General features: G+C 43.7%; 59 protein-coding genes and 2 tRNA genes (2 of these 61 cut by a window edge). 36 read left to right on the top strand and 25 right to left on the bottom strand.

Going from position 1 to position 57,070, the window contains the following annotated elements:
• Window positions 1-36: the end of an aspartate--tRNA ligase gene (gene aspS / locus O3Q51_03820; GenBank protein ID MCZ4407920.1), read on the top strand. Its footprint begins 1,716 nt before the window's first position; the window shows 36 of its 1,752 coding nt (coding positions 1,717-1,752); its start codon lies beyond the left edge, outside the window; it ends in the stop codon at window positions 34-36.
• Here the strand turns inward: aspS and O3Q51_03815 are convergent.
• Genes O3Q51_03815 through O3Q51_03805 form a run of 3 tightly spaced genes read right to left on the bottom strand, consistent with a single transcriptional unit; the run spans window position 20 to window position 2,829 of the window.
• On the bottom strand, window positions 20-514 hold the full coding sequence (locus tag O3Q51_03815; protein MCZ4407919.1) for a hypothetical protein: 495 nt from the start codon (window positions 512-514) through the stop codon (window positions 20-22). The two genes, aspS and O3Q51_03815, sit on opposite strands and share 17 nt — an antisense overlap.
• A complete protein-coding gene (gene hppD / locus O3Q51_03810) occupies window positions 486-1,628 on the bottom strand; it encodes a 4-hydroxyphenylpyruvate dioxygenase (GenBank protein MCZ4407918.1) in 1,143 nt (380 codons plus the stop codon). The genes O3Q51_03815 and hppD overlap by 29 nt, the downstream gene beginning before the upstream one ends.
• Before the next feature lie 37 nt (window positions 1,629-1,665).
• Window positions 1,666-2,829, bottom strand: coding sequence for a homogentisate 1,2-dioxygenase (locus O3Q51_03805; protein ID MCZ4407917.1), 1,164 nt, complete (start codon window positions 2,827-2,829; stop codon window positions 1,666-1,668).
• 132 nt (window positions 2,830-2,961) lie between these two features.
• On the opposite strand from O3Q51_03805, the gene O3Q51_03800 reads away from it, so the two are divergent.
• From O3Q51_03800 to O3Q51_03775, 6 genes are all read left to right on the top strand, one after another.
• Window positions 2,962-3,909, top strand: coding sequence for an NAD-dependent epimerase/dehydratase family protein (locus O3Q51_03800; protein ID MCZ4407916.1), 948 nt, complete (start codon window positions 2,962-2,964; stop codon window positions 3,907-3,909).
• 54 nt (window positions 3,910-3,963) lie between these two features.
• Window positions 3,964-4,854, top strand: coding sequence for a toxin-antitoxin system YwqK family antitoxin (locus O3Q51_03795; protein MCZ4407915.1), 891 nt, complete (start codon window positions 3,964-3,966; stop codon window positions 4,852-4,854).
• Between the two features lie 39 nt (window positions 4,855-4,893).
• The gene (cysS, locus tag O3Q51_03790; GenBank protein MCZ4407914.1) at window positions 4,894-6,366 is read left to right on the top strand and encodes a cysteine--tRNA ligase; all 1,473 of its coding nucleotides are present in this window, start codon (window positions 4,894-4,896) and stop codon (window positions 6,364-6,366) included.
• Window positions 6,367-6,419: 53 nt separating this feature from the next.
• Window positions 6,420-9,227, top strand: a complete 2,808-nt coding sequence (gene polA, locus O3Q51_03785; protein ID MCZ4407913.1) for a DNA polymerase I — start codon at window positions 6,420-6,422, stop codon at window positions 9,225-9,227.
• A 129-nt stretch (window positions 9,228-9,356) separates the two neighbouring features.
• Window positions 9,357-10,265 carry a hypothetical protein gene (locus O3Q51_03780; protein ID MCZ4407912.1) on the top strand — a complete coding sequence of 303 codons (909 nt, stop codon included), beginning with the start codon at window positions 9,357-9,359 and terminating at the stop codon, window positions 10,263-10,265.
• 29 nt (window positions 10,266-10,294) lie between these two features.
• The gene (locus tag O3Q51_03775) at window positions 10,295-10,723 is read left to right on the top strand and encodes a hypothetical protein (GenBank protein MCZ4407911.1); all 429 of its coding nucleotides are present in this window, start codon (window positions 10,295-10,297) and stop codon (window positions 10,721-10,723) included.
• Window positions 10,724-10,726: 3 nt separating this feature from the next.
• Here O3Q51_03775 and O3Q51_03770 read toward each other — a convergent pair whose 3' ends face one another.
• The 4 genes from O3Q51_03770 to O3Q51_03755 form a co-directional block, all read right to left on the bottom strand.
• A complete protein-coding gene (locus O3Q51_03770) occupies window positions 10,727-12,826 on the bottom strand; it encodes a M43 family zinc metalloprotease (GenBank protein MCZ4407910.1) in 2,100 nt (699 codons plus the stop codon).
• Window positions 12,827-12,860: 34 nt separating this feature from the next.
• The gene (locus tag O3Q51_03765) at window positions 12,861-14,984 is read right to left on the bottom strand and encodes a M43 family zinc metalloprotease (GenBank protein MCZ4407909.1); all 2,124 of its coding nucleotides are present in this window, start codon (window positions 14,982-14,984) and stop codon (window positions 12,861-12,863) included.
• Window positions 14,985-15,143: 159 nt separating this feature from the next.
• Window positions 15,144-16,283, bottom strand: coding sequence for a cystathionine gamma-synthase (locus O3Q51_03760; GenBank protein ID MCZ4407908.1), 1,140 nt, complete (start codon window positions 16,281-16,283; stop codon window positions 15,144-15,146).
• A 46-nt stretch (window positions 16,284-16,329) separates the two neighbouring features.
• Window positions 16,330-17,532, bottom strand: coding sequence for a lysylphosphatidylglycerol synthase transmembrane domain-containing protein (locus tag O3Q51_03755; GenBank protein ID MCZ4407907.1), 1,203 nt, complete (start codon window positions 17,530-17,532; stop codon window positions 16,330-16,332).
• Between the two features lie 107 nt (window positions 17,533-17,639).
• Between O3Q51_03755 and O3Q51_03750 the strand changes: the two genes are divergently transcribed.
• Genes O3Q51_03750 through O3Q51_03720 form a run of 7 tightly spaced genes read left to right on the top strand, consistent with a single transcriptional unit; the run spans window position 17,640 to window position 21,156 of the window.
• Window positions 17,640-17,987: a hypothetical protein gene (locus O3Q51_03750; protein ID MCZ4407906.1), complete on the top strand. Its 348-nt coding sequence runs from the start codon at window positions 17,640-17,642 to the stop codon at window positions 17,985-17,987.
• Between the two features lie 36 nt (window positions 17,988-18,023).
• Complete coding sequence (locus tag O3Q51_03745; GenBank protein ID MCZ4407905.1) at window positions 18,024-18,899, top strand: YicC family protein; 876 nt, start codon at window positions 18,024-18,026, stop codon at window positions 18,897-18,899.
• Window positions 18,899-19,471 carry a guanylate kinase gene (gmk, locus tag O3Q51_03740; protein ID MCZ4407904.1) on the top strand — a complete coding sequence of 191 codons (573 nt, stop codon included), beginning with the start codon at window positions 18,899-18,901 and terminating at the stop codon, window positions 19,469-19,471. The genes O3Q51_03745 and gmk overlap by 1 nt, the downstream gene beginning before the upstream one ends.
• Complete coding sequence (nadD, locus tag O3Q51_03735) at window positions 19,468-20,076, top strand: nicotinate (nicotinamide) nucleotide adenylyltransferase (protein ID MCZ4407903.1); 609 nt, start codon at window positions 19,468-19,470, stop codon at window positions 20,074-20,076. Before gmk ends, nadD begins: the two co-directional genes overlap by 4 nt.
• 54 nt (window positions 20,077-20,130) lie before the next feature.
• Entirely contained in the window at window positions 20,131-20,262 is a 132-nt protein-coding gene (locus tag O3Q51_03730) for a hypothetical protein (GenBank protein MCZ4407902.1), read from the top strand.
• 28 nt (window positions 20,263-20,290) lie between these two features.
• Window positions 20,291-20,662, top strand: a complete 372-nt coding sequence (locus tag O3Q51_03725) for a S4 domain-containing protein (protein ID MCZ4407901.1) — start codon at window positions 20,291-20,293, stop codon at window positions 20,660-20,662.
• The gene (locus tag O3Q51_03720) at window positions 20,656-21,156 is read left to right on the top strand and encodes a GNAT family N-acetyltransferase (protein ID MCZ4407900.1); all 501 of its coding nucleotides are present in this window, start codon (window positions 20,656-20,658) and stop codon (window positions 21,154-21,156) included. The genes O3Q51_03725 and O3Q51_03720 overlap by 7 nt, the downstream gene beginning before the upstream one ends.
• A 79-nt stretch (window positions 21,157-21,235) precedes the next feature.
• On the opposite strand, the gene gdhA is transcribed toward O3Q51_03720, so the two are convergent.
• Both gdhA and dprA read right to left on the bottom strand, forming a co-directional pair.
• Window positions 21,236-22,591 carry an NADP-specific glutamate dehydrogenase gene (gene gdhA / locus O3Q51_03715; protein ID MCZ4407899.1) on the bottom strand — a complete coding sequence of 452 codons (1,356 nt, stop codon included), beginning with the start codon at window positions 22,589-22,591 and terminating at the stop codon, window positions 21,236-21,238.
• Window positions 22,592-22,738: 147 nt separating this feature from the next.
• Window positions 22,739-23,857, bottom strand: a complete 1,119-nt coding sequence (gene dprA / locus O3Q51_03710) for a DNA-processing protein DprA (protein MCZ4407898.1) — start codon at window positions 23,855-23,857, stop codon at window positions 22,739-22,741.
• Between the two features lie 41 nt (window positions 23,858-23,898).
• Between dprA and kdsB the strand changes: the two genes are divergently transcribed.
• Genes kdsB through O3Q51_03695 form a run of 3 tightly spaced genes read left to right on the top strand, consistent with a single transcriptional unit; the run spans window position 23,899 to window position 26,117 of the window.
• On the top strand, window positions 23,899-24,630 hold the full coding sequence (kdsB, locus tag O3Q51_03705; GenBank protein ID MCZ4407897.1) for a 3-deoxy-manno-octulosonate cytidylyltransferase: 732 nt from the start codon (window positions 23,899-23,901) through the stop codon (window positions 24,628-24,630).
• 34 nt (window positions 24,631-24,664) lie between these two features.
• The gene (locus O3Q51_03700) at window positions 24,665-25,729 is read left to right on the top strand and encodes an SPOR domain-containing protein (GenBank protein ID MCZ4407896.1); all 1,065 of its coding nucleotides are present in this window, start codon (window positions 24,665-24,667) and stop codon (window positions 25,727-25,729) included.
• Between the two features lies 1 nt (window position 25,730).
• Window positions 25,731-26,117 (top strand): hypothetical protein, encoded by a 387-nt coding sequence (locus tag O3Q51_03695; GenBank protein ID MCZ4407895.1) that lies wholly within the window; start codon window positions 25,731-25,733, stop codon window positions 26,115-26,117.
• Here O3Q51_03695 and O3Q51_03690 read toward each other — a convergent pair.
• On the bottom strand, window positions 26,114-26,653 hold the full coding sequence (locus O3Q51_03690) for a CopD family protein (GenBank protein ID MCZ4407894.1): 540 nt from the start codon (window positions 26,651-26,653) through the stop codon (window positions 26,114-26,116). The two genes, O3Q51_03695 and O3Q51_03690, sit on opposite strands and share 4 nt — an antisense overlap.
• Window positions 26,654-26,709: 56 nt before the next feature.
• Between O3Q51_03690 and O3Q51_03685 the strand changes: the two genes are divergently transcribed.
• Window positions 26,710-27,225: an acyl-CoA thioesterase gene (locus tag O3Q51_03685; protein ID MCZ4407893.1), complete on the top strand. Its 516-nt coding sequence runs from the start codon at window positions 26,710-26,712 to the stop codon at window positions 27,223-27,225.
• Here the strand turns inward: O3Q51_03685 and O3Q51_03680 are convergent.
• Window positions 27,194-28,189 (bottom strand): glycosyltransferase family 9 protein, encoded by a 996-nt coding sequence (locus tag O3Q51_03680; GenBank protein ID MCZ4407892.1) that lies wholly within the window; start codon window positions 28,187-28,189, stop codon window positions 27,194-27,196. The genes O3Q51_03685 and O3Q51_03680 overlap by 32 nt on opposite strands.
• Before the next feature lie 67 nt (window positions 28,190-28,256).
• Here O3Q51_03680 and O3Q51_03675 point away from each other — a divergent pair, with 67 nt between their 5' ends.
• The 7 genes from O3Q51_03675 (at window position 28,257) to O3Q51_03645 (ending at window position 32,822) form a co-directional block, all read left to right on the top strand.
• On the top strand, window positions 28,257-29,030 hold the full coding sequence (locus tag O3Q51_03675) for a TatD family hydrolase (GenBank protein MCZ4407891.1): 774 nt from the start codon (window positions 28,257-28,259) through the stop codon (window positions 29,028-29,030).
• Window positions 28,996-30,069, top strand: a complete 1,074-nt coding sequence (locus tag O3Q51_03670; protein MCZ4407890.1) for an asparaginase — start codon at window positions 28,996-28,998, stop codon at window positions 30,067-30,069. Before O3Q51_03675 ends, O3Q51_03670 begins: the two co-directional genes overlap by 35 nt.
• Window positions 30,070-30,163: 94 nt before the next feature.
• Window positions 30,164-30,250: transfer RNA gene (locus O3Q51_03665), tRNA-Ser, on the top strand.
• 265 nt (window positions 30,251-30,515) lie between these two features.
• Window positions 30,516-31,199: a MotA/TolQ/ExbB proton channel family protein gene (locus O3Q51_03660; protein MCZ4407889.1), complete on the top strand. Its 684-nt coding sequence runs from the start codon at window positions 30,516-30,518 to the stop codon at window positions 31,197-31,199.
• Window positions 31,200-31,210: 11 nt separating this feature from the next.
• A complete protein-coding gene (locus O3Q51_03655) occupies window positions 31,211-31,618 on the top strand; it encodes a hypothetical protein (protein ID MCZ4407888.1) in 408 nt (135 codons plus the stop codon).
• An 11-nt stretch (window positions 31,619-31,629) separates the two neighbouring features.
• Window positions 31,630-32,343, top strand: a complete 714-nt coding sequence (locus tag O3Q51_03650) for a biopolymer transporter ExbD (protein ID MCZ4407887.1) — start codon at window positions 31,630-31,632, stop codon at window positions 32,341-32,343.
• A gap of 11 nt (window positions 32,344-32,354) precedes the next feature.
• On the top strand, window positions 32,355-32,822 hold the full coding sequence (locus tag O3Q51_03645; protein ID MCZ4407886.1) for a biopolymer transporter ExbD: 468 nt from the start codon (window positions 32,355-32,357) through the stop codon (window positions 32,820-32,822).
• A gap of 159 nt (window positions 32,823-32,981) precedes the next feature.
• Here the strand turns inward: O3Q51_03645 and O3Q51_03640 are convergent, their stop codons facing one another.
• Window positions 32,982-33,962 carry a CPBP family intramembrane metalloprotease gene (locus O3Q51_03640; protein ID MCZ4407885.1) on the bottom strand — a complete coding sequence of 327 codons (981 nt, stop codon included), beginning with the start codon at window positions 33,960-33,962 and terminating at the stop codon, window positions 32,982-32,984.
• Between the two features lie 35 nt (window positions 33,963-33,997).
• On the opposite strand from O3Q51_03640, the gene dusB reads away from it, so the two are divergent.
• The gene (gene dusB / locus O3Q51_03635) at window positions 33,998-34,990 is read left to right on the top strand and encodes a tRNA dihydrouridine synthase DusB (protein ID MCZ4407884.1); all 993 of its coding nucleotides are present in this window, start codon (window positions 33,998-34,000) and stop codon (window positions 34,988-34,990) included.
• Window positions 34,991-35,172: 182 nt separating this feature from the next.
• On the opposite strand, the gene O3Q51_03630 is transcribed toward dusB, so the two are convergent.
• Genes O3Q51_03630 through O3Q51_03600 form a run of 7 tightly spaced genes read right to left on the bottom strand, consistent with a single transcriptional unit; the run spans window position 35,173 to window position 40,933 of the window.
• On the bottom strand, window positions 35,173-36,387 hold the full coding sequence (locus tag O3Q51_03630) for an ABC transporter permease (protein ID MCZ4407883.1): 1,215 nt from the start codon (window positions 36,385-36,387) through the stop codon (window positions 35,173-35,175).
• 3 nt (window positions 36,388-36,390) lie between these two features.
• Window positions 36,391-36,735 carry a 30S ribosome-binding factor RbfA gene (gene rbfA / locus O3Q51_03625; GenBank protein ID MCZ4407882.1) on the bottom strand — a complete coding sequence of 115 codons (345 nt, stop codon included), beginning with the start codon at window positions 36,733-36,735 and terminating at the stop codon, window positions 36,391-36,393.
• Window positions 36,736-36,746: 11 nt separating this feature from the next.
• Window positions 36,747-37,943, bottom strand: a complete 1,197-nt coding sequence (gene hflX, locus O3Q51_03620) for a GTPase HflX (protein MCZ4407881.1) — start codon at window positions 37,941-37,943, stop codon at window positions 36,747-36,749.
• Window positions 37,944-37,946: 3 nt separating this feature from the next.
• Window positions 37,947-38,255: a cytochrome c gene (locus O3Q51_03615; protein ID MCZ4407880.1), complete on the bottom strand. Its 309-nt coding sequence runs from the start codon at window positions 38,253-38,255 to the stop codon at window positions 37,947-37,949.
• Window positions 38,256-38,708, bottom strand: a complete 453-nt coding sequence (locus O3Q51_03610; protein MCZ4407879.1) for a hypothetical protein — start codon at window positions 38,706-38,708, stop codon at window positions 38,256-38,258.
• A 53-nt stretch (window positions 38,709-38,761) separates the two neighbouring features.
• On the bottom strand, window positions 38,762-39,454 hold the full coding sequence (locus O3Q51_03605; GenBank protein ID MCZ4407878.1) for an ABC transporter ATP-binding protein: 693 nt from the start codon (window positions 39,452-39,454) through the stop codon (window positions 38,762-38,764).
• Window positions 39,455-39,457: 3 nt separating this feature from the next.
• Window positions 39,458-40,933 carry a DUF5687 family protein gene (locus tag O3Q51_03600; GenBank protein ID MCZ4407877.1) on the bottom strand — a complete coding sequence of 492 codons (1,476 nt, stop codon included), beginning with the start codon at window positions 40,931-40,933 and terminating at the stop codon, window positions 39,458-39,460.
• Between the two features lie 375 nt (window positions 40,934-41,308).
• Between O3Q51_03600 and rlmN the strand changes: the two genes are divergently transcribed.
• A complete protein-coding gene (gene rlmN, locus O3Q51_03595; protein ID MCZ4407876.1) occupies window positions 41,309-42,370 on the top strand; it encodes a 23S rRNA (adenine(2503)-C(2))-methyltransferase RlmN in 1,062 nt (353 codons plus the stop codon).
• Between the two features lie 198 nt (window positions 42,371-42,568).
• On the opposite strand, the gene O3Q51_03590 is transcribed toward rlmN, so the two are convergent.
• Window positions 42,569-43,249, bottom strand: a complete 681-nt coding sequence (locus tag O3Q51_03590) for a hypothetical protein (GenBank protein MCZ4407875.1) — start codon at window positions 43,247-43,249, stop codon at window positions 42,569-42,571.
• Window positions 43,250-43,293: 44 nt separating this feature from the next.
• Between O3Q51_03590 and O3Q51_03585 the strand changes: the two genes are divergently transcribed.
• The 5 genes from O3Q51_03585 to O3Q51_03565 are packed head-to-tail and all read left to right on the top strand — an operon-like array spanning window position 43,294 to window position 49,338.
• Window positions 43,294-44,826, top strand: coding sequence for a hypothetical protein (locus tag O3Q51_03585; protein ID MCZ4407874.1), 1,533 nt, complete (start codon window positions 43,294-43,296; stop codon window positions 44,824-44,826).
• A 41-nt stretch (window positions 44,827-44,867) separates the two neighbouring features.
• Window positions 44,868-45,842, top strand: a complete 975-nt coding sequence (locus O3Q51_03580) for a polyprenyl synthetase family protein (GenBank protein ID MCZ4407873.1) — start codon at window positions 44,868-44,870, stop codon at window positions 45,840-45,842.
• Between the two features lie 13 nt (window positions 45,843-45,855).
• Window positions 45,856-46,293 (top strand): hypothetical protein, encoded by a 438-nt coding sequence (locus tag O3Q51_03575; GenBank protein MCZ4407872.1) that lies wholly within the window; start codon window positions 45,856-45,858, stop codon window positions 46,291-46,293.
• Window positions 46,290-48,227 carry a DNA primase gene (gene dnaG / locus O3Q51_03570; GenBank protein MCZ4407871.1) on the top strand — a complete coding sequence of 646 codons (1,938 nt, stop codon included), beginning with the start codon at window positions 46,290-46,292 and terminating at the stop codon, window positions 48,225-48,227. The genes O3Q51_03575 and dnaG overlap by 4 nt, the downstream gene beginning before the upstream one ends.
• 4 nt (window positions 48,228-48,231) lie before the next feature.
• Entirely contained in the window at window positions 48,232-49,338 is a 1,107-nt protein-coding gene (locus tag O3Q51_03565) for a mechanosensitive ion channel (protein ID MCZ4407870.1), read from the top strand.
• Here O3Q51_03565 and recJ read toward each other — a convergent pair.
• Entirely contained in the window at window positions 49,328-51,085 is a 1,758-nt protein-coding gene (gene recJ, locus O3Q51_03560) for a single-stranded-DNA-specific exonuclease RecJ (protein ID MCZ4407869.1), read from the bottom strand. The two genes, O3Q51_03565 and recJ, sit on opposite strands and share 11 nt — an antisense overlap.
• Before the next feature lie 123 nt (window positions 51,086-51,208).
• Here recJ and O3Q51_03555 point away from each other — a divergent pair, with 123 nt between their 5' ends.
• On the top strand, window positions 51,209-52,864 hold the full coding sequence (locus O3Q51_03555; protein MCZ4407868.1) for a hypothetical protein: 1,656 nt from the start codon (window positions 51,209-51,211) through the stop codon (window positions 52,862-52,864).
• Window positions 52,865-52,967: 103 nt separating this feature from the next.
• Here the strand turns inward: O3Q51_03555 and O3Q51_03550 are convergent.
• Window positions 52,968-53,083 (bottom strand) — tRNA-Asp (locus O3Q51_03550).
• A gap of 132 nt (window positions 53,084-53,215) precedes the next feature.
• Between O3Q51_03550 and O3Q51_03545 the strand changes: the two genes are divergently transcribed.
• Genes O3Q51_03545 through O3Q51_03535 form a run of 3 tightly spaced genes read left to right on the top strand, consistent with a single transcriptional unit; the run spans window position 53,216 to window position 55,267 of the window.
• On the top strand, window positions 53,216-53,683 hold the full coding sequence (locus tag O3Q51_03545; GenBank protein ID MCZ4407867.1) for an Lrp/AsnC ligand binding domain-containing protein: 468 nt from the start codon (window positions 53,216-53,218) through the stop codon (window positions 53,681-53,683).
• A gap of 14 nt (window positions 53,684-53,697) precedes the next feature.
• Complete coding sequence (locus O3Q51_03540) at window positions 53,698-54,351, top strand: phosphoadenylyl-sulfate reductase (GenBank protein ID MCZ4407866.1); 654 nt, start codon at window positions 53,698-53,700, stop codon at window positions 54,349-54,351.
• 4 nt (window positions 54,352-54,355) lie between these two features.
• Window positions 54,356-55,267, top strand: coding sequence for an SDR family oxidoreductase (locus O3Q51_03535; GenBank protein ID MCZ4407865.1), 912 nt, complete (start codon window positions 54,356-54,358; stop codon window positions 55,265-55,267).
• A 4-nt stretch (window positions 55,268-55,271) separates the two neighbouring features.
• Here O3Q51_03535 and O3Q51_03530 read toward each other — a convergent pair whose 3' ends face one another.
• The 3 genes in view from O3Q51_03530 to O3Q51_03520 are tightly spaced (at most 2 nt apart) and all read right to left on the bottom strand, a layout consistent with a single transcriptional unit that may run on beyond the window.
• Entirely contained in the window at window positions 55,272-56,294 is a 1,023-nt protein-coding gene (locus tag O3Q51_03530) for a zinc-binding dehydrogenase (protein ID MCZ4407864.1), read from the bottom strand.
• Between the two features lie 2 nt (window positions 56,295-56,296).
• Window positions 56,297-56,968 carry a 16S rRNA (cytidine(1402)-2'-O)-methyltransferase gene (rsmI, locus tag O3Q51_03525; protein ID MCZ4407863.1) on the bottom strand — a complete coding sequence of 224 codons (672 nt, stop codon included), beginning with the start codon at window positions 56,966-56,968 and terminating at the stop codon, window positions 56,297-56,299.
• 2 nt (window positions 56,969-56,970) lie between these two features.
• Window positions 56,971-57,070, bottom strand: the end of a protein-coding gene (locus O3Q51_03520) for a M28 family peptidase (protein ID MCZ4407862.1). 1,121 nt of this gene lie beyond the right edge of the window; the window shows 100 of its 1,221 coding nt (coding positions 1,122-1,221); the start codon falls outside the window, past its right edge — the gene reads right to left on this strand; its stop codon occupies window positions 56,971-56,973.

Genomic DNA, 57,070 nt, shown 5'->3' with positions numbered 1-57,070 from the left:
ACGGAATTGGGTTTGAAGCTCAATCTTGAAAAATAAGGTAGCGGAAAGAAATTGCAAATTCTTCCAGCAAGAGATTTCTATTGGCCAGGAGCTCAATAGAAGGTTTATAATCTACTGAGAACTCTATGGGAAGGGAGTCGAATCGATATTTGATTCCTACGATCAAATCGAAGCCTAAGTTTATGTAAGGCGGGTCTCCATTGAACCCCTCTCCTATGAAATTGTTTCGGTGGTGATACCCTCCGTGAAGGCCACCGCCATAATACCAATTCCAAGAACCAGAAGATAGAGGAACTCTCCTCTCATAAAGTCCCGTTAAAATAATGCCACCCCATCTAGGAGTGAGGATCAATTCGAAATCCTGACTCTCGGTAATAGACTGAACATAAGAAAGGCCTCCACCCCATCCGAGGCGGAGGCCTAACGACCTTTCTTGAGCAATTCCCGAAAGGGCTATCGCTAAAAAGAAGATTATGGCGAGTAGCTTAGAGTGTACCTCGCGACTCTTGTTCACGCTCAATTGCTTCGAAAAGTGCTTTGAAGTTTCCTTTACCAAAACTCTTTGCCCCTTTACGCTGAATGATTTCAAAGAACATGGTTGGTCTGTCAACAACAGGCTTGGTAAAAATCTGAAGCAAGTATCCCTCATCATCGCGGTCTATCAAAATCCCAAGTTTCTTGAGCGGTGCAAGATCTTCGTCGATCTCTCCTACCCTGTCCAATACGGTTTCATAATAGGTCTCGGGGACGTACAAGAACTCCACTCCCCGACTCTGCAAAGACGTAACCGTTTCGATAATATTGTCAGTGGCCAGCGCAATATGTTGCACCCCTGCACCTTCATAAAAGTCAATATACTCCTCGATCTGAGATTTTTTCTTGCCTTTAGCGGGCTCGTTGATCGGGAATTTGATTCGACCATTTCCATTGCTCATTACCTTACTCATTAAGGCAGTGTACTCAGTACTAATGTCCTTGTCGTCGAATGAAATCAATTGCGCAAAGCCCATCACCTTGGCGTAAAAATCAACCCATTTATTCATCTCACCCCATCCAACATTTCCAACCATGTGGTCGATGTACTTCAAGCCGGTAGATTCTGGGTTGTAGTCACTTTCCCATTTTCTATAGCCAGGCAAGAAAACACCGTTGTAATTTTTGCGCTCAATGAAAATGTGAATGGTCTCACCATAAGTGTGAATTCCCGAACGAACAATATGGCCATCCTGATCTTCGACAGTCTCAGGTTCTAAAAATGATTTTGCTCCTCTTTTAGTCGTTTCTTCCCAAGATTTGGTGGCATCATCCACCCAAAGGGCCACTACCTTTACTCCGTCTCCATGCTTACGAATGTGTTCGTTAATCGGGCTAGCGGGAGTGAGTGGTGTAGTGAGCACCAATCTGATTTTGTCTTGGCGCAATACGTAAGAAACCTGATCCTTCCGGCCCGTCTCAAGACCAGAGTAGGCTTCTGCTTGAAAGCCGAATGCCGTCTTGTAATAGTGGGCGGATTGCTTTGCGTTTCCAACGTAAAGCTCTACGTAATCAGTTCCGTTAAGGGGAAGAAAATCCTCCGCCTCGGGATTTATTTTTTTAAGATTGAGTGTAGATTCTGAAGTTGATTCCATGGTAATGATATTTTAAAATTCGTAGGTAGTTAATGATTTAGTCGTGATCGAGCCAAGACTTCCAGTAAGTGTCATCAGCAATTTCGATCGCATGAGTCGTAAGCTTTAGTGGTCTGAAGGTATCGACCATCACGGCCAGTTCTTCAGTATCTTTTTTTCCAATGCTTCGCTCAGCAGCGCCAGGGTGTGGTCCATGAGGAATTCCCGCGGGGTGCAGGCTGATGTGTCCCGCATCAATGTCATTTCGACTCATAAAGTCGCCATCTACATAGTAGAGCACTTCGTCCGAATCGATATTGGAATGATTGTAAGGTGCGGGAATAGCTTCTGGATGATAATCGTATATCCTTGGGCAAAACGAGCAAATCACAAACGCGGAAGTTTCGAAAGTCTGATGCACGGGAGGTGGCTGATGAACCCTTCCCGTAATGGGCTCAAAATCGTGGATCGAAAAGGCGTAAGGATAATTATACCCATCCCAACCGACCACATCAAATGGATGTGTGGCATATGAAAAGTGGTAAAGCATATCTTCCTTCTTAATCTTCATCAAGAAGCTGCCTTTTTCGTCAATCGGATTTAAGTTTTCAGGCCTTCGAATGTCTCTTTCACAAAAAGGTGAATGCTCTAAAAGTTGACCAAAGTAATTGCGATAACGCTTTGGGGTATAAACAGGACTGAAAGACTGAACGATGAATAATTTATTGTCTTCTGTATCAAAGTGTATTTGATAAATCATTCCACGCGGAATAACCAAGTAATCGCCGTAAGAGAAGGTAAGGTCCCCCAAAAAGGTCTTGAGTGTTCCTTTTCCTCGATGAACGAAAATCACTTCATCGGCATCTGCATTTTTGTAGAAGTAATCCGTCATTGACTTTCTGGGGGAAGCCAATTCGATATAGCAATCGCTGTTCACCAAAACGGGTTTTCTACTTTCCAAAAAGTCATCCTCACTCGGAACTTGAAATCCTTTCAATCGATATGATTTGAGGTTCTTCTCAACGGCGATTTTTGGGGAGACATCCAATGTATTTCCCAGATCACTGACCTGAGTAGGGCGATGCAGATGATAGAGAAGTGAAGACATTCCGTCGAAACCTACGGTGCCAAAAAGCTGCTCGTAGTAGAGCTCTCCATCGGGCTTTTTAAATACCGTGTGACGTTTGTGTGGAATCTTTCCGAGTTGATGATAAAAAGGCATAGTGCTGTTTAGTAGTTGGTTCACAAATATACCAAATGAAAAGCGGAAGAGGCTAAGCCGGGGCCATAATGAATGACAATTTTGCAACCAACTATTATGTAAATTTGCAACGCTCAACCTAACAAGTTTTTAATGCCTTCAAACATCTTAGTGATCGGTGCTGCCGGTCAAATCGGTACCGAGCTGACGCTCAAATTGCGCGAGATCCACGGAACCGATAGAGTCATTGCAACGGATATTAAAGATTCGCCTCCGGAAGCTCTTTTGGCAGGGCCTTTCGAAACTTTGAATATTCTTGACAAAGAGCGACTTTTTGAAGTAGTCAGCAAAAACAATGTCGACGAGATTTACCTCCTTGCAGCTTTGCTATCGGCTACAGCCGAACAAAATCCTGCACTGGGTTGGGATTTGAACATGAACGGACTGAGCAATGTGCTGGATATCGCAAGAGACGGGCATATCAAGCGAATCTTTTGGCCGAGCTCGATCGCAGTTTTCGGACCGCATACACCAAAAGACCGAACCCCGCAGCGCACCATAATGGAACCAACTACGGTTTACGGCATCACTAAAGTCGCTGGTGAGAGTTGGTGCGAATATTACCACAAACGCTACGGGATTGATATCAGGAGTGTGCGTTTCCCTGGAATTGTCGGCTACAAAAGCGCACCCGGTGGAGGCACTACCGATTACGCCGTTCACATTTTTCACGAAGCCATCAAGAATGGGAACTACGAGTGTTTTCTCAGCGAAAATGCAGAGTTACCAATGATGTACATGCCCGACGCCATCAAGTCTATACTTGAAATCATGAATACTCCTGAAGAGAATATCTCGCTTCGCACATCGTATAATATCTCAGGTGTTTCTTTTACTCCCAAAACACTTAGCGAAGCCATTCAAAAACAAATGCCTGGTTTCAGTATTTCGTACCAGCCTGATTATAGAGACCTTATAGCTAAAAGTTGGCCTTCATCGCTTGACGACAGTCTAGCGCGAAAAGATTGGGGTTGGAAGCCTGATTTCGGCCTTGAAGATTTAGTGAGTGACATGCTGGTAAACCTTCGAGCGGTAGTCTAATAGCAGAAACATTTTTTCAAATTTAGCGTATGTGGGGGTACAAAAGGTCCCGCTATGCGCACCCTACAAAATTCATTCTTACGTGTTTTCAGCACCTTTATTGTGGTGTTTTGTCTCACCTCCATCTGTCGTGGAGGTGAGGAGATCAATGCTGTTGATGACAATGGAAACAGGCAAGGCTATTGGAAAATAACAGGTTCTATGACATTGGAGGATGGTTTTCGCGAGAATCAAATAGTTGAAGAAGGGAATTACGAAAACAACAAGAAAATCGGTGTTTGGAAAAAGTACTACCCTTCAGGGACATTGAGGAATGAAATTACATTTAAAAACAATCTCCCTCGAGGTCTGTACAAGGTTTACTATCCGAATGGAAAACTAGAGGAAGAGGGAAATTGGCAAGGGAACAAGAATGTGGGAGCATTTAAGCGCTACCACAAAAATGGATCGATCGCTCAAGAATTCAACTTTACATCAGCAGGAAAAAGAGATGGCGTGCAGAATTACTATTACGAAAATGGCAATCTTCAACTATCTGTAGAAGTAGCAGATGGTGTTGCGAACGGTCTGTACAAGACTTTCTACCCTGATGGAAATCCCAAGTTGACTCAAGTCATTGCTAATGGAATTTTAAACGAAAATTCGGTAAAAACATTTGAGCCGGCCAGGACTGAATACGCTAAAATTGAAATGCCTGAAGTCCCGGAAAACATTAAAGCGTCTGCTGGGAATGAAAAAACCCGCGTTCCGGAATTTGAACAGAGTGGGCAAAACGCGCTGTATAACCAGAGAAAGCAAGTAACGCAAATCGGTGAGTTTAAAAACGGAAGACTTTGGAATGGTAAATGGCATCGATATGATGCAAACGGTACACTCAAAAAAGTAGAGGTTTATCAAGAAGGAAAGTTTGTAGGATATGGCCTCCTTGAAGATGCCAACAATTAAGTATTTTTGGCCGCCAACGATTAACCTATTTATCCCCACATGGAATCCAAACTCAAAATCTTCAATACCCTAACTAGGGAAAAAGTAGAATTCGAGCCTCTCAATCCCCCACACGTAGGCCTTTATGTTTGTGGCCCCACTGTGTACAGCGATGTGCATTTAGGAAATGTTAGATCATTTCTCGCTTTCGACATTGTATTCAGGTATCTGAGCCATTTGGGATATAAAGTACGTTACGTCAGAAATATCACTGATGTCGGTCACCTTTCGGATGATGCCGACCAGGGTGAAGATAAGATTGCAAAGAAGGCACGTCTCGAGCAGATAGAGCCTATGGAAGTAGTACAGAAATACACTTATGGATTTCACGATGTCATGGGAATCTTCAATATTCTACCTCCTTCTATTGAGCCTACGGCTACAGGACATATCATTGAGCAAATCGAAATGATCAAACAGATCATCGATCGAGATTTTGGTTATGTGGTTGATGGATCAGTGTATTTCGATGTTCGGAAATTCAATAATGAATTCGGATATGGTAAGCTCTCGGGACGCAACATTGACGACCTGCAGAATAATACCCGAACCCTCGATGGACAGGAACAGAAAAGAGATCCGCTCGACTTTGCTATTTGGAAGAAAGCCGAGAAAGGACATATCATGTATTGGCCATCACCTTGGGGTCAAGGCTTTCCGGGCTGGCACCTCGAGTGCTCGGCCATGAGCCGAAAGTATCTGGGCGAAGAATTTGATATCCACGGAGGTGGAATGGATTTGAAATTCCCCCACCACGATTGTGAAATCGCTCAAAATATCGGAGCTACAGGAAAGGCCGGGCCACGCATCTGGATGCATGGAAACATGCTCACCGTTCAGGGAAGAAAAATGGCCAAGAGCGAAGGAAATGGATTTACTCCTGAGGAGTTGATCACGGGAAACCACAAGCTTTTGGAGCAAGGATATTCGCCCATGACCGTCCGCTTCTTTATGTTGCAGAGTCATTACTCAAGCACGCTCGACTTTTCTAATGATGCCCTTAGAGGAGCCGAGAAAGGATTTAAGCGTCTCATGGATAGCCATAATCGCCTTCAAGAATTGACTACCTCTGACACCTCTTCTGTGCAAATAGACGACTTGGTAGTAAAGTGTAAAGCTGCAATGAACGACGATTTCAATACGCCCATTCTACTGTCGCACTTATTCGAAGGAGTGAAAATGATCAACCTGATCGATAGCGGAAAAGAAAAGATCTCTGAAGAGGATTTGAACAAGTTGAAAACGCTCTTTGACGAGTATATTTTCGACATACTTGGTTTCCGAAACGAATCGGATGAAGCTGCTTCAGGAGGCGAAGTCACGGATGGTTTGATGGATTTGGTCATAAAGCTGCGACAATCAGCCAAGTTAAACAAGGACTTCACCACTGCTGATCAGATCAGGAATGAGCTTACCAAACTTGGTGTTGTTCTAAAAGATTCGCCGGAAGGAACCACTTACGAGATCGGATAATTCATGGGTTAGGCTGTGGCTTTGATTATATTCGAAGTCTGCAAATTTTTCTTATGAGCCAAAAAAGACCCACCCTATACCTTCTTGATGCTTATGCTCTGATATACAGAGCCTATTACGCATTCATTCGCAATCCGCGTGTAAATTCCAAAGGAATGAACACCTCAGCAATGTTTGGTTTTACCAATACCTTGAATGACCTCATCAAGAATTATGGAGCAACTCATATTGCCGTGGCATTTGATGTTCCGGGCGATGTATTCAGGAATGAAACTTTCCCCGAATACAAAGCCAATCGAGAAGAAACTCCCGACGATATCAAAATGTCGATCCCGTATATCCGAAAGATCATCGAAGGATTTCGGATTCCTATTATAGAAATGGCAGGTTTTGAGGCAGATGACGTGGTAGGAACTATCGCAAGACAAGCCGAAAAAGAAGGTTTTGATGTATTTATGGTAACGCCCGATAAAGACTACGGTCAACTGGTAACGGAGCATTCAAAAATGCTAAAGCCAGGCCGACAGGGCAATGCGAGTGAAGTCTGGGGAATAAAAGAGATTTGTGAGAAATTTGGAATTGAGCGAACAGAGCAGGTCATTGATATACTAGGCTTACAGGGTGATGCCGTAGACAATATACCCGGTGTGCCCGGAGTTGGGCCAAAAACGGCCATGAAACTCATTGCCGATTACGGAACTGTAGAAGGAGTCCTGGAGCATTCTGACGAATTAAAAGGAAAACTGAAAGAACGGATTCAAGAAAATAAAGAGCAAGCCCTTCTTTCGAAAGAATTGGCTACGATCAATTGCGAAGTGCCCGTCAAATTCGTCGCGGAGGAGGTTATTTTGGAGGAACCCGATCGAGAAGCGCTCAGAGAGATTTTTGCTGATCTCGAGTTCAGAACTATGTCGGAGAGAATTCTCGGCGAAAAAATGGCTTCTTCAGGTGAACAAGTCGTTTCATCGGGAGCACAGATGGATCTCTTCAGCGGCGGAGGAGATACAGTTCATGATGCCGAGGAGGAGATTGTAACCACCATGGAAGTTTTCGACCCCGAAAAAGTTAGCTATAGCCTTATTGAAACTAAGGACAAGCGAACGACTTTCCTCACTAATTTGATGAGGCAAAGGGTGGTTTGTTTTGACACGGAAACCACCTCAGTAGATGCCAATAACTGCGAATTGGTCGGGATGTCTTTTTCATGGAAAGAAGGTGAGGCTTATTATATCCCAATTCCTGAAAATCAAGCGGGAGCTAAGTTTATTTTGAAGGAATTCAAACCTTTCTTTGGTAATAAAGACATCTTAAAGATCGGGCACAATCTGAAATATGACATTACTGTTTTGAAATGGTACGACATGGAAGTGTCAGGACCCATCTTCGATACCATGATTGCCCACTACCTCATTAACCCTGACATGAAACACAATATGGATGAGTTGTCTGAGACCTACTTAGGCTATAGACCAATTTCCATTGAAACGCTAATTGGAAAAAAGGGGAAAAACCAAAAGAGCATGCGCGATATTCCCGTTGAGGAAGTTGCACCTTATGCAAATGAAGATGCGGATATCACATACCGCCTTTACACAATTTTCAAAAAGAAAGTGGAAGAGTCAGACGAATTGAAGAATCTGCTCTATGATGTCGAAATGCCATTGGTGGCGGTTTTGGCAAAAATGGAATTTGCAGGAGTCAAAATTGACAAAGAAGGGCTGTTTGCCTTCTCGAAAGAGTTGGAACAAATCATCGTAGACTTAGAAAAAGAAATCTACAAGTTAGCCGGCAAAGAATTCAACATTGGCAGCCCAAAACAGCTTGGCGTTATTCTATTTGATGAACTTGAGATTGATTCTAAGCCAAAAAAAACCAAATCAGGACAATACAGCACCAACGAAGAAACGCTGTTAAAATACGAGCACGATCAACCAATCGTTAGCAAGCTTTTGGAGTATCGACAAGTGGTGAAACTGAAAAGCACTTATGTTGATTCCCTTCCTGAATTAATTAACCCAAAGGATCAACGAATCCACACCACTTATATGCAGGCCGTTGCAGCTACGGGCCGCTTGAGTTCCCAAAATCCAAACCTCCAGAACATTCCTATCAGAACTGAGCTGGGCAGAAGAACCCGCGAAGCTTTTATTCCCACAGATGAAAATCACATCATTTTCGCAGCCGACTATTCTCAAATAGAATTGAGACTGATCGCTCACTTGAGCGGCGATGAAGCCATGGTCAAAGCGTTTAATGATGGAGAAGATATCCACGCAGCTACTGCTGCAAAAGTTTTTGATGTTGACATTGAAGAAGTCACACGTGAAATGAGAAGCCAAGCCAAGATGGTAAACTTCGGAATCATTTATGGCATTTCAGCCTTTGGATTGTCTCAGCGTTTGCACGTAAGTCGAACTGAAGCTTCTGACCTGATTAAAAATTATTTCGCGAAGTATCCGGGTATAAAGATATACATGGATGAAAGCATCACTTTTGCTCGAGAACATGGCTACGTCGAAACCATCTTGAAACGTCGTCGTTATTTGAAAGACATTAACGGAAAAAACCCAACAGTAAGAGGCTTCGCAGAGCGTAATGCCATCAATGCACCAATTCAAGGATCAGCTGCAGACATGATAAAAGTGGCCATGGTCAGATTAAATGAGGTCTTTGAAAAAGAAGGTTTTAAGTCTAAAATGATTCTTCAGGTTCACGATGAATTGGTCTTTGATGCGCAAAAGGACGAGCTTGACAAAATCGGACCAATCGTAGAAAAAGAAATGATGAATGCATTCACTGGTCTAAGCGTGCCTATGAAGGTCGATATGGACACAGGAGAAAATTGGCTGGAAGCGCACTAAGAATTGAAACCTTTCGGGCATTAAATCGGTACACTCGCTCAACATTGTTTTGTTAATCGTTCATAGGTTTAGGAAACCACGGTGGACTGTTGTAAGCCTAAATTTGTTTACACCCCTTATTTTAAACTGATGAAAATTAGAACTTTTCCTATCGTTATTGCCCTGTTCTCATTGTCTCTCACGTCATGTGATGACGGTGCTGTAACTGATGAAAGCATTACCAATGCCGAAATCTCTACTGAAGAAGCTGAAGAACCTTCTGAAGAGAGCGTCACAAAGGTGAAAGAAATCCTTCACTCAGTGCCGTCGCCACTTGATATGGCCGCAATCTTGAAAAAGTCAGGAGCGAGGTATGACGCTGAATTTCTGAACAAGGTGAGAAATGTAAATGAATACTCTTCTGCTCGTCAACAAGCATTGAATTTGGGTATTTATGGTGCTGATCTTAGTTATGCCAGTATATTCAATCAAAATCAGGAATCTATTCTATACCTGAGTTGCACAAAGAAACTAGCCGATAAACTAGGTCTCAGCAAAGCTTTTAATGACGAGGTCATAGAAAGAATGGAGATGAACGTAGACAACCGCGATTCGCTTCTAACTATCATCTCCGATACGTATTACAATCTCGATTCTTACTTAAAGGAAAATGATCGCGATCATATCTCAGCTATGATTATTGCTGCAGGCTGGATTGAAGGACTTTACTTGGGAACTCAAATCGCCAACTCAAGCGAAACTCCTTCTCCAAAATTGATGGAGCGCATTGCAGAACAAAAAATATCACTGAATAATCTGGTTGCCTTGGTTGTTAGCTACAACGAGTCAGGAAGTTTGGACTTCATCCTTGACGACCTTAAAAAGATTGAAGATGGATATGGATCTGTTTCGATTAGCGAGTCAAAAAATACCATAACCGAAGGTGAAGATGGTGTAACGCAAATCGGTGGTAGAACAGAAATTCTAATCTCCGATGAGGACCTTAACAACCTTACCAAAATCGTTTCAGAAATCCGACAAGGATACGTACAAGTCTAACAAAGGAATTCATTCTATTCTCCCCGAAGATGAAAAAGCTACTTATAATATTATTTGCAGCAGTGCAAACGTCTCTAGCAATGGGACAGTGTCGATCATTTGTGAAAAACAACTGTGGCGATGCCATGGAAGGTTTTATCCCCGGCGAAAGCTTCAATGCGGTTAAACTCTTTCCAGGCGATGCAGCCGAAGTTGAAATGACCTTTTATAGCGATGTAGATTACAGACTATTGGTCTGCAGTCACGAAGTATTGAGTGATGTCCATTTTCAACTTGTGGATAAAGATGGTGAAGTTGTATACGACAATGCTGATCGAGAATACAGCGAGTTTTTTGATTTTCGCTTAGAAGGTACAAGGACCTTCGGTCTCAAAATCAAGGTTCCCGATCAGGAAGACAGCGCTATCAAAGCTCAAGGCTGTGTAGCAATCCTACTCGGTAGAAAACTTAAAGAATAGACTTTAGTCTATCACCAACTTCTTTGCTGAGGATCCATTTATCCCTCGTACTTCCACTAAGTATATTCCTGAGGAAAGATCGTTGAGGTTCATTCTATGTTCTCTCAAAGTCGATTTTGAAATCACTTCTTGATAAACTATGCGTCCCGAAAGGTCGCGAATAAGAATTGCCTCAACATTCGAAACGTCATCAGGAAATTTCAGTGTGACCGTTGTAGTTGCCGGATTTGGAAACAAGGCAAATCGAGCTTCGGGAGATGATTGAAACGCTGTATTCAAGGTCGTTCCGTCGATTAAGTTGATGTCATCGATGTAAATGGTTCCTCCATCAGTCCCTCTATACTCAAATCGAAATCTAAACTCCTCATTCTGGAATACAGGAACAATATTATCTATTTGAATTGTGAGCCAATCCTCTTCTGCAGGAATGTATACTCCGGGAAATAATTCATCCGTTGTATAAGCATCCCCATCATCATAAACTTTTCGAGGACTCCATAGTTCGCCGCAATTTTTGGATATAAAAACCCACAGCTCACCCTCACTAGACGCAGAACTTCTAGCTCCTGCCCGTTTGAAAGAAAGTATCGGTAAATCGCCCACATCACTCATTTGAAAGGTCTTAGAAACAAAAGCAGACCTAGGTATTGTTGAGTTTTGAGCTTCACTCGCTCTAAACACAGCCGAATGATTATCATCGAAGCCAGCCTCTGTGCTGATTTCCCAATAATCATTATCATAAAGATTTTCTGTGTAAAGTGATTCGTCCTCCAAATCTGAGAATTCTTCAATCCCCTCGAAACTCTGCGTGTAAGGAAGACTCAAAGCAGCTGTGTCTAATACTTCGATAAAGGCTTCCTTAACTTCGGTGAGTTCATTTCCAAAACTATCTACAACGGCCAAACTAACGGTATAAATCCCGGGAGTGGAATAAACCACATTGGGATTAGCAGATGCTGTTGTGGCAGGAGATCCTCCTTCAAAAATCCAAAGTCTTTCCGCAACACCGGAATGGGACTGATCTTGATAACTGATGGTCTCTCCTACACATACTGAAAAATTGTCGGAAGTGAAATCGGCATCGCAAAGCTGAGGCTCAAGCAAGACACCGGTTTGCTCAAGATTTTCCTCTGTCCATAAGCTATTTCTTTCTGCAATAGGAGCTGTCAACGAAGCTAACATTCTCATTTTCTGGCCCTCGGTGAACATCTTACCACAATAAGAATATTCCATGAAATTCTCCACATTGTCTAAACTTCCGCAGGATTCACCCGCCAAATTACATGAAGTCCATCCAATTGTATTTGGCGTATCGTCCACCCCATCATCAGTATCACAGTTTGACCCAACATCAGGATCGTTAGTACTTCCCCATAGGTGAGGCAAATCTATCCAATGGCCAACTTCGTGCGTCAAAACATGAGATCGACCAATACTGCTTTCACCAATACTTCCTACGTAATCGTATCTAACTACTATTCCATCGTTGGTTTCTCCAAAATCTCCCGCAAGAGAACTCGGGTAGTAAGTATATCCAGCCGCGCCGCTGGCTATATTCTTACATACCCAAATATTCATGTATTTCGATCTATCCCAAATGGGGCTAACGGTCTTGAGGTTTTCCCCCCCCGAAGTGGTCAGATTACTCAATGTTCTAACCACTCCGTTGGTGCAGTTCCCTTCAGGGTCAATTTTAGCCAAGCGAAACTCAATTCCGACGTCTCCAATAATTTCCGTAAATGCGTCCTGGACACTTTCAATTCCACTACTATTGGCATTGAAATCATCGGTCATCACTCGAATGGCATCCTCGATCTGAGCGTACGAAATGTTTTCTGCACCATACTCGTGTATGATGTGAAATACAACAGGTATAATGAATGGATCACCATCCTTTTGAAATCCCGTTCTCTCGAGCTCTTTGGCTCGTTTGAGAATTTGAGCACTGAGAATTTCAGCAGATTCTTTAACTGCAGGATCGCTTTCATACAGCTCATTCTGCATTTCATAGGTGTGGCACTTTACCAGATTTTCTCCTGTGTTTTGAGCAATTAACACAATAGTGGTAAGCATGGCCAAACCAGCTAGGTAAATTTTCTTCATTAGGCTTTACTTTGAGCAGAAAGGGGTAGTAAGCTTATTTGACAATAAGCTTCCTCACTGCGATTCCTTCTTCACCAGTCAATCTAACAAAATACATCCCTGGAGTCAAAGATGAATCAAGTTGAATCTGGATACTTTGCGTTCCCGAGGTCATTGTACCTGTATACGGAGACTGCACAACCCGTCCCGATGCATCAACAACATCTATTCTGATGTTTTGGTTTTCAGAAAGGTCTAGCCGAAGTCTGACGTTGTCGGTAGCAGGGTTTGGAAAAAGAGTTATTTCCTTAACAACCTCATTATTATCAACGCTCAAGGTGTTAGGGTCGTAAATATTGATATCATCGATGAATATGTTGTTTCCACCAACACTTGTGAACTCAAATCTTATTCTGAATTCATCGGTTAAGAAAATTGAACTTATGTTATCAATTATTACTTCTTCCCAGTCTCCATCAGAGTCAGGGAAAAATTGTCCACTTACATTTCCACTAACGGTAGGCAGTTCGTCAATATCCCTTGTTTCTCGAAGATTCCAGTTTTCTCCGCAGTTCCTGGAAATTCTAACTTGAAAGAAATCATCCGAATTGGAATTTCTTCTTGCATGCGCATACTTGAAAGAAAGCACCGCATTATCCTCTAAACCAGATAGATCAAAAGTCGGGCTTTCAAGTGTTTCTGTTTGGAAATCGTCATTGGTTCTTCCTCGCACATAAACTGATTGATCGCCGGTGAGCGAAGCCTGATCAGTCAGTGTCCAACGGATTCCTGACTCATCAGGATTTACAACAACCCATTCATTGTTTTCTTCTATGTCTGACATATCTTCAAAACCCTCCTGAAAGGGAAGAGCGTACTGCGCTTCACCGAGAACGTTTATCAAGTCTTCTTTTACAACCGTTTCTTCGCCTTGGGCATTGCTGACGGATAGAGTAACCGAATAAGTTCCCGGAGTATCATAGACGACCACCGGATTATTCTCACTACTAGTTGAAGGGGTTCCACCTTCAAAGGTCCAAGTTCTATTTTCTACGCCGTTGTAAGAAATGTCGTCAAACCCAATTTCTTGACCCGCACAAATATTTGGATCTCTATCAGTTACAAATTCTGCAAAGCAAATTTCGGCAGGATCAAGAACGCCTGTTTCAGCCAAATTTAAATCAGTCCATAGTTGGTTTCTTTGAGCAGTGCTGCTGTTCATGGCTGCTGTCATTCGGTTTCCCTGACCTTCAGTAAACATCTTATAACAGTAGGAATAGTCCATAAAATTCTCGACGTTATCAAGAGACCCACATGTCGCACCATCTAGATCACAAGACGTCCACCCGATTGTATTGGGAGTATCCGAAACAAAATCACTGCTTCCACTACCACTGCAACTTGATGGATCTGCAGGGTTGTTATCTGTTCCCCAAGTGTGCTCTAGGTTGGCCCAATGCCCTACCTCGTGGGAAAGTGCATGACTTCTGGTCGAGTTAGAAGTCCCAATTCGGCCCACGTAATCGTGCAAAAGAACTATTCCATCATATAATTGGCCGAACCCACCTGATACAGTACTTGGAATAAAGGTATACCCTGCAGTACCTTCTCCGATTTGTCGGCAAGTCCAAATATTGAGATAGCTGCTCCTGTCCCAAATCCCTGTCTCATCCTTCATATCAAAAAACCCTTCGTCAGTAAGTTCGGTCAAATGACGTGTAATTCCGTTTGTGCAGTTTCCATCGGGATCAATTTTTGCCAGTCTGAACTCGAAGCCAACATCTCCTACAATATCCGCGAATTCATCCACAACTTGATCTATATCGCTATTGGCAGCATTAAAGTCTTCATTGAGCACATCTATCGCGCTTTGAATTTGTTCATCAGAGATGTTCTCATCGCCACCTGCATGAACAACATGAAAGACTACCGGAATAATAATAACGTCATCTTCGTTACCTTTTGAATTAGAGAAGGCCTCTGTTTCGGCCTGAAGCTTTTTTCTGGCTTGTTCGGCTATCGCCCTTTGCTCAGGATACTTTTGAAATAATGCTTCGGTTGCATCATTCTTGGCACAGGTTAAATGACCAGGGTCTACAAAGTCTTGCTCTTGGGCTAAAATTGTAGTTGAAATGAGCATTGTGGCAACTACTAACAGTAGTGATTGAAATCTTCTCATGGTGGTTTTTTACAGTAAATTTTTCGGCTTTGCGAAGATACGAATAAGTAAAGTCCAATGCATCGGCAACCCGACATCTAGGTTGGACAGTTAAAGTACAAGCGCAACCGATTTTACCCTAATAATCTGATCAATCCGGGGCAAAATACTCTTGGAAGGCTAAGCTAATGCTTGTTCCAAATCAGCTCTAAGATCTTCAATGTCTTCGACTCCTACGCTCAATCGAATCAAAGAATCTACAACTCCAGACTCTTTCCTAAGGTCCTCGGGAATGGAAGCGTGAGTCATTGTAGCAGGGTGTCCTATCAAACTTTCAACCCCACCGAGCGATTCTGCTAGAGTAAAAATCTTACATCGGGCTACCATGTCGTGAGCAGCTTTCACCGTGTCTGTTTTTAGCGTAAATGATACCATTCCGCTAAAACCTCGCATTTGCTTTTTGGCAATTTCATGGCCAGGGTGAGACGCTAGTCCAGGGTAGTATAGCTTTTCTATTGCAGGATGATTGCTCAAATAGTTCGCCACCGCCATTGCATTCTCACAATGGCGCTGCATGCGAAGGTGCAAAGTCTTAACACCTCGCAAAACCAAAAAGCAATCCTGGGGACCTGAAATTGCTCCGGAAGAATTTTGAATGCGGTATATTTCTGATGCAATAGCTTCGTCATTTGTAACCAAAGCTCCCATGACTACATCACTATGACCACCCAAATACTTGGTCACAGAATGCATGACTACATCAGCGCCTAAATCGAGAGGAGTCTGGAGATAGGGTGTTGAAAAAGTATTGTCAACCACGACCATAGCATCGGAGCCATTTACCGCATTCACTATCGCTCTTATGTCTATAATATTGAGCATTGGATTCGTCGGAGTTTCAATCCAAACCATCTTTGTATTGGCACCAATGGCCTCTGCCACCTTTGTCGGATCGTCCATGGCAACGTAAAGAAATTTGATCCCGTACTTTGCAAAAATGGTATTGAACAATCGATAAGTTCCACCATAAAGATCGTTGGTACTTATTACCTCATCACCCGGGCTTAGTGTTTTAAGAAGGCAATCAATTGCAGCCAATCCACTGCCAAAACAAGCCCCGTAATTGGCATTTTCCAAAGCCGCTAAACTACTTTCCAAGGCAGCACGTGTGGGGTTCTGTGTTCTTGAGTACGCGTAGCCCTTGTTGACCCCAACCGCTTCTTGAACGTAAGTAGACGTTTGGAAAATCGGAGTCATAATGGCTCCCGTTGATGGATCCGGCTCTACACCGGCATGAATGGCTTTCGTTCCGAATTTCATAATTGCTTTCCCAATTTATATGAATGCTCAATGCGAAACCAACACCCTAATTTTCGGTCTTTTCTCTCTTCTGTTTCAGAGATGTGGCTCGCAACCATCTAGGTAGAATTATGGCTCCAATGAACAAGTACGGGTAATAAGAGATCAATCTCCAAAGAAGCGCCAATGCTCCCACCAGACCCAAGGGAATAAACTCTTTTAAGAAGCCTGAGAAAGCAAATTCAGCAACTCCCGAGCTGCCGGGCGTTGGGCTAATGAGCATAATAACCCACATAACCAGCTGTCGAGCATAGATGAGAATCTGATCTAAAAATCCATTGAGTAACGAGCTATCAGCTGAGGCAAAAGCAAGTATTAGAAAATTTACCACAATGTACCGCGCAGTCCAGGACACGTAAGTTGCACCAAAAGCCTTGAGCCAGTAATTAATTGGCTTTCCTTTTAGTTCTTCACTCGTTGTGATGATGTCGTCGCCCACGTTGATCACGCCATACCTCCATCTTCTGAGAATAGGCAGTCTGAATATTTGCAGCAGCAAATATTTAAATGCGCGCGGCAAAGTGAACACAGCAATGAGAATCGAAGTCGTTAGTATGACAATGAAGCCATAACCTATCCAAAAAATTCCCTGAGTGCCGAAAGTGGTCCCGAAGAGGGTTTTTTGCATACTTACCGGAAAGAGATCATCAGATCCTATTGCGACTAAAACCACCACTACTGTCAAAATGTAAAAAAGCTCATCGAGCAACGCCGAGACCAGTACAATAGCTGTACTTTTCCCAAGCTTGATCCCTTCCCTATGGACAATAAACATGGCTATACCGCTTCCTCCGACGATACTCGGAGTAAGAGCTGAGGCAAACTCCCAGAGCATAATCACTCTGAAGCTTTGCAACCAACTGAGGAGATTATCGGTAAGCACCCTTATTCGATACATATAGGCCAGATCTCGCATGGCCATTGCCAACAATGCCATAAAAATCCAAAAGGTGCTCGCCCATGTCCACTGGATATCCCTCAGTGTATCTCTGTACGTGCGCAAAGTATATTGACCTGCACAATCCCCAACGAATTCAAACTCTTCTTCGCTGCTGTAATCGGGAATTCCATTTCCGTTGGCATCCACCCAGGCATAGTCACCGCAAGTGCCATCGATGACTTCTTCAAAACGGGTATCCGTGAGGTTGAAATAAAGCAGAAGAACAGCCACGCTCAAACCCAAAAAAACAGGAAGAATAATCTTCCTCACACTCAATTTATCTACTATGTCGTTTTCTTTTGGGAGCAAGTATCTTTGTGGCTTTTCGCTTTAAATATTCGTGAATTACAAAATTAACTTAAACAAGTCCGTAAACAATGAAGAAGTTCTTTTATCTCGAAACCTGTAATACCTGCCAGCGAATTATGAAAGAACTGGCTTTAAGTGATGAAGTTGAATTGAGAGAAATCAAGTCTCGACCTATAAACGAGGAGGAAGTGGATCGTTTGGCACAAAAAGCAGGCTCTTACGAAGCCATTTTCAGCAAGCGAGCTCGAAAATACCGCGAACTTGGATTAAACGAAAAAGTATTGAACGAGAGAGAGTATAGAAAGTATTTATTGTTGGATTATACATTTTTGAAAAGACCTGTCCTCGAAACCTCAGCAGAAGCAATTGCAGGTAATGCAAAGAAACAGGTAGAGGCAATGAAGGTATTGGCCTGATTGGAATTGGTTACATTTGGCGCTCTAAGTAGAAATATGCTTCAATCAATGACGGGCTTTGGCAAAGCCTCTGCCCAATTTGCCGACAAAAAAATTACCGTAGAGATCAAATCGCTTAACAGCAAACAGTTTGATCTTTCGATGAAAATGCCTTCTCTCTACCGCGAGAAAGAGTTAATCATCAGATCGATGATGTCAAAGGTTCTCGGCAGGGGAAAAGTGGACTTGTCCATCTACACAGAGTCTCCCGAGGGAGATCGAAACGTGACCATCAATCACAAATTGGCTCAACTCTATCTCGACCAAATCAGAGATCTTAGTGGAAAAACAGGTTTGAAGGAACCTGACGGACTCCTTACTTCGCTTCTTGGATTTCCCGAAGTTTTAAAAACGGAAAGGCCTGAACTAAGTGATGAAGAATGGACTGTCGTCAAAGAAGCGGTCGAGAAGGCTGCAGAGGCTTTGAATGAATTTCGACTGAGTGAGGGAAAAAGATTGGAAACAGACATTGTTCAGCGCGTCAGGAATATCGAAACCTTGACGACAGATCTCGAACCGCACCTTGACGAACGAATTAAAGAGGTACGACAACGCATCCAAAATAATATCGCTGAGCTGATCCAAAAAGAGCAAGCCGATCAGAACAGACTCGAGCAAGAAATCGTTTATTACCTAGAAAAGCTAGATATCACCGAAGAAGAAATTCGATTAAAAAGTCATTGCAAGTATTTCTTGGATACGCTCAATGAGTCTTCGGAAGCTGGAAAAAAACTCGGTTTCATTTCTCAAGAAATGGGAAGAGAAATTAATACAATGGGCTCGAAAGCCAATTATGTGCCTATCCAACAATTGGTGGTACAAATGAAAGACGAGTTAGAGAAAATTAAGGAGCAGCTGCTCAATATCAAGTAATGGCCCAGAGTGGAAAAAGCATAATCGTTTGCGCACCATCCGGCGCTGGAAAAACCACGATTGTTCGGCATTTGCTAAAGACTTTTGACAATCTTGCGTTCTCGGTATCTGCGACTTCACGCGAACCCAGAAAGGGTGAAACACCTGGCATACACTACCACTTCATTTCAGCAGATGATTTCAAAAAGAAAATTGCCACATCTGAATTTTTGGAATGGGAAGAAGTATACACAGATCAGTTTTATGGCACTCTGAAATCGGAGATCAATCGACTTTGGAGCGAAGGAAAGCATGTCATCTTTGATGTAGATGTGGAGGGTGGAGCCAACTTGAAAGAGACTTTTGGAGATCGGGCTCTTGCCATATTTGTGCGCCCCCCAAGTATAGATGTTCTTGAAGAACGACTCAGATCGCGCGGAACGGAAACAGAGGAAAGTCTGCAGAAACGACTTTCCAAAGCCGAAAGAGAACTGGCCTACGAATCGAAATTTGATACCACAATTATCAACGATATACTTGAAGTAGCGTGCAAAGAAGCCCAGGAGAAAGTGAAAATGTTTTTGGCAGAATGAAAAAAGTCGGACTCTACTTCGGCACCTTCAACCCCGTACATGTGGGCCATCTGATCATTGCCAACCACATGGCTGATCACACCGATCTGGATGAGGTTTGGCTAGTGGTCACACCTCAAAACCCCTTAAAGCAGAAAAACACACTTTTGGCCGATTACCATCGACTGGCCCTGACTCGAATAGCTGTGGAAGATAATCCCAAGCTACGTGTGAGCGATGTGGAGTTCAATCTTTCTAAACCATCATTCACTGCAGCCACACTGGCTTATCTGACTGATGAACACCGCGAAACGGAATTTGCGTTAATCATGGGAGAAGACAATCTTCGGACTTTTCACAAGTGGAAAAACCACGAAGTAATTCTCCAAAATCATCACATCTTCGTCTACCCGCGAGTCTTGACTATACAAGAGAAGGCCGATTTAAAACCCCATCGGACCATGTCAAAAATCGGAGATCATCCAAATATTCATCAAGTTGATGCTCCGGTCATGAAATTGTCTGCCAGTTTTGTCCGTGATGCCATAAAAAGAGGTCACGATGTCAAATACCTATTGACCGAGCCCGTCTATAACTACTTGAAGGAGATGCACTTCTATGAGTAGACATTCGTTTGGCACAGGTTTTGGTTTCCGAAAGGAAATCAAAAACAAACGAACATGTCACAAGAAACATCTTACAAGAAAATCGTAGCTCAAGCGAAAGCCCTCATGGCAAAAGGTAATGTAACTGCTTATATCCGAGAATTGGTGAAAGCCGAACAAGTCAGAAGTATCCAAGGAGCTATATGATTATATCAAATCGTATTACCTTCGGATAATGGAAGATTTGAGAATCGATAAATTTATCTGGGCTGTTCGGCTTTTTAAAACCCGCTCGATAAGCGCTTCTGAAATCAAGGCAGGCAATGTTTTGATCAATGAAGAAGGGATTAAAGCTTCTCAGTCCGTTAAAGTTGGCGACGTCATTAAAGTCAAACGCAATCCTATATGGCGGAGCTATAAAGTGAAGGAACTCTTGAAAAGAAGAGTCGGTGCCAAACTAGTAGATCAATTCATTAAAGAGGTCACCCCGGCGGAGGAGATCGAGAAGTTGGAGATGATGAAAATGATGCCGGGCTTCGACCGTCGCAAAGGAGAAGGGAGGCCGACCAAACGCGAGCGCCGGGACATAGATAAATACAAGTGGTAGACCTCAAATTCCAAAGAGCTACCGTGCAAGATTTACCTCTCCTTTATCAGTTGGCAGAGGAAATCTGGCTTCCCGCCTTTGCACCACTTTTCGATGAGGCCCAATTGCGAGCATTGTTCTCGGGAATGTACAACGATGAACTTCTAACAGCTTGGCTTTCCCGAGAAGGAAACGAGCTCTACTTCATCTACGATGGCGACAAGGCCGTTGGGTATACAGCCGTAGAAAAGCATTCCGGTTTTCTTAAACTTGACAAGATTTACATTCACCCATCCATACAAGGAAAGGGATATGGCGCAGAAGTAATGAAGAAAATCGAAGAAATCGCGTTTGATGCCGATCTTAATCATATTGAACTTCGCGTCAATCGCGAAAATGATTCGGCCATTTCATTCTATCAAAACCGGGATTTCAACATCACCGAATCAATTGACTTTCCGGGGCCTGAAGGTTTTCTCTACGAAGATTTCCTAATGAAAAAAATCATCCGATAGCTGGATGAGTTCAAAATGAAAAAAGCCAATGACGAAATAAATCGCCACTGGCTTTTGCTTTTCAATAGGTGGTGGTCTATTAAACGACGCCTTGATCCATCATGGCGTCAGCTACTTTTACGAATCCGGCAAGATTAGCGCCTTTTACGTAATCTATTTTACCATTCAAACGGCCATATTTTACGCAGGCTGCGTGAATGTCTATCATAATACTGCGAAGACGTTCGTCTACTTTCTCAGCAGGCCAAGACATACGAATGGAGTTTTGGCTCATTTCAAGTCCTGAAGTGGCCACACCTCCCGCGTTACTTGCCTTTCCAGGAGCAAAGGCTACATTTTTCTCATGAAAAACTTCAATCGCTTCAGGGGTAGTAGGCATATTGGCGCCTTCTGCCACCAAGAAAACTCCTTTTTCAATGAGTTTTTCAGCATCCTCTTTTGTCAACTCGTTTTGCGTAGCACATGGCAAAGCAATGTCAACGTTGTAAGGAACATTCCAGGCACGCTCACCTTCAACATACTCAACACCTTCGATTTCTTCTGCCAATTCGCTAATTCGACCACGGCGCTCGTTCTTAATCTCCTGAAGTTTCGCAAAAGCATCGCTGTGTAAGCCATTTTCGCAATGAACGTATCCTCCAGAATCGCTCACAGTCACTACTTTTCCTCCTAGTTGGATGACCTTTTGGAAAGCATACTGAGCAACATTACCTGAACCGCTGATCGCTACGACCTTTCCTTCCAAAGAATCATTCTTCAGCTTGAGCATCTCCTGTGCAAAATATACGCAACCGTATCCTGTTGCTTCAGGGCGAATTCGAGATCCTCCCCAGTTAAATCCTTTCCCCGTAAGTACTCCGGTAAATTCATTTCGGATGCGTTTGTACTGACCGAACATGTAACCGATTTCGCGTCCACCAACTCCAATATCTCCCGCAGGTACATCAGTATCAGGGCCAATGTGGCGAGAAAGTTCCGTCATAAAGCTCTGGCAAAAACGCATTACCTCATTGTCGGATTTTCCTTTTGGATCGAAGTCAGACCCCCCTTTACCACCGCCCATAGGTAAAGTGGTTAAGCTGTTTTTGAAAACCTGCTCGAAGCCAAGAAATTTCAAAATACTCAAGTTCACTGATGGGTGAAATCGCAAACCACCTTTATAAGGTCCGATTGCTGAGTTAAACTCAACACGGTATCCGCGATTTACTTGAACATTTCCTTCATCATCTAGCCATGGCACCCTGAACATGATTGTTCTTTCTGGCTCTACCATTCGCTCTAGAATTTTGGCTTTTTTATACTTGGGGTTTTCTTCCAAGTAAGGAATGATCACTTCCGCTACCTCCTCTACGGCCTGAAGAAACTCAGCCTCGTGTGGATTTTTGGCGCGTACTTGATCCATAAATGAATCGATAAGCGATTGATGCGCTTTCATAGGTTCTATCATTAAAATAACGGGGCAAATGTAGGGTTTTTTCAAGTCCTGTAACCTGTATTAAAAAGCTCCCTAGAAGTAACTTTTTGATTTGATTTTTAGATAGTTACACCAATAAACCAAAGTGTTTAAATTACACTTTGAGCTTCAACAGGCTTCGTAAAACTTTCCGGGTAAACTCCTCACCAATCCATTGAGCTCTAAATTGAGCAAGTGAACCATGGCCATACTAACGGGTGATTTAAGAGATAGACTCAATTCATCTATCTGAGTTCTTCCCTTATCTCTCAATAGATTTAATACCGCTTCTTCATCAGGACTTAAATCGACGAAAATCTTCTTCTGCACAGGCTTTGCCTTTTCAGGTAAACTCCAACCCATGACGTACTCCAAGTCTTTGACTGATTCAAAAAGGGCCGCTCTATGACCTTTAATCAGTTTGTTGCATCCTTCAGACCTAGGATCACCTACCCTTCCGGGAATAGCGAAAACATCGCGATGATAATCATTGGCCAATTCAGCAGTGATAATAGATCCCCCTTTGGCAGCCGATTCTATGACCAAAGTGGCATCACACATTCCCGCTACAATTCTATTTCGCTGCGGAAAATTCTCACGATCAGGTTTGGATTCAATAGAGAATTCAGAAATTAAAGCTCCTCCTTTTTCAACCATTTCATTGGCCAATCGAGTATGTGCCGAAGGGTAAATTTTATTCAACCCATGCCCAAGAACAGCAATGGTCGTTACACCAAAATCCACGCAGGCTTTGTGCGCTTCACCATCCACCCCATAAGCCAAACCACTCACTACCGTAATACCATAAGGCACCAGGCTTTCCACCAGTCTGCGCGTCATAGACTTTCCATACTCGGTAAGTTTGCGCGTACCTACAATGCTCAACATTCTACTCGCAGAAAGATTCGCATCACCTTTTACAAAGATCACGAGTGGCCCATCTTCACAGTGCTTCAGTCTGTTGGGGTATTGATCGTCAGTGTATGAAATGACCTTGATTCCATTCGACTCGGCATAATCAAACTCTCTCTCTACCTTAGCCCAATTTGAAAAACCCGCAATGGAAATAGCTCTGTGTTGAGCCATTCCTTGAACCTGCATGAGTTCTCTGCCACTAAGCCGAAAAATCTCTTGGGCCGAACCAAAATGGCCAATGAGTTTCTTTGCGGTTTTTATCCCTACATTTTCAACTTCACTCAATGCGAGTCGGTAAAAAATCTCATCTTTATTTACAGGTATCTTTGTCATCACTTTTGGTTAACCGAAGTCGAAAAATAAAAAAATAAAAGATGAATACAGTCGGCATTATTCCAGCACGATATGGTTCAACCCGATTTCCGGGAAAGCCTTTGGCTCTCATCAGCGGTAAGCCAATGATTCAAAGGGTTTACGAACAATGCCTCAAGTCAGACTTAAACTTTGTAGTGGTAGCAACCGATAACGATGAGATTTTCGATGCGGTCAATTCCTTCGGAGGAAATGCCGTGATGACATCTTCGGAACATCCCAGCGGCACGGATCGCTGCCGAGAAGCCTTAAAAAGTCTTGAGCAGTCTTTTGATTTGGCCATAAATATTCAAGGAGATGAGCCTTTCATTAATCCCGAACAAATCAATCAAGTCATTTCTATTCTTGAAAATACCGATGCAGAAATTGCCACTTTGGTGAGTCCGGCATTGAATTTTGAAGAAATTGAAAACTCCAATCGAGTGAAGGCTGTAACCGCCGGAGACGGCAAAGCGCTGTACTTTTCAAGACACGGTATTCCTTTTCCAAGGAATAAAAAAGACCTAAAACCCGAAGACTACTTAATTCATTTAGGCATTTATGGATTCACGGTAAGTGCTTTAGAAAAAACCGAACGTTTCAAAATGAGCCCTCTCGAAAAAATCGAGGGGCTTGAACAATTGCGATGGTTGCAAAACGGAGTGTCCATTTATACCGCCATAACCAATGAAAGAGCAGATTCGGTAGATACTCGTGAAGATCTTCGAGCGATAGAAAAGAAGTATTTACTTTGACCGTGGTATCGGAAAATGTAATTTCGAACTGTCAATGAACACCGAACTGGACAAATACATTTCTGAGTTGCTCTTCGATTACGATTGTGTGATCGTTCCACAGCTTGGAGGCTTTGTAACCAACTACAAGCCTGCGTACTTCGATAAAGGTATTGCTCATCCTCCTTCGAAAGAATTGAGGTTCAATAAGAATCTTACAAAAAACGACGGTCTTTTGAGTCAGTCAATTTCAAATTCAGAAGGAATTTCTATTCAAGATGCGGATGCCATACTACATGAAACGGTAGAAAAATACCTGAGCACTTTAAAAGAAAGTGGGCGGATTGAATTGAATAAAGTGGGCATTCTATTTATTGATGAAAATAAACAGCTCAGGTTCAAACCGGATACTACTATAAACTATTTGCGTCAATCTTTTGGATTCGAGTCATTCGCAATGCCGGCTGAGGTTGTTGCTCAAATTCCTGTAGTAGAAGAAAAAGAAGTCGAGAAAGAAATTGAAACCCCTGTCATTCCAATTGCCGAGCCATCTTCTTACAACAGAGGGATCTATTGGGTCGCAGCAGCTACTTTACTTCCTTTTATAGGATTGAGCATTTATTTGGGAATGACCACAGATTTTAAAAGTCCAACCCTAATTACCCCCGCCGAACTCATCCCTTTGAGTAATTCGGCAAGCCCCAAATACGCAGCTCGCGAAATCACAATGAGCAAAGAGGAGCCGGCGGATGAAACAAATTACCCTGAAAACACCTTGGTTTTCCCATTCGACTTTGAGTCAAATAAAGTAGACTCCTTAGGCGTTTGGATTAATATGAGCGATATTGCTGAGGATACTGTTCTTGAGAAACCCTTCACAACCGAAGGTCTTTATCACATCATTGGCGGTTGTTTCGGGGAAAAGCAAAACGCAGATAAATTTGTGGGTAGACTTCAAGCACGCGGATACAATGCAAACATTTTGGATCTACACCAAGGGCTTTATAGAGTTAAGATAGAAAGCTTCAGCGATTACGATCAAGCTTTGACTGAACTCAAATCCACTCGTGATAATGGGACCTTTCCCAATGCGTGGCTATTAAAGAAAAAAACATCTTAAAATGGCTGAGCTCAAAATAGAACTCAAGAATTGCTACCTCGAGCTGGATGGAGATGGTATTGTGGAATTACACATTTTGCCAAACTGTACTGTCGAAACCGACGAAATCGATGAAATATTCGAGAATATTCATTCCGAATTCCCATCAGCCCGCGGCCTTCTGGTTACAGCAGGAAAAGAAGCGACACTCAGCCAAGAAGCAAGAGAAAAAGTCTCTGCCGGAAATGTAACGGAACAGATCGTCGCCGATGCCATTGTCGTAGAGCACTACCAGCATCACATGACGGCTAACTTTTTCGTGAGGTACAACAAGCCTCAGCGACCAACCAAGATTTTTAAGACTGATAATGAAGCCAAAGAATGGCTCAAGGAAAAAATTCAGAACTAGTCCTTTCTGAATTTTTTATAGAGCATTATTCCAAAGCTGAGAAGCACACCAAGACCTACTATTCCAAGAATTCCATATAGGCCGCTCATGGTGTTTTTAAACGTTGCAGTGAATACAATTGCAAATAACAGAATCGTCGCAGCTTCATTGTAAAAGCGCAACTGCATGCTGGTCAATGGATATTCTCCTTTTTGCAATTTGCCATACAGCCAGTGCAACGAAAAGTGATATCCTATTAGCAAGGCTAGAAATCCCAACTTGACGTGCATCCAAGGCTGCTGCAGCCAATCGGGCATCATTACCAACATAGTGATTCCGAAACAGAATGTTAAGACAAAAGCAGGCCATGTAATGATATACCAAAGCCTGTTTGACATCAACTTCAGCTGATCAACCAATGCCTTTCTTTCTGCTTCGGGTTTCTGAGAAGCCTCCGTTTGATAAATAAACAAGCGAGGCATGTAGAAAAGCCCTGCAAACCAGGCCACCATAAAAATCAGGTGTAACGCTTTAGCGGTGTAGTACATCTTGGGCATCAAAGGTACGAACATCGAATCTATAGCAGTATCTTCGCGGCCAGAATTCAACGGATATGAGAGAGCAGAAATTTGCGCGCGAAACATTTGCCACCACCTCGAAGATCATTTTACCAAATGACACCAATACATTGGGGAATCTAATGGGAGGACAACTCCTCAATTGGATGGACATCAATGCAGCCATTTCGGCTCAGCGCCATTGCAGAAGAGTAGTGGTAACCGCAGCAGTAAACAACGTCTCGTTCAACAAGGCCATCAAACTCGGAGATATTCTCACCATCGAATCGAAAGTTTCTCGCTCATTTGGTTCTTCCATGGAAGTTTTTCTCGATGTATCAGTAGAAGATCATCGCACGGGAAAGCGCACCAAATGCAATGAAGCCATATACACATTTGTAGCAGTAGATCAAGTAGGCCAGCCCATCCATGTGCCTGAACTCGTCCCTGAAACTGATCTGGAAAAAGAGCGCTTTAATGGTGCCTTACGAAGAAGGCAGCTGGGATTGATTTTGGCGAAGAAAATGGACCCGAAGGACGCTACGGAGTTAAAGGCGCTATTTGAGAATTAGCGACCTCTATTGCCTTTGAGATGGGCAATTCGTCAATACAAAGACACTCCTTATACTTACACTTAGTGCCAAGCTTGGAGCAAGGTCGCTTTCCGAGATGATCTGCTGAGATGCGCTCATCCAGATTTTCATTTAAATACGGATACATCCCGAAATCAGGAACCGTTGCCCCCCAAAAAGAGATAATAGGCTTTTTAAAAGCCGACGCAATGTGCATCATCCCGGTGTCCGGTGTAATAACCAGTTTTGAATCTCGAATGAGTGATGCCGATCCGTTCAAGTTAAATTTCCCCGCGGCATTCCAAACCTTGCTACCGCAGGCCGAGGCAATTTCATTTCCGCCCTCTTTTTCCGATGGCCCACCCAATAAGATTATAGGGTTATTGATTTTTTGGCAAATCTCGATGTACTGCTTCAGCCTTGGCTTTTTCCGCCAATGAGCAGCGCCAATAGCTACCGCTATATATCCCGCTTTATGGGATTGGGGCAATTCTGAAGGTGGTGCATCTTCTCCTTCCGGAAAAAAATAGTCCAGCCCTTTGCCATCATTCTCAATGCTAAAAGGCTTTAAAGTCTCCATATAGCGATCGACAATGTGCACTTTTGGCATTTTATTAATCCCAAAATTCACGAGCAACCATTTTTGCCAATTGTACTTCTTGAAACTGAATGAAATCATTTTGAGTGACCGCTTTACCCTCGCAGAGCGAAGGTTCATATGCAAGTCTATTACGTAGTCATAACGCTCCTCTTTGAGGTCTTCGATTACTTCATTGGTACTCTTCTCAATTCCGTAAACTTTTGCGATGTATGGATTTGGTTCAAGTAGAGACTTAAACTGAGTCTTGGTAAGAAAGTGTATCTCTGCTCCTTCGTACATCTGTTGGAATAGATTTCGCACAACGGGTGTCGTCAGAACAATATCGCCGATGGAGCTGAACCGAATAATCAGGACTTTCGTCAAAGAAATTTGAATTTTTTCAAATGTAACCGATTTACGTCATTTGTAACCAATACTGAAAAGCGTGAAAATCATAGATACCCATTCGCACATGTACCTCGACCAATTCGATGAGGATCGCGCAGCCTGCATGGAAAGAGCTTTCAAAGAAAATGTGCTTCTCACTCTTTTGCCAAATATAGATGTGGACAGCATTGAACCTATGAAACGCATTATGGATGAGTTTCCCACTCAATTCATGGGGATGATGGGGCTTCATCCTTGCTCGGTCAAAGTCGATTTTCGCGAACAACTCACGGTCATTAAAGAGGAGCTGGATACGGGAAAATACCTTGCAGTGGGAGAAATCGGGATTGACCTGTATTGGGATAAATCGACTTTAGGCATTCAAGTAGAAGCATTCAAAGAGCAGGTAGAATGGGCAAAAGAGGCCGATCTACCAATCGTGATTCATGCCAGAGATTCTTTCGACGAGATTTTTGAAGTCTTGGACGAAGTTCACGATGAACGACTAAAGGGCGTATTTCACTGTTTTACGGGTACAGCTGAGCAAGGTGAAAAAGCCTTAAGCTACACTGGCTTCTACCTGGGAATTGGTGGAGTTGCCACCTTTAAAAACAGCGGATTGGACATGGTACTTTCTGAAATTGGCTTGGATAGACTCATGCTCGAAACCGATGCCCCCTACCTCACACCCCACCCTCACAGAGGAAAAAGAAACGAAACGGCTTACACCAGATTGGTAGCCGATAAACTCGCCGTTATTTTTGAAAAATCGGTTGAGGAAATAGCACAAGTGACTACTAACAATGCCAAAGACCTATTCGAAATACGTGACTTCTAAGAGAAATATTTTGCTCATTTATACCGGTGGCACTATCGGTATGGTTCAAGATTACGAGACCAATCGCTTGATCCCTTTTGATTTTGATAGTATTGAGAAACAAATTCCCGAAATAAGAAAGCTTTCTGCCACTATCAACACATTTTCGTTTGAAGAGCCGCTCGACAGCAGCAACATGGGCTTAGAGCACTGGCAAAGGCTCGCTCAGATAATTTTTGACAATTACGATCAATACGATGGATTCGTGATTTTGCACGGAAGTGATACCATGGCTTATACGGCTTCAGCCTTGAGTTTCATGTTTGTCAATTTATCCAAACCTGTAATCCTGACGGGATCCCAATTGCCAATCGGTATGGTCCGAACAGATGGCAAGGAAAACCTTATAACCGCTATTGAGATTGCTTGCGACTACCAAGATGGTGTACCGATGGTGCCTGAAGTCGCCATCTATTTTGAATACCACCTTTATCGCGGAAACCGTACCTTCAAATACAATACAGAGCACTTTGAGGCTTTTGAATCACCGAACTATCCCTTTTTAGCCGAAGCCGGTGTGACGATAAAATACAATGATCGTTTTATTAACAGCCCATCACCACTTCCGTTTAGAATAGAGCCTGACCTCGACAATCGTGTGGCAGTTTTGACACTTTTCCCGGGAGTTTCACAACATATAGTAGAAGCTGCACTCAATATAAAAGACAATCTCGCTTTGGTTGTAAGAACTTACGGAAGCGGAAATGCGATGACCTATCCTTGGTTTTTGGAGGCTCTCCAAAAAGCTTCAGATCGTGGGTTAATCCTAATTAACGCAACCCACTGTCGTGGCGGCGGGGTGAGGCAAGGTAAATATGAAACGAGCGGAGAACTAGAGCGAATAGGACTGATAAGCGCCGGTGACATGCAGCTGGAAGCAGTAGTTGCAAAGAGTATGTACCTTTTGGGACAGGGTCTTTCCAATGCTGAATTCCGTCTCTACTTCGAGCAAGATTTAAGAGGAGAGCGAACCGCTTACAAACTCATCTCGACCGATTAACGATTTGTTAAAGTTCACATTTAGTGTCGAAGGCAATTTTTTGTATTTTGGCCGCCTCTTAGCCCAAGAAAATAAAGGAATTTAGAGAGAAATAGGAGAGGTGGCCGAGTGGCTGAAGGCGCACGCTTGGAAAGCGTGTATCCTCGTGAGGGGATCGGGGGTTCGAATCCCTTCCTCTCCGCAATGATTTAATAGATTTTTAGTTTTATTTGTACCACAATTTACAAACGTTCGATTTAATCTTAAGTAAAAACCAACTTTTGGAAACCATGAAAAAATTACTGACCGCACTTACTTTGAGTGTTTTATTCAGTTTTGGCATTGCCGGCATAAGCTACGCCCAAGACGGTGCAGACGAAGAAACTACCCAAATGGAATCGATGGAAGCTGACTCAGCTGCCGAAGAAGAAGTAATGGAAGAGGCCGAGCCTGTTGTCGAAGAAACTATGGCAGAGACCATGGATGAGGAGACTGCTGCAGTTGAAACCCAACAAACGTTTCACCAAAGAATAAAAGACACATTCATCGATGGTGGACCATTCTTTATGTCCTTCGTATTGATCTGTTTGATCCTTGGTCTGGCATTGTGTATTGAGCGTATTATTTACCTCAACATGGCTTCTACCAACAAAGTGAAACTTTTGAAAGACGTTGAAGATGCATTGGCATCAGGAGGAGTTGAAGCTGCAAAAGACGTTTGTCGCAATACTCGAGGTCCTATCGCTTCTATCTTCTATCAAGGTTTGGAGCGCTACGACGAAGGAATCGATATGGTTGAAAAATCAGTTGTTTCTTACGGAGGTGTGCAAATGGGTCTTTTGGAAAAAGGGCTTTCTTGGATTTCACTCTTTATCGCTCTTGCGCCAATGCTAGGTTTCATGGGAACGGTAATTGGTATGATCGATGCATTCGAAGCGATCGCTCGTGAAAACAACATCTCTCCCGGTGTAGTTGCAACTGGTATTAAGGTGGCATTGATCACCACGGTATCGGGACTTATCGTAGCCATCATCCTTCAGATTTTTTACAATTACATCGTTTCTAAAGTAGACGGAATCGTAAATGATATGGAAGATGCTTCTATCTCTTTGGTAGATATGCTTCTTCGTCACAAAACAACTAAAGCGTAGTAATTATGGATATGAAGAAACTAGGTACCGGATTGACCGGCCTTTCATTCCTAATTATAGTTATCGGATTGATTCTTACGATCCGAATAGCCATAGGATATGAGGCTTCAATCAGTCCGTCGCTTTACCTTGTTTATGGTTGTATGATCGTTGCAGGTGGCGCTGCCATCATCTTTGGTCTTGTGCAACTATTGACGAATTTGAAGAAAAATATGTCTCTACTCATAGGGATCATCGGATTCATTGTGTTAGCATTCATCTGCTACAGCATAGCTTCCGATGATGTTACTCGCTATGGAGAAGACATTACGACGACCGCCTCGCAATTTAGCGGTGCAGGTCTTATGTTGATGTACGTTCTCGTTGTGGGAGCTGTATTCTTGGCAATAATAGGAGAAGTAGTACGTATATTTAAATAAACCCTGAAGACATGGCCAGAAGACCTTTGCAAGAAATAAATGCCGGCTCTATGGCTGATATTGCCTTCTTGCTTCTCATCTTCTTCCTGGTGACAACCACCATGGATCAAGACATCGGAATTTTAAGGCAATTGCCTCCGCCAATACCGGAAGATATGCCCGAGCCACCGCCTGTTAAGAAGCGGAACGTTTATGAGGTATTGGTAAACAGCAGAAATCAACTCCTAGTAGAAAACGAAAGGATGGATGTTCGCGACTTGAAAGAGGGTGCGAAAATGTTCTACACCAACCCAAATCAGGATCCTGATTTGCCGATATTAACTCGACAAACAAGATCAAACGTTCAAGAGAATATCAATATTCTTCAGCAGGCTTTAGCCAAAGATCCAACGAATAAGACGCTGAAAAGTGATCTCAAGAAGTGGCAAGGAAAAATGTCTGCCATCGAGTTGATCGGTGAGTACGACGAACTTCCTACGTCTGCCTTGATCTCTTTACAAAACGACCGTGGTACGAAGTATTCCATGTATATTACTGTACAGAATGAATTGAGCGCCGCGATCAATGAGTTGAGAAACGAATTATCTGAAGAGAAATTTGGCGTTGCTTACAGCGAATTGAACCCTGCTCTCTCAGAAGATAAGCCGAAGATTTTAGCAGTCAGAGCAGTTTATCCTCAAAGAATCTCAGAAGCCGAACCAAAGGATATTTCCGGAGGAAATTAAAAAAGGATATTATGAGCAAATTCACACGAAAAGGTAAAAAAGGAACTCCCGCCGTTTCAACGGCGTCTCTTCCGGATATCATCTTCATGCTCCTGTTCTTCTTTATGGTGGTAACGGTAATGCGTGAGGACGATCCAAAGGTGTCTATCAGCAAACCTAGCGCTACGGAAACGGAGAAGCTTGAAAAGAAGTCATTGGTAGATTACATCAATGTCGGAACTCCAATCGATACGCGTTTCGGAACAGAGCCAAAGATTCAGCTTGACGACGCTTTTGCGGAAGTAGCTGACATCCAATTTTGGATTAAGGAAAACCGCGATAAGAGAGATGAAGCTGAGAAACCCCTGATTACAACTTCACTAAAAGTAGATAGTGATGTTCAAATGGGTGTGGTTACAGATATCAAACAGGAGTTAAGAGAAGCGCAGGCCCTTAAAATTAACTACTCGGTTAACAAAGGATCAGCTTTAGACAACTGAGAATAATCGAACAAAAGAAAAAGTCCATCTACCTTTCGGTTGATGGACTTTTTGTTTTCCTGTAGTCCCTCTGAACGTGCACGTAAACATCCGTTTCAACCTAGGATTCACCCGAGTAGTCAGTCACTTGTTTATCTAAAACGGAAAGTAGAAAGCGTTCTATTCGCTCTCTTCCAATGGGTTTTCCTCGATACCTTGCTGCAATAGCTGAGCCTGTCGATTGTCTTTCCAGCCCTTAGCATATTTCATGATGTAGAAGATTAATCCGCTCACGGCGATGGCAGAAGCAACTACCAACAGCCAGTCGCTTAATTCGGGGTCAAAAGAATCTACTTCTTCAGAAATATTCCCTCTAGCAATCATAAAGAGCAAGAACAGGGCCAATGCATTGTTTACAAAATGGGCCAAAACGGGAGCCCATATAGACTTTGACCAAACGAATAAATAACCCAATAAGGCGCCTAACACAAACCTTGGCAAAAAGCCATAAAACTGAAAGTGCATAGCGCTAAACAGAAATGCCGAAGTCCATACTGCAACGTGTACATTGCCTGTCCACTTCCTTAAGATGGGAATCAACAGCCCTCTGAAAACCATCTCCTCACCAAGGGCGGGTAAAAGTGCCACAAGGACAATATTAATCGCCAACGATACGATACTTCCGGTGCCGGCAATCGCCATTGTCAATTTTTGAGCGGTTTCCTCCATTCCTGCAAAAGCTTCTTCTAAGCCCGACAAAAATTCGGGAAGAACAAGCCCTTCGTTAAGCCATGCCAAGACATTTATCAGTGGAAGCGCGGCGACCATAACCAATACAGAAGCAATAGCGATACGAGGCATCACAAAGCGAAAACCCAAGTATTTCTTCCAATCGGTAGAGCTCAAGCGACCGAAAATGAGCGCCGGAACCACAAATAATCCCAAATGCTGAAAGAAAAGCAGCAGTCGATTCATTTGGACAACATGCTCGTTTTCGTAGTCTGAAAGTGCGCTCGGATTCTCAAAGAGATTCACGCCCCATAAGGCATTCAGCAATCCTTGCCCCATGAGCATAAAAACGCCTACACAGAAAAAAGCAATGAGAAAAAGAACGATTATCTGAAGAAACGGATCGGCATTTGAAAAAGGCCTTGAACCCATCGGTTGGGAATGTTTAATTTTGCAGTCAATTAAAGATGGCGAAGATAGCGAATATTGACTTGGGGGACTTTCCTCTTTTGCTTGCTCCGATGGAGGATGTGAGCGATCCACCTTTTCGAGCCTTGTGCAAAAAACACGGAGCTGACTTGATGTACACGGAGTTTATCAGCTCCGAAGGTCTGATTCGCGATGCAGCGAAAAGCGTACAAAAACTCGATATTTACGAATACGAACGGCCCATCGGAATCCAAATTTTCGGAAGCGATTTGGAGCCAATGATGGAATCGGCGCGCATCGTGGAGCAAACCAACCCTGACATTCTCGATATCAACTTCGGTTGCCCGGTAAAGAAAGTAGCCTGCAAAGGCGCAGGAGCTGGAATTCTTCAGGACATACCGAAAATGGTGAAGCTGACAGAAGCTGTGGTGAAATCGACCAACCTACCTGTAACGGTGAAAACCCGACTAGGTTGGAATGAGGACACTAAGTACATCGTCGATGTGGCTGAGCGTCTTCAAGACGTGGGCATCCAAGCGATCAGCATCCATGGGCGCACGCGACAGCAGATGTACAAGGGGGAAGCTGATTGGTCGTTAATCGCCGAGACTAAAAACAACCCGCGTTTACAGATTCCTGTTTTTGGCAACGGTGATATCAACACTCCGCAAAAAGCATTGGAATACAAAAACCGCTATGGGGTAGACGGAGTGATGATTGGCAGAGCCAGCATCGGTTATCCGTGGATTTTCCGCGAAATCAAGCACTTCATCAAAACCAGAGAGACAATGGCTCCACCACAGATGAACGAGCGCGTAGAAGCAGCTCTAGCTCATTTTGAAATGGGCCTCAAGTGGAAAGGTGAAAAACTTGGAGTGGTGGAAATGCGTCGTCATTACGGAAACTACTTCCGCGGAATTCAAGATTTCAAGGAACACCGTATTAAGCTCGTAACGGAAGATAATCCCGAATGTGTGCGAGAGTTGCTTCTTGAAGTGAAGGAGAAATATGGGAATTTCGAGTTCGCGTAGTTCGCTTCGCTCACTCAGTGTCCACGAATTTCACGAATACAGACGAATAGATTTTGAAGAAGAGGGTTCGCTTTGCTCACTTTATTGAACCACGAGGACAACGTGGCACGGCGGTTAAAGCGTGATAAGGAGCCCATTTCTTACCAAGACGACAAGTTGTTGTGAATACTAGCTATTGACGACTAGATCGACGCGTACTTCCTCGTGAAAAACCGAACGGGAGCAATGCTCGATAGAATTCCGCAGAACACAACCAAACCAAAAATGGCGATGAAATCCGTAAACTCCATTTCGACGGGATAGAACTCGACCAGTCCACCTTCCAATCGGATGAGTCCTAGCTCTTGTTGCAGGTAGACGAAGAGAAGTCCTAAGACCATCCCCACCAAAGCTCCGATTGTATTGATCAATGCTCCTTCCAAAAAGAAAATACGCCGAATGGATTTTACCGTAGCTCCCATACCCGTGAGTACGGCGATGTCGTGACGCTTCTCATTGATCAATAGCGTAAGTGCGGCAATGATGTTAAACGTAGCGATGAGCATGATAAAGGCCATGATTAAAAAAGTGGCCCACTTCTCTGTCTTATTCGATTTGTAGATAATCTCATTTTTTTCGAGCCGACTTCTCACACGGTAGTTTTCACCAACCACTTCTTGAAGTGCAGCCTGAACAGCTTCCATGTCGGCACCTTCTTTGATTCGAATGTCTACGGTGGAATACTCATTGTAGAACTCCAACAAATCAGAGGCATACTTAAGCGGCACAATCACATAGTCTGAGTCAAAATCGATATTAATTGTAAATACTCCTGCGACGGGAATATTCTTTCTGTTCAATGCTTCGGTTAGATTTCGTCGTAGTTCTTTTCCGCGGATTACGGCCGAAAGCCTAAGTGGGTTGAAAACCTGCTCGAATAGTCTCAGATCGAGATCGTACTTCACCCCAATACCGATCACCGCCTGCGGAGTGTCTTCCAAGTACAAACGGGCCTCCCCATCAATGATCATGCTGTCCAAGCCGGATTCGCTGATGAATGAGTCTTCGACTCCTTTCAAAATCACGATGCGCTGATTGTCCTCGTATTGGGCAAAGACCCTCTCCTCGATAGAAAGCGCACAATGCCTGACCCCTTCAACATTCTGCAAGTCCAGACAGTCAAGACTGTCGGTACTAAAAACTTTGTTGGTAAGCGGAATGACCGAAAGATCGGAATCGAAATAACTATAACGGCTATCGATCAATGACTCAATGCCGTTGAAAGCCGATAGAATTACCACCATGGCCATGGTTACCGCAGCCACCACCAGCATACTGATCATGCTCATAATGGTGATTATCGAAAGAGATTTTTTCGAAAAGAGGTATCGCTTGGCAATGAAAAAACTCAGATCCACAGGCTACTCTTTCAGAAGATCATCAATTTTCTCAGAGTAGTCGAGACTGTCGTCGATAAAGAAGGCCAACTCGGGAACGATTCGTAATTGCTTACCAACCTTATTTCCCAAAATCCCCCGAATCTTGGATGATTTGGCGCGGACGATTTCCAAAATCTCTTCTTTACTCTCTTTGCCGGGAGCGAAAAAACTCAAAAAAGTCTTGGCAAATCCTAAATCGGGGCTCATCCTCACTACCGTCACAGTAATGAAAGCACCCCCGAAAAGATCTCTCGAATGTTGCTGAAATATAATCGCGAGTTCTTGCTGAATGAGTTTAGCAACTTTTTCTTGGCGTATGCTGGGCATGGGTTCAGTCTTTAGTACAGGTAGGTGTGGTATGGATAGCGCTTGCTGTGGATTTCTTTCACTTGGTCGTAGACCTTTTCGCGAAGCTCCTCAATGTTTTGTTTTTTGAGCGCCGAGATGAAAACAACTTCATCTCCCTCTACTCGGGACATCCAAGTATTTTTCAATTGCTCCAGAGGATCAGTAATTACATCAGGATCAATGTCCTGCGGATCTACCGGCTTTGGCTTATAAGCATCGACCTTGTTGAATACCACGATAGTCGGCTTGTCAGCACTATCAATATCACTCAAGGTTTGCTTCACCGTATTGTAGTGATCTTCAAAATTGGGATGCGAAATATCTACCACGTGAATCAACACGTCCGCTTCTCGTACCTCATCCAAAGTGCTCTTAAAAGACTCGATAAGTTGAGTAGGCAATTTTCGGATAAACCCCACTGTATCGGTGAGCAGAAAGGGTAGATTTCCAAACACAACTTTCCGCACCGTCGTATCTAAAGTGGCGAAAAGCTTGTCTTCTGCGAAGACTTCTGATTTGCTCAAAAGGTTCATTAAGGTAGACTTCCCGGCATTGGTATATCCCACCAGAGCCGTTCGAACGATTGCACCTCGATTACCACGTTGGGTGCTCATTTGCTTGTCGATTTGCTTCAATCGCTCCTTCAACTTGGTGATCTTGTTTCGGATCATCCTTCTATCCGTCTCTATCTCTTTCTCTCCTGCTCCACCACGCGTGCTCGTTCCACCACGCTGCCGCTCAAGGTGAGTCCACATTCGCGTTAAGCGAGGAAGCAAATATTCCGATCGAGCCAGCTCTACCTGCGTTTTGGCCTGAGCCGATCGGGCACGAAGCATAAAAATGTCAAGGATGAGCAAACTGCGGTCGTAAATCTTCTTCTCAAAATACTTCTCGATGTTCCGCATTTGAGATGGACTCAAATCATCGTCGAAGATGACCATATCGATCTCATTTTCTTCGACGTATTCTTTGACCTCCTGAATTTTACCTTTTCCTAAAAAGGTACGTGTGTCAGGAGAATCAAGCTTTTGGGTGAACATCTTTTGGGTTTCTATTCCCGCAGTTCTGGCCAAAAAGGCCAATTCATCCAAATGATCATCTACTATTTCAGTCGTTTCATCGCGTGAAATGACTCCCACCAAAACGGCGGTTTCCACTTGTGGTTCAGTAGAGATATTTTGTGCCATAAATTACTTTAAAGATAAGGTATACTGGGCCACGGCTTCAATCTCATCTTCCGATAACACGCCGCTGTAAGGCATCATGGTGTTTCTTCCATTCGTAATCAAGAGAATACGCTCTTCCAAAGTCAATGCTGACTTAGGCAACACTTTCGCATCGGCAAAGCCCTTTCGGCCATCATCGCCGTGACAAATCGCACAATGCGTTTTGTAAATCTTCGGGCCAGAGATTTTTTCATCGGCCGATTGAGATGAACTACCTCCGCCGCAAGAACAAACCAAAAGGCAAAAAAACAATATGAAGGACAAGTTTCTCATTTACATTCCCGGGAATAAACCTCTGGCGATTCCAGGCTCTCTGAAAGGCCATGGGATATTTGCCAAAACGATCAATAAGGCGATCGTGAAATACCAAAATTGACGTTTGTGTTTGACTTTTGCGCTCGACGCTTTTTTGGCGCTGATTCGACCGATTGTCACCAAAGCGATGGCGATTAACATTGCCACGAGATGCTCCAGACTCCAAAACCGCACGACCGCATTGGACATGTCGCCCAATTGAGCATACCAGCCTTTACCGAAGTAAAGTACCAGTCCCAAAACGAGTTGCAGGTGGAAAGTAATGAGCGTGATCAACGACCAACGGTTGTCTTTAGCAGTATAATCCTTTCCGCCGGTCATCCCGCGAAGTGACTGAAAAATCGCAATCACTATGGCAATAAGCGCCAACCAGCGAAGCAAAGAGTGTAGATGAGTAATACCTGTTATCATTTCACGTCAATTTCCTACAAAAGTAAGAAAAGGCGTGTAGCTCTGAGGGTTCGTTATTTGACCTCGAAAAACTCGAACAAGTCCTCCTTCATCTCGGGAGAATTCTTCACATCTCGAACCACCTTTCCGTGATCAAGAATTATAATTCGCGTGCAAACCTCAGCAATGTGGTGAAGATCATGGCTGCTCACTAAAAAGGTTCGATTATCCGAATGCTCTTTTACGATGTTCCTTACCCTGATTTGAGTGGAAGGATCAAGATTAGAAAATGGTTCATCCCATAAAACAAGTTCAGGGTTTCCTATCAAGGCGCCAATCAACCCAACTTTCTTGCGGTTCCCCATTGAAAGTTGACGAATAAATTTTTTTTGCCCGAGCACCTCACCGTTGAAGATTGGCTCAAACTGCTGTACAAAAGCTTGTACATCCGTTTTACTGTGATCAAAGAGTCCGCCGACAAATTCGAAGTACTCATCGGCAGTGAGAAAGTTGATGAGGAAACCATCATCGAGATAAGCCGAGGTGTACATCTTCCAATCTTCGGATTGGCTCACATCCTTTTCATTTGACAAAACCTTGCCGCTGGTTGCTTTGATCAAATCTAAAATCAGGCTGAAAAGTGTCGTCTTTCCCGCACCGTTATTTCCCACCAAACCCACGATTTCTCCTTTCTCAATGTTGAGGTCAGCGATATTCAGGACTTCCTTCCCGCTGTATTCTTTTCTAAGGTTTTCAACTTTTATCATAGTCTATGCTTTTCTAAACGCCGCTGCGATTTTGTATCGATTTCTCGTAAATAGTTTGACGCAGGCATCAATGACCCGCTGATGAAAGATAGTGGCCAAAACTCCAACCACAAGAAGAGTAAGAATACCGCCTGTGATGGAACCAAAACCCAATTTTCCCACATAGAAGAGGACAATCGGAAAAATCATAATCGGAATACCTATCAGGTAATGAGCCGCACCGAAACCACTCATGCTAAAGGAACCCCCTTCATTGGGGTCTACCCTTAAGGAATTGTAACTGGCAAGAGCCATGTACATGTAAATACTAAAGGACATATTGATGAAGAGAAGGGCAGTATTGAACACTACAATCATCGGGTCGTAAAAAACGTAAGGCAGCGTAAGGACATAGGTCACTGCGCAACTCAATGCCAAGATGTAGTACTTGGCTCTGAAAATATCCTGGATGGTATTTCCTCGGGAAAGCAACAAATCAAAATGGAGGCTATTCCATGAAAGCATCAACTGGCCGTGGTTCAAAGCAATCATGCCTGTCATAAACAAACCGAAGAGCAGGTAATAGAACTCTTTTTCGGATCCTTCCATAACACCCATTGCCAAAGGCAAGAACAAAATGGCCAGTGACATAAGCAGGTAAGAGCGGGCTCGTTTGGAGCGGAGCAGTAGTCTGAGCTCCAAATCCATTAGGCGACCTGCGCGACCAAACCGACCGAAAAAACCAAGATTTATATTTTGTAGATACGTCTCATCCTTTGACTCTTTCTCCGCTGTCAGGTACTTTTTGAAGTAACTGAAAAGGTAGAGATAAACCCCCACGGATATCAGAATGGGTATGGCCCACCAAATGGGATTGGTGAAAAATGCCGTAGCTGCCGACTCTAAGTATGGAAAGAAGGAGGTGATGCCTTTGTACTCTAAAAACAAGAAACCGAAGAGTAATAGGAGTAGAACAATTGAAAAAGCATTGTTAAAATCAGAGGCTTTAGATACCCAGAATGAGATGTAGTTGGACGAAACAATGAGACCCAAAACCATTATGATAAATCCAACGGCTTCTGTGCTCGAAGCATTTGGTAATACTTCAACCATGAAAAATGGAAAAGTTAGAAAAAGCGGTAGAAAGCTATAAAAGCTAAAGAGCGATCGACGCAGTAAATAGTGAATCATCGCCGATTTAGACACGGGCAGGAGAAGATATGGTCTGATAGATAGCGTAGGAAACTTTTGTAAAAAGTAGCGCATCAGGATATCCATGGGTAAATAGTAAATCAAGAAGGCTCCTGCCATTCCGAGCACATTCCTTCCCGGGAAAAAATCGCGAATCAACTCACCTGCGACCAATCCCGATATCAAGAAAGATACAGCAATGTAAAAACCAAAAAATGCGAGAAACAGAGTTTGCAAGAGATTCTGTGTCAAGGCAGGCGATCGTCTGAACGACAACCAGGCATGTTTGAGAAAATTCGGTTTTTTCATGAGGCACAATATAATGCAGAGGGCCATAGATTGTCATTAAAATTTTGATGAAAGGGGAATTAGCTTGATGATGGAGGATTTTAAGTGATAACCCATTCAAGGGAGTGGTCTGTGAGTCCCAAGAGAAATCCGAAAAGCCCCGTTTACTTCACTCAAACGCTGAAAGCACGTCATTCCACAGCCGAGGGTGAAGCGCAGCGAAGTCCTCGGTGGAGAGAAAAGAGTCGAATGGTTTTGGTGTGTTTTTGCATTTCGCAAAAACCATGATCAACTTAGCACGGCCTTCTCAAAACCGAAGAGCGTAAAGCCAACCCTTCAAAAATACCTCAAATTGTCCCTATCCACCCGAAACTTCGATTCCCTACCTTTGCGGCAATGAAGAATCAAGTCGACATCAGGAAGCTGAGCAAGGATGAGCTAATCGCGCTTTTTAGTGAGATGGGTGAGAAACCATTTCGCGGAAAGCAGGTCTTTGAGTGGCTATGGACGAAAAGAGCGAGGACCTTTGAGGAGATGACGAACCTACCGGCAGCACTCCGAGAAAAGCTAGAGGAAAAGTTCAAAATCCGAACCATGCGGATAGCCGACAAGCAAGTCAGCGCCGACGGTACCATCAAATATGCGTTCAAAATGAGCGACGGTCCAGTGGTAGAAGGCGTATTGATTCCAACAAAAAACAGAACGACTGCTTGTATTTCTTCCCAAGTAGGGTGTAGCTTAAGCTGTAAATTCTGCGCTACCGGTCGGCTTAAGCGTTTGCGAAATCTGGAGGCTTACGAAATTTACGATCAAGTAGCCGAAATCTACCGCGATGCGGAAATCCTTCGGGACAAGCCTTTGTCAAACATCGTATACATGGGCATGGGCGAACCTTTGCTCAATTACCAGAACGTACTCGAATCGACATTCAGAATTTCGGACGACAAAGGCCTCGGTATGTCTCCCACACGTATGACCATCTCGACAGCGGGAATTGCCAAAATGATTGAGAAAATGGGTGACGACGAGGTGCGTTTCAACTTGGCCCTGTCGCTCCACGCTGCGAACGACGAAAAGCGCAACAAAATCATGCCAATCAATGAGTCGAACAATCTCGATGTTTTGGCCGATGCCCTGAGGTATTTCTATGACAAAACGGGAAGCAGAGTCACCTACGAGTACATCATTTTCAAGGATTTCAACGACGAATTAGAAGATGCCCGTGAACTCGCCGACTTCGCGATGATCGTTCCCTGCAAAATCAACATCATCGAGTACAACCCCATCGATGATGGTGAATTCAAACAAGCTGATCCCGAAAAGGTGGACGCTTTCGCAGAATACCTTGAAAGTCGGAACATCATTGTGAATGTGAGACGCAGCCGTGGAAAAGATATCGATGCAGCCTGCGGCCAATTGGCGAATAAGAACAAGGCGGCTTTGAAAATCACTGACTAGCCGTGAGGCTGATTAAAACTGTTCTTCAAACACGGGACTATGCGGGTTCTCGCAGAGAAAAATGAGAAGGCGCTGAGTCCGCAGAGAATTGCTTGTATGACTTATTCATCGATGTAGTTTTCCCGCTGGAATCTCTATTGAGCAGTAGCGAACTTACTGTTATTCAGGCATTCTCATCTTGATACTTGATACCAATTATCAGAATCCAAATCCAATTCTAACGCCAAGCTCCCAACCAAAAACAAACTCTTCCAAATTTTCAACCGAATAGGCTTCAGGGTCATTGGTAGACGTGGTTCTCACGATGTCGTAATTCTTGAAGCGAATGGCGGGACCCGTGTAAAAATCGGCAAAAACATTACTTGTAAGCGGAAGTGCCTGGTAACCAATATTGAAAATAACCGACACAGATCGACGGTCATCAGTGAAAGTGAAATCAGTTAGAGCACCAGCCGTATCGATGACAGCAAATTCTTTTTTGTATTCACGGTAATTCGCTCCTACCGATAAATATGTGCCGCCAAGTTCTTCATAGTCTTTGAAGTAGCGTCGGAAAGAAAGAGAAACAGTGGGCCCTGTTTTAATGTCAACGTTGTTTCCAAAGTTGTCGAGTTCGTAATCGAACCATCCAGAGGTATAGTCTCTTCTGGTAAACCCTGCTCCGACTTGGACACTAAACCTTCCCGAAAGGATGTGCTCATAATAAAGTCGGTAATCACCGTAAATAATCTGAACAGGATCTACCTTTATGGCGTTTCTAACGGAGTAAATGGAATCTTGAATATAAAAATCAAAATCCTCGGTTTCTTGAGTCTGGCCGAAAGCATTTGAGGCCAAGAAAGTAAGGAAGAAGAGGATATATTTATACCTTCCTATCACAATGACATGGTTTTTGTAACAACCACGAAGATATAGAGAATTTCATGCGACCTAGTTCGATCTTACTTCTTCTTCTGACTTTTCTATTTTGCTCGCTAAGAGCACAAGATACTGCTAAGGTGGAGTTTTTCGTGGGCCCTGACTTAGAGGAGCAGAAGGGAAATCGCATTTGGGAGACTTTTGGCCATAGCGAAGAATTCTTCTACTGTATCCGCACTGATCGTCGCAAAAAAGGTGAATTCATCATTGAGAAAATAGGAACCGATAGTCTCACGGTAGTGAAAACTCTCTCGTTTACACCGTCTGAAATCAGCAATAGAGTTCCCTCTTTGGCCTATCCAATTTCCACAGCCAATTCCAGCTTTTTGATTGCCACAGCCGAAGATCCTGAAGGAACGGATATCTACATCATGGCTTATCGAATTTCTGACGATTTACAAATCAGTAAAGAGCCCATTGTTATTGGAATCGCTGATCGCGAAGCGCTCATTTCAGAACATGGATTCTTGATGTTCCAAAGTGAAGACAGTCAAAAGGTAATTCTCTTTATCCCGGAAGAGAAAAACCCTGTTCGAAACGAAAAATTTGCTTTGCGTTATTTCGACTCGGAGCTCAATCTTTTGGATACTAAAGAAATTGAAATCCCTTACCCTTCAGATAAAGTATTGCTAGAAGACGCAGTGATGACTCCCAACGGAGTCTTTCACGGAATCATCTCATTACGAAAAGAGTCAGAGGTTCGTGTATTGCCAGATTCGTATTCGTTACTGACCTATAATCCCGCAAAAGAAGGAGTGAAAGAAAAATCCTTGGCTTTGGGCAATAAATGGTTCTATGACTTGAAGCTCACATTGACACCTGATACCAATTTATGGCTAGCAGGATACTACAGCAATATGGTTGAGCCTTCGATGGTGGGAACATTCTCGGTGGTTATAGACTCGAATACGGGACAGCTTTTAAACACAGGCCTTTCCCCATTTGACAGAGATTTCCGCCTCATGTTTCGCCACGACATCAAAAATAATGAAGATGATCTGGGTCTTTTCAAACTCGACAAAGTATTCCTAAAAAGCAACGGATCCCTAACAATGGTAAGTGAGAAAAGGTACTCTCGCGAGTCAACGGTGTATGACCCCGCGTCTAGAATGTATACCGTAATTCTTATACATTACAATGAAGAGCTATTGATCTCAACTATCCGACCGAGCTCGAGGATTGAAGAGAATATCGTCATTCCAAAATACCAATCCAGTTCTCAGGGTAGCGGCCGATATACATCTTATGTAACCACGCAATGGGGCAACAAGCTCTTGTTTTTTTACAACGATCACGTGCGCAATGAATCACTCTCGCCCGTGGAGTACAACGATTACCGAGCTCTTAATAATGACAATAACATAAACATAACCTACTGCATACTTGGTGAGAATTCACTCGAAAAAATGTCAATTAATTCTGACGCTATAGATGGATATCATCTTGATGCCGAGCAGCAATATAAAACAACAAAGTGCCAAATATTAACCACCTACAATGGCAACAGGACGAGGTATATAAAAGTACTGACCCCATAACGACACAGAGTGAGATTGAATTGTGATATTTGCCCGATCAAATGACAGGGGTTAAAGAAATAAAAGCTCCCATTTCTGCCGAAATGGACGAATTTGAGCATCGCTTTCGCGAGTCGATGAGGAGCAAGACCCCCTTGCTCGATAAAATCACCCACTACATTGTAAAGCGGAAAGGGAAGCAGATGCGCCCTATGTTCGTGTTCTTATCGGCAAAAATGTGCGGAGGCATTAACGACAGCACTTATGTGGCGGCCTCTCTGATTGAGTTGCTCCACACAGCTACCCTTGTTCACGATGATGTGGTAGATGATGCCAATTTGCGCCGTGGTTTCTTTTCGATCAATGCCCTTTGGAAAAATAAGATAGCCGTATTGGTCGGCGACTTCCTCCTTTCTCGAGGACTACTGATGAGTGTGGACGAGGGAGAATTTGAGCTTCTGAAAATCGTGAGTAACGCTGTGAAGGAAATGTCGGAAGGAGAGCTGATGCAAATGGAGAAAGCTCGAAAGCTCGACATCACGGAAGAAGTTTATTTTGAAATCATCCGTCAAAAAACGGCATCGCTCATTGCAGCTTGCTGCCAAAGTGGAGCACACTCCTCCAAAACTGATTTGGATTCGCAGGAGAGAATGCGCCTTTTCGGCGAAAAAACGGGAATCGCTTTTCAACTCAAGGATGACCTTTTTGACTACAACGTCAATGGGAAAATTGGCAAGCCAACCGGGATTGACATCAAGGAAAAGAAAATGACCTTGCCTTTGATATACGCTTTGGCGAAAGCAGAAAGACGCGACCGAAAATGGTTGATCAACTCCGTGAAAAATCACCACGAAGACAAGAATCGAGTAGCGAAAGTAATCGACTATGTCATGGCATCAGGAGGTATAGAATATGCTCGAGATAAAATGCTCGCCTACCGAGATGAGGCTTTGGAAATTCTTCATACTTTTGAAGAAGGCGAGGCCAGAAATTCTTTGGAAGCCCTCGTCAATTACACGATCGAACGCAAAAAGTAAACTCTTCTTATTTATGACAATTCGCGTATTCTTTCTACTCGCGCTGACCCTTTGCGCTTGCGACTCCGCGACCAATCAAAGCGGAGATGAAAAAGACGCAACTCGAGCTCTCAGCTCGCGAGAGATTGTACAGGTGGTGGAGTACCACCCCAATGGAGCAGTAAAGCTGCAAGGCACAAGCCAAGGCGGAAAAAGAATCGGGAAATGGGAGTCTTTTTATCCAACGGGCTACCGATGGAGCGAAGCCACCTACCGAAACGGATACCGTGAAGGTGATGCCGTAACTTATTACCCCAATGGAATGATGCGGTATCAAGGGGCCTATTACAATGACGAGCCATCGGGTATTTGGACATTCTACGACACCACAGGTACGATGGTGGAAAAAGTTGATATGGACATAATTGAGAGTGACAATATTTTTAAACCCGATTCTACCGGACTGCGTTGATCAATAGAAATACCATAGACAAGATTTTTGAAGCAGCTCGTATCGAAGAGGTAGTCGCCGACTTCGTGCAGCTCAAAAGAGCAGGCTCAAATCTCAAAGGCCTGAGTCCGTGGTCTGATGAAAAAACGCCTTCGTTTTTCGTATCGCCGGCAAAAGGAATCTTCAAGGATTTTAGCTCGGGAAAAGGTGGAAACGCCGTGACCTTCCTGATGGAGCTGGAGCACATGTCATATCCTGAGGCGCTTCGATACATAGCCGATAAGTATGCCATTGAGGTGGAAGAAACCGAGATGGGACCTAAAGAGAAGGAGGATCAGAGCCTCCGCGAAAGCCTGGTGTTGGTCAACAAATTCGCTTTGGAATCTTTCGAGAAAAACCTTTGGGAAAACGACGAAGGAAAGTCCATCGGCCTGAGCTACTTTCGCGAAAGGGGATTTTCTGACAAGACCATCCGCAAGTTTGCACTGGGGTATGCACTGGAAAAAAATGATGCCCTCCTAAAAACGGCCGTAGATGCAGGTCACAAAGAAGAGCACCTTCTGAATTTGGGGCTGACCAAAGAGGGGAATTACGGGAAGTACGACTTCTTTCGAGGTCGGGTCATTTTCCCGATCAGAAATGTGAGCGGTCGTTGCATCGCTTTTGCCGGAAGGACGCTGAAAGCAGACAATAAGGTAAAATACATCAACTCTCCCGAAAGTGAACTCTACGACAAGAGCAAGACACTTTACGGACTTTACGAAGGAAAGCAGAGCATTATAAAAGAAGACAAGTGCTTCTTGGTGGAAGGATATACTGACGTAATCTCGCTCAATCAAGCAGGAGTTGAATACGCAGTGGCTTCGTCAGGAACTTCGCTTACTTCAGAGCAGGCCAAGCTGATCAAGCGCTACACGAAAAATGTCTCTGTTCTCTACGACGGGGACAAAGCGGGAATAAATGCCGCCTTGCGCGGAATAGACCTTCTCTTGACAGAGGGGCTTCAGGTCAAAGTATTGCTTTTCCCGGAAGGACACGACCCTGACTCATTCGCTCGATCAGTGTCTCAAACCGAGTTAGAGGAATACCTTAATACGGGTGCAAAAGATTTTACGGACTTTATGATCGAAGTCCTGATGGATGGTCATCCTGACGATCCCATTAAAAGAGCGGAGGCGACAAGAAGAATTGTTGAAAGCTTGTCGCTCATTACGGATCAGATTACGCGCAGTATTTACATTCAACGTTGCAGCAAGAAACTCGAAATTCCCGAGAAGGCCCTTCTCAACGAGCTCAACAAGTTTTTGCGAAAGCGAACTTTCCGAAAAGCAGGAGTCGATCCCGAAACAATTCCCGATGAGCCTCAACACAAAGAGGATCAAGAGGGAGTTATTCCCGTTTCAGATTCTACCATTTGGGAAAAAGAGGTCACGCGGATTCTGATCAACTACGGTGCTCAAGAGATCGAAGTGGATATACAGTCTGACGAAGGCGAGGATGAAAAGGTAAAAGTCCAAGTGGCTGAATACATTCTTCACGATCTGCTTCAAGATGAAATTTCGTTTAAGTCAGAAGTATTCGGAGGTATCATTGAGCGATTCAGAATTCATTTTAAAGAAGTAGGGAGTTTTCCTACCACCGAAAAATTGGTGAGAAATGCAGAATTGAGCGAAGCCATTGCTGCGATGATTTCAAGCCCTTACGAATTGAGCGAAAATTGGGCGGATAAGCACCGCATCTACACCGACTCTGAAGAGAAAGACCTACGCCGAACCGTCTTTGATCCCTTGATGCGATTGAAGCTGAGTAAAATTAAAACCTTGATGCGGGAAGTCGAACAAGCAATCAAGAGCGCAGAGAGCGAAGAAGAACTAAATTTGCACTTGCAAGAGAAAATCAAACTTGACCAAATGAAAATACAGTTGAGCGATTTTTTCGGAAGTACAATTATCTAGCAATATGAGCGACTTTTTTGGGTATAGCTTCTATGAGTCTGATCTGCTACATGTTACGGTAGGAAATATTCTTACGCTGATCTTTATCATATTCCTGACGCGTCTCGTACTTCGGTTTTATAAAGTATTCGTTCACAAGCAAATCAGGGCGCTTGATGTATTTGACAAAGAGAGAGAAGCTCTTTTTATCAAATCGGGGAAAAACATCATTCTACTGATCGGTGTGGTGGGAGCAGTTGTGAGTTTGGGGCTAATGCCTTTGTTGGAAGCTATTTTCGATTACCAACTCATCACCACTGAAAAAGTAACGATCACTGTTGGGAATGTTTTCATTCTCATCATTATCCTCATCATTACGAGAATCCTTGCCAGACTGATTCGAATTATTCTCAAAAAGAATTTCTCGCGAAAAACTTGGGTAGACGAAGGAAAGGAGTACACCGTATTTAAGCTGACCAAATACGGCCTATACGGTTTCGCCGTCTTGGTAGGTCTTACAAGCATCGGTATCGACATGAAGTTGATCCTAGCCGGTGCAGGTGCGCTTTTGGTGGGTATTGGTTTTGGATTGCAGTACTTATTCTACGATCTCATTTCGGGTTTGATCATTCTTTTTGAAGGACCTATTAAAGTGGGAGATGTGATAGAAGTTGATGGATTGGTAGCTCGGGTGAAGCAAATAGATATTCGTACTTCCAAGGTATTGACCCGAAACGGGAAATACATCATCATTCCCAATTCAAAACTGATCGGAGAAAAAGTGGTGAATTGGAGCCATGGAACCGAACTGACTCGATTTAATGTAGAAGTTGGTGTAAAGTATGGGAGTGATACGGCACTTGTCAAAGATGTCCTGTACCATTGTGCTCTCCGCCATCCCGACGTGAGTAAGAATCGCGAAATCATTGTTCGCTTTGATAATTTCGGAGATAGTGCTTTGATCTTTACGGTTTTCTTCTGGGCGAAAAAAACATGGGTTGTGGAAACTTTACAGAGTGAAATTCGCTTTGATATAGACAGGGAATTCAGGAAGCACAATATTCACATTCCATTCCCTCAGAGAGATCTTCACATCATTGCTCCGTCCAATCAGGATCCTTTCAAAACTTAATATCCTTTGCGACAAGCTGAAGGGTTCTTCGATCTTTCCACACGTTTTCTTCAATGCTGTAAGCCAATTCAAAAGCTCCACCCGAAGCCATGTGATCGAATTTATCGGCAAAGCCAAATGCAATCACAGGAAGTTCGCGCTCATCACTACCATCTTGGTGAACAGTGAATTTCAAATGCGTTCCACCAACTATTTTCACATTACGAGCACGGCAATGAGGTGTAGCGAAAACGGGAGGTAAATTTTCAGGGCCATAAGGCCTGAATCTGTTTAGCTGAATGTAGAATTCCTGATAATCCGTATTGTGCCAATCTTCGAAATTCAATTCCAAAGCAATTTCAATGGCCGGGTATTTTCTCTGCGAACCGAGTACCCTTTTGGCGTAAGCCTCAAAATCTGACTTGAACTGATCGAGTTTCTCCTTTCTGAGCGTAAGGCCTGCCGCTGCCGCATGACCTCCGTATTTTTCCAAATGCTCAGAACAAACGGTGAGTGCCTCGTGTAGGTTGAAAGCGGGAGTACTTCGAGCGCTTCCACTCAGCCACCCGGCAATTTCTGTGAGTACAATGGTGGGTCGATAGCATGTCTCCATAAGCCGCGATGCCACAATGCCTACCAACCCCTTGTGCCACGATTCTTTGGCCACGATTGTCGCGGCATTTTCCAGCTCGGGGTCTTCAGAAAACATCAGCTCCAGCGCTTCCTCCGTTATGATAATGTCCCTCTCCTTTCGGGAAATATTTAGCTTCTCGATTATCTCTGCCAGTTCAGCCGCTTCTTCCTCGGATTGTACTCGAAGAAGTTTCACTCCGATATTGGCGTGATCCATCCTTCCGGCGGCATTGATGCGCGGTGCAATCTTGAATACAATGTCGCTGACTTGAACAGCTCCACCGCTATGACCAGCATTTCCCAGCAAAGCCCTGACGCCATATCCGGGATTTCTCGATATGACCTCGAGCCCTTTGGCTACAATGGCCCGATTCACTCCCTTGAGCGGAACAATATCGCTGCAGGTCGCAATGGCTGCTAGTTCGTAAAATCGATCGAAATCAAAGTCATCGATCTCTAGCTTTTGCACAACTTCCTTAATGAGCGCTAGTGCCACACCGCAACCGCAGAGAATCTTCTCTTCATAAGGACAGTCCTCCTGCTTATGATTTAATATGGCAAATGCAGGTGGGACTTTTTCGCCCGTTTCGTGGTGATCGCATATGATAGTATCGATCCCCGAATCTTTGAGCCTCTCGATTTTATCTACAGCCCTGATCCCGCAATCTAGCGTGATGAAAAGATTCACCTCAGATTGAATCGCATCGTCTATGCCTGCATCACTCACACCATAACCCTCTTTGTACCTATCGGGTATGTAATGATCAAAATCGGCATCCAGGTTTTCAAGAAAAAGGCTCATCATAGCCACGGACGTCGTGCCGTCCACATCATAATCGCCGTAAAGTCTAATTTTTTTGTTCTCTTGGATGGCTACAATCAGTCGATCTGCCGCCTTTTCCAAATCCTTCATTTTGGTGCCGCTCTGCAGAGCACCAATGTCAGTAGAGAAATACGCGGCGATCTTTTCTACTGAATTCAAGCCCCTCGCTATCAGCAACTCTGCCAGTACAGGATGGAGCCTCGGAAACTTTTCATGGAGCGTTCGCACCCTTTCTCGGTTGGGAGCACTCAACTTCTTCCAAGTAAATTTCTTGCTCTCTAATCCACTTTCTTTATTTACTAATCGATCCATTCTTTGGTTTTCATCATTTACAAATGCGAGCAAACACGCAACCCGAAACAACTTTACTTATATTTGAGCGTCTGAAGAATATACTTAATTTGCGGGCAAATACCCTGTTTCAACCTTTACCAGATGAAATTTAGAATACTGAGACTCCTCTTCATCACTGCTTCTGTGGCTTTTGCGTTAAGTTCATGCCGAAATGAAGATAATAGAATTGAGCCTACCTGCTTCGACGAAGTGAAAAATCAAGGCGAGATAGGCATCGATTGTGGTGGCCCTTGCCCCGAATGTTTGCCCACTTGTGACGATAGAGTCTTAAACGGTACTGAGCAATTTATTGATTGTGGTGGCGAAGATTGCGTTCCATGTGCAACCTGTAACGACAATATTCAGAACGCTCACTGGAAATTTGATCCGAACTTAACCATGGCTGATTTCAACTCCAACGACAGCATTGGTATGGCTGGTGGTGTTTTGTGGCGTTTGGTATTGGAGCAAGGTGTAGATTGTGGTGTTCCATGTGACACTTTCTGTGTAGCGACTTGCGATGACGGTATTATGAATGGTGACGAACAAGGTGTAGATTGTGGCGGAACGAATTGTCCTACAACTTGCTTCCCTCCTACTTGTGGCGATGGTATTCAAAACGGTCAAGAAACAGGAATCGACTGCGGTACGCCGGGTTGTCCTGATTGCCCTACTCCTACCTGCAACGATGGAATCCAAAATATCCATATAGAATACATTGATCCTACTCCTCAGAATCCTCAAGGATATCTGGTGGTAGTAGAAACAGGTCCTGACTGCGACAACGATTTCCAAACATCATGTCCTGATTGTCCGATCCCGACATGCTTTGACGGATTGCAAAACGGAAGCGAAACAGGTATTGATTGTGATGACATTGACAACAATGGCTGTCCTCCTTGCGACCCTGTTCCTGCTTGTGGAAATGGTTACCAAGACGGTGATGAAACCGGTGTAGATTGTGATGATGATCCTCTGACTGAATGTCCTCCATGTGCTACATGTTCAGATGGCATCCAAAACGGTCCTGAGTTTGACATTGACTGTGTGGACTACTTCATTCCACCATATGATGGAGGTTCATGTCCTCAGTGTATTTCTTGTCATGACCTCATACAGAACGAAGAATTATTTGAACTTGATGTGGATTGTGGAGGTCCTGAATGTGAATCTTGTGAGCAATTCCTTATTGCCGATATTGATGGTTCCGGATTCACGGATCAGTTCTTCTTTAATCGTACTATAGCTCCCGGCAATTCAAATGATCCGGATACGCTTTTCGTCCCCAACGCTCTCACCATTGGGCCCACACAGGGACAATTTCCGAATCCCGAAAATGCATATCGCATAATTCAAGGAATTCAGCAAGTAGAAACAGCAAATGGAACATTCCAACGAATCCTGAAGGTTTATATTCCTGCTCCAAACAATGTAGAAGTCGGAGATGATCCTATAGAAGTAGAGGGTTTTGAATTGGGCCTTACAGTGCCTCCGACAGTAGAACTTACAGAAGGTTTCTTAGATGGTCCTTTTGCAGGTTCGGCTACTTATCAGTCGAGTGATAATGACTATGAAGCAGGTGATCCTGATCCAGAGTTTAGCCTATTCTACAAGTTTGAAGTGAGTCCCCAAGGATATGCCTATCTCAAAGGTCAGATTACATTCACCAGAGTGAAGCAGGCGTTTAATCCCTTGAATACGGAAAACATTCCAATTAATGACATCACTTTCCAAATTCAGTACAATTTCTACGAATAGGGAAGTTGAATAAATAGAATTACTAAGCCCGCTGAATACAGCGGGCTTTTTTTACTCTGTAAAAGAAAGCGGCATCCGAATAAGTCGGATGCCGCTTTCTTGTTGGCTGTAGGGGAAGGATTCGAACCTTCAAGGAGCAGTTAGCCAGCCTGAGCTGATTTATTCTTTACCTCCACCCTCGAGACAGGAGGGCATGTCTGCCGGTTTCATCACCCTACAAGGATTAGTGCTAATTTATAGTTTATACCTTTTCATTGCTATATTCGTTACATATTGAGTCTATTTTTATGTATTCATTAATTTTATCAGCTCTCACTTCCTAATCCATAATTAGAGCGCAAATAGTCATAGATGAATTATCAGATCGATAAACTCGACAGGCAGATACTGGAGATATTAAGTGCAAATGCTCGCACGCCTTACACCGAAATTGCCGAAAAACTGATTGTTTCCGCGGGAACCATCCATGTTCGTATGAAAAAGATGGAGGCTGCAGGAGTGGTGAAGGGAACCGAAATCGTAGTGGACTCTATCAAACTGGGTTTTGATCTTACCGCATTTATCGGAGTCTTTTTAGACAAAGGAGCAGTATACCAAAACGTAATCAAGCAGCTCAATGAGATCAATGAAATAGTCGAGGCCTACTACACTACGGGCGGCTACAGCATCTTTTTAAAAGTAGTTTGTAAAAACACCGAGAATCTGAGGGAGGTGTTGAATGAAAAAATTCAACAGGTAGATGGAATACAACGCACCGAGACGATGATTTCCTTGGAGCAGAGCATCCGCAGGAAGGCACCTCTTTCACAGAAAGACTAATTAACTTCGCACCAATGAAAGTAGAGGCCATAATCGCTGAATTAGGAAAGCTAGAGGCAGAAGGCAAGAAGATGTTTCTGACCTCATCGTTTCAAACACACTCCATACCACTGTTGCACATTGTAAGTAGAAGTGAAGTTCCCATCCCGATTTACTGTCTGAACACAGGGTTTCTATTTCCTGAGACGTTGACTTTTCGAGATGAACTAGCCAATAAGTTGAAATTGGACTTAAAAACGATCTCTTCTTCCACCCCAAAACACCAGCAGAAGGATGCAAATGGGAATTTCTTTTTCACATCCAACCCCGATTATTGCTGCCACCTCAACAAGGTTGAGCCCACCGAGCGATTGCTTCACAAGTATAACATTTGGGTAAATGGTGTGAGGGCAGATCAAAATTTGAATCGGCGAAATATGACCACATATCAAGCTGCCAAGTTTGGCACTGAACGCTTCCACCCAATGCTCGACTGGTCGGGCAAAGACATTTTTGACTACATCAAGGAGCACGACCTTCCCAGACATCCGCTGGACGCCCAAGGCTACCAAAGTATTGGCTGCATCCCATGTACGCGAAAAACGGATTTGAACGATCCTCGTGCAGCCAGATGGTTTGGCCTCAGCAAAACTGAATGTGGCCTTCATACCGAACTGACAGAAAAATAATTTGATGAGAATACTAATCACCGGTGGGGCGGGATACCTCGGAACGGAAATCAGCTTACGCTTGATGAATCACGAAGAGGTGGAGTCGATCCGCATTTACGACAACCTCAGCCGAAAAAATTACAATATTTTTCTAGGACCTGAGCGACTGAATGGGAAGACGAGTTTTGTAGAAGCGGACATCCTTGATTCGTACACGCTGAAGAAAGAAATCGCCCAAGCTGATTTGGTCATTCACCTTGCAGCAAAGGTGAGCACGCCTTTTGCAGACATCAGCCCACACCTTTTTGATCAAGTGAACCATTGGGGAACCGCAGAGCTGAGTTATGCTCTTGAAGAGTCCTCGTGTGAGAAAGTGATCTATTTGAGCAGCGCCAGTGTTTATGGCTCAGGTGAAGAATCAGCTACACCCGAATCGACTCCAAACCCTAAGACCTTCTACGGAATTTCTAAGCTCAAAGGTGAAGAACACATCGCTCGATTAGCGGGAAAGAAAGAGGTTTCCATCGTTCGATGTGCCAATGTTTACGGCTACTCCAAAAGCATGCGCTTTGATTCAGTGATCAATCGATTTGTGTTTCAAGCCAAGAATTTCAACCGAGTGACCATCAATGGATCAGGTGAACAGCTTAGGGCTTTTGTTCATATCGAAAGAGTGGCCGGCTTTATCGAAAAACTCTGCTTCGCAAAAAACAAAAAGAAGATTTACAATCTCGTTGATCGCAATCTATCTGTCAATGATGTGGCGTATACACTCAAGGACATTATGCCCGAAATGGAGATGCTCTATGTCGACCAGCAGCTAAAGCTAAGAGAGATAAGAGTGAATGAGGATGCCAATGTAAAAGCACTGATCGGAGCCCCTGAAGCCGAATTTCAAAAAGAGCTGGAGGATTTTTTGGGGAAGATGGCTTAGTCCATTACCACTTCACCGCCAGCTTTCCAATCGTTCCGCGATTCTCCAAAGCTTTGTGGGCTTCCGCCAATTGCTCAACAGTGTAAGTTTCATGAACGACGGGTTTTAAGACTCCTTTCTCGGCAAGAGCCACGGTTTCCTGCATGCACTTCGCTACCACTTGGGGTTTGTAATCTCCTAGTTTCAGTATGTTGATACCAATTACTGACTTGGATCGCATAATGAAGGTGAGTGGTGAAAAGAATCCCGTTTGCCAGAGTAACTTCAAGCCTGAGATCATCCCTTTCGAACCTCCTACCCGCGACGCCGCTCCGAAAATCACAAACTTTCCGCCTGCACCCAAAAGCTTTAAATCCTTCTTGGTGCTCTTTCCCGCCAATGAATTGAAAGTAGCATCAAGCCTATCTTTCTTTAAAATCTTGTTGATGGCTTCGGAGTAATCCTGCTCTCTATAATTGATCGGATGCTGAACACCCATTTCTTTTAAAAAGTCTAGTTTCTTCGATTGACTCGCTGTTCCGAAAACTTCACATCCTTTGGCCAATGCCAGCTGGCAAAGCATCAATCCAACTCCTCCTGCCGCGGCATGAACGAGCACCCGATCACCTTTGTAAAGGTTCATACTCTCTTCAAAGCAAACGTAGGCCGTGGTTCCCTGTGTTCCTAAAGCTAGTGCTTTGGCTGCTTCAAAGTCATCTGTTATTTCTGTCAGAGCCCGATAATCTGTAGCAGCATATTCGGAGTATCCTCCAAAGCGAGTGAGAGCTACTACGCGTTTCCCCACATAGCCCGCAGGCACCTCACTTCCCGCTTCTTCGATCCGTCCCACTACTTCGTAGCCAATCACGCAAGGTGTAGGAGGTGTTTCCGGATACATACCGCTTCGGGCCAGCACATCGGCGAAATTTAAACCAAAGGCCTCCACCTTGATCAAAACCTGTGAGTCCTTACAAGTGGGTTTTTCTACTTCTCTGATTTCAAAAGCTTGTTCGGGCTTCCCGAATGATTTTAAGAATACTGCTTTCATGGTTACTTTATTCCGTTTACGACTAAAACAATTTCGCCTTTCGGCGGATGATCGGTGTATTTCGCAACCAATTCACCCAAAGTTCCGCGAACGGTTTCCTCGTGAATTTTTGAAATTTCCCTTACCAATGCGGCCTGACGATCTTCCCCAAAAAATTCGGCAAACTGAACCAAGGTCTTGACAATGCGGTGCGGCGATTCGTAAAAAATCATGGTTCGCTCCTCTTCTGCTAAACCGGTAAGTCGCTTGTTGCGGCCCTTTTTCGGAGGAAGAAATCCTTCAAAACAAAACCGATCTGCAGGCAATCCTGAATTAATCAAAGCAGGAATTACGGCAGTAGCACCAGGAAGCGTTTCCACAACAATATCGTTTTCGGCGCAAGCCCGAACCAGCAAAAAGCCGGGGTCAGAAACTCCGGGAGTTCCTGCATCGGTGATCAACGCTAATTCATCTCCACTTTTTAATCGATCGATCACACGTTCCAGCATCCGATGCTCATTGTGCGCATGGAAAGGGATCATTGAGTTGTCGATTTCAAAATGCTTGAGGAGCTTTCCTGAAGTACGGGTATCTTCAGCGAGAATGGCCGCTACCGATTTGAGCACTTCGACCGAACGAAAAGTCATGTCGCCGAGATTGCCGACAGGCGTAGGAACCAGATAGAGTTTTGACAAGGCTAGAGGGTTTTGACGAATTCCACGAGCAAGGTAAAAACTTCCTCGTAGTTGCTCCAATCCACCACTGCGGGTGTATCGAAAACATCGTGGTAAGCGGTG

The sequence above is a fragment of the Cryomorphaceae bacterium 1068 genome (assembly GCA_027214385.1).
Lineage (GTDB): Bacteria > Bacteroidota > Bacteroidia > Flavobacteriales_D > Cryomorphaceae > JAKVAV01.
This window is presented reverse-complemented; position numbering and strand designations above follow the sequence as displayed.

Bases quoted from the DNA above. Each gene is read 5' to 3' on its own strand.
- hppD (MCZ4407918.1), bottom strand. From the start codon at position 1,628: ATGGAATCAACTTCAGAATCTACACTCAATCTTAAAAAAATAAATCCC.
- O3Q51_03805 (MCZ4407917.1), bottom strand. From the start codon at position 2,829: ATGCCTTTTTATCATCAACTCGGAAAGATTCCACACAAACGTCACACG.
- O3Q51_03800 (MCZ4407916.1), top strand. From the start codon at position 2,962: ATGCCTTCAAACATCTTAGTGATCGGTGCTGCCGGTCAAATCGGTACC.
- O3Q51_03795 (MCZ4407915.1), top strand. From the start codon at position 3,964: ATGCGCACCCTACAAAATTCATTCTTACGTGTTTTCAGCACCTTTATT.
- cysS (MCZ4407914.1), top strand. From the start codon at position 4,894: ATGGAATCCAAACTCAAAATCTTCAATACCCTAACTAGGGAAAAAGTA.
- polA (MCZ4407913.1), top strand. From the start codon at position 6,420: ATGAGCCAAAAAAGACCCACCCTATACCTTCTTGATGCTTATGCTCTG.
- O3Q51_03780 (MCZ4407912.1), top strand. From the start codon at position 9,357: ATGAAAATTAGAACTTTTCCTATCGTTATTGCCCTGTTCTCATTGTCT.
- O3Q51_03775 (MCZ4407911.1), top strand. From the start codon at position 10,295: ATGAAAAAGCTACTTATAATATTATTTGCAGCAGTGCAAACGTCTCTA.
- O3Q51_03770 (MCZ4407910.1), bottom strand. From the start codon at position 12,826: ATGAAGAAAATTTACCTAGCTGGTTTGGCCATGCTTACCACTATTGTG.
- O3Q51_03765 (MCZ4407909.1), bottom strand. From the start codon at position 14,984: ATGAGAAGATTTCAATCACTACTGTTAGTAGTTGCCACAATGCTCATT.
- O3Q51_03760 (MCZ4407908.1), bottom strand. From the start codon at position 16,283: ATGAAATTCGGAACGAAAGCCATTCATGCCGGTGTAGAGCCGGATCCA.
- O3Q51_03750 (MCZ4407906.1), top strand. From the start codon at position 17,640: ATGAAGAAGTTCTTTTATCTCGAAACCTGTAATACCTGCCAGCGAATT.
- O3Q51_03745 (MCZ4407905.1), top strand. From the start codon at position 18,024: ATGCTTCAATCAATGACGGGCTTTGGCAAAGCCTCTGCCCAATTTGCC.
- gmk (MCZ4407904.1), top strand. From the start codon at position 18,899: ATGGCCCAGAGTGGAAAAAGCATAATCGTTTGCGCACCATCCGGCGCT.
- nadD (MCZ4407903.1), top strand. From the start codon at position 19,468: ATGAAAAAAGTCGGACTCTACTTCGGCACCTTCAACCCCGTACATGTG.
- O3Q51_03730 (MCZ4407902.1), top strand. From the start codon at position 20,131: ATGTCACAAGAAACATCTTACAAGAAAATCGTAGCTCAAGCGAAAGCC.
- O3Q51_03725 (MCZ4407901.1), top strand. From the start codon at position 20,291: ATGGAAGATTTGAGAATCGATAAATTTATCTGGGCTGTTCGGCTTTTT.
- gdhA (MCZ4407899.1), bottom strand. From the start codon at position 22,591: ATGAAAGCGCATCAATCGCTTATCGATTCATTTATGGATCAAGTACGC.
- dprA (MCZ4407898.1), bottom strand. From the start codon at position 23,857: ATGACAAAGATACCTGTAAATAAAGATGAGATTTTTTACCGACTCGCA.
- kdsB (MCZ4407897.1), top strand. From the start codon at position 23,899: ATGAATACAGTCGGCATTATTCCAGCACGATATGGTTCAACCCGATTT.
- O3Q51_03700 (MCZ4407896.1), top strand. From the start codon at position 24,665: ATGAACACCGAACTGGACAAATACATTTCTGAGTTGCTCTTCGATTAC.
- O3Q51_03695 (MCZ4407895.1), top strand. From the start codon at position 25,731: ATGGCTGAGCTCAAAATAGAACTCAAGAATTGCTACCTCGAGCTGGAT.
- O3Q51_03690 (MCZ4407894.1), bottom strand. From the start codon at position 26,653: ATGCCCAAGATGTACTACACCGCTAAAGCGTTACACCTGATTTTTATG.
- O3Q51_03685 (MCZ4407893.1), top strand. From the start codon at position 26,710: ATGAGAGAGCAGAAATTTGCGCGCGAAACATTTGCCACCACCTCGAAG.
- O3Q51_03670 (MCZ4407890.1), top strand. From the start codon at position 28,996: ATGCCAAAGACCTATTCGAAATACGTGACTTCTAAGAGAAATATTTTG.
- O3Q51_03660 (MCZ4407889.1), top strand. From the start codon at position 30,516: ATGGCAGAGACCATGGATGAGGAGACTGCTGCAGTTGAAACCCAACAA.
- O3Q51_03655 (MCZ4407888.1), top strand. From the start codon at position 31,211: ATGAAGAAACTAGGTACCGGATTGACCGGCCTTTCATTCCTAATTATA.
- O3Q51_03650 (MCZ4407887.1), top strand. From the start codon at position 31,630: ATGGCCAGAAGACCTTTGCAAGAAATAAATGCCGGCTCTATGGCTGAT.
- O3Q51_03645 (MCZ4407886.1), top strand. From the start codon at position 32,355: ATGAGCAAATTCACACGAAAAGGTAAAAAAGGAACTCCCGCCGTTTCA.
- O3Q51_03640 (MCZ4407885.1), bottom strand. From the start codon at position 33,962: ATGGGTTCAAGGCCTTTTTCAAATGCCGATCCGTTTCTTCAGATAATC.
- dusB (MCZ4407884.1), top strand. From the start codon at position 33,998: ATGGCGAAGATAGCGAATATTGACTTGGGGGACTTTCCTCTTTTGCTT.
- rbfA (MCZ4407882.1), bottom strand. From the start codon at position 36,735: ATGCCCAGCATACGCCAAGAAAAAGTTGCTAAACTCATTCAGCAAGAA.
- hflX (MCZ4407881.1), bottom strand. From the start codon at position 37,943: ATGGCACAAAATATCTCTACTGAACCACAAGTGGAAACCGCCGTTTTG.
- O3Q51_03615 (MCZ4407880.1), bottom strand. From the start codon at position 38,255: ATGAGAAACTTGTCCTTCATATTGTTTTTTTGCCTTTTGGTTTGTTCT.
- O3Q51_03610 (MCZ4407879.1), bottom strand. From the start codon at position 38,708: ATGATAACAGGTATTACTCATCTACACTCTTTGCTTCGCTGGTTGGCG.
- O3Q51_03605 (MCZ4407878.1), bottom strand. From the start codon at position 39,454: ATGATAAAAGTTGAAAACCTTAGAAAAGAATACAGCGGGAAGGAAGTC.
- O3Q51_03600 (MCZ4407877.1), bottom strand. From the start codon at position 40,933: ATGAAAAAACCGAATTTTCTCAAACATGCCTGGTTGTCGTTCAGACGA.
- rlmN (MCZ4407876.1), top strand. From the start codon at position 41,309: ATGAAGAATCAAGTCGACATCAGGAAGCTGAGCAAGGATGAGCTAATC.
- O3Q51_03585 (MCZ4407874.1), top strand. From the start codon at position 43,294: ATGCGACCTAGTTCGATCTTACTTCTTCTTCTGACTTTTCTATTTTGC.
- O3Q51_03580 (MCZ4407873.1), top strand. From the start codon at position 44,868: ATGACAGGGGTTAAAGAAATAAAAGCTCCCATTTCTGCCGAAATGGAC.
- O3Q51_03575 (MCZ4407872.1), top strand. From the start codon at position 45,856: ATGACAATTCGCGTATTCTTTCTACTCGCGCTGACCCTTTGCGCTTGC.
- O3Q51_03565 (MCZ4407870.1), top strand. From the start codon at position 48,232: ATGAGCGACTTTTTTGGGTATAGCTTCTATGAGTCTGATCTGCTACAT.
- recJ (MCZ4407869.1), bottom strand. From the start codon at position 51,085: ATGGATCGATTAGTAAATAAAGAAAGTGGATTAGAGAGCAAGAAATTT.
- O3Q51_03555 (MCZ4407868.1), top strand. From the start codon at position 51,209: ATGAAATTTAGAATACTGAGACTCCTCTTCATCACTGCTTCTGTGGCT.
- O3Q51_03545 (MCZ4407867.1), top strand. From the start codon at position 53,216: ATGAATTATCAGATCGATAAACTCGACAGGCAGATACTGGAGATATTA.
- O3Q51_03540 (MCZ4407866.1), top strand. From the start codon at position 53,698: ATGAAAGTAGAGGCCATAATCGCTGAATTAGGAAAGCTAGAGGCAGAA.
- O3Q51_03535 (MCZ4407865.1), top strand. From the start codon at position 54,356: ATGAGAATACTAATCACCGGTGGGGCGGGATACCTCGGAACGGAAATC.
- O3Q51_03530 (MCZ4407864.1), bottom strand. From the start codon at position 56,294: ATGAAAGCAGTATTCTTAAAATCATTCGGGAAGCCCGAACAAGCTTTT.